Source organism: Wohlfahrtiimonas populi (assembly GCF_002006795.1).
GTDB classification, from domain to species: Bacteria; Pseudomonadota; Gammaproteobacteria; order Cardiobacteriales; family Wohlfahrtiimonadaceae; genus Wohlfahrtiimonas; species Wohlfahrtiimonas populi.
Map to the genome: position 1 here is coordinate 1 of NZ_MVDN01000007.1, position 57,671 is coordinate 57,671.

General features: G+C 36.7%; 51 protein-coding genes, 1 tRNA gene, 1 pseudogene and 1 riboswitch (1 of these 54 running past the window's edge). Of the genes and pseudogenes, 42 read left to right on the forward strand and 11 right to left on the reverse strand.

Going from position 1 to position 57,671, the window contains the following annotated elements; translation table 11 throughout:
* Nucleotides 1-24 precede the first annotated feature (24 nt).
* Nucleotides 25-570 (forward strand): annotated as a pseudogene (locus tag BZK16_RS08745) (CbrC family protein).
* 2 nt (nt 571-572) lie between these two features.
* On the opposite strand, the gene BZK16_RS08750 reads toward BZK16_RS08745, so the two are convergent.
* Genes BZK16_RS08750 through BZK16_RS08760 form a run of 3 tightly spaced genes read right to left on the reverse strand, consistent with a single transcriptional unit; the run spans nt 573 to nt 3,842 of the window.
* On the reverse strand, nt 573-2,042 hold the full coding sequence (locus BZK16_RS08750) for a Ppx/GppA phosphatase family protein (protein ID WP_077928517.1): 1,470 nt from the start codon (nt 2,040-2,042) through the stop codon (nt 573-575).
* A gap of 13 nt (nt 2,043-2,055) precedes the next feature.
* Nucleotides 2,056-2,859 carry a 16S rRNA (adenine(1518)-N(6)/adenine(1519)-N(6))-dimethyltransferase RsmA gene (gene rsmA / locus BZK16_RS08755; protein ID WP_198932448.1) on the reverse strand — a complete coding sequence of 268 codons (804 nt, stop codon included), beginning with the start codon at nt 2,857-2,859 and terminating at the stop codon, nt 2,056-2,058.
* Nucleotides 2,860-2,867: 8 nt separating this feature from the next.
* Nucleotides 2,868-3,842: a peptidylprolyl isomerase gene (locus BZK16_RS08760; RefSeq protein ID WP_077928519.1), complete on the reverse strand. Its 975-nt coding sequence runs from the start codon at nt 3,840-3,842 to the stop codon at nt 2,868-2,870.
* A gap of 170 nt (nt 3,843-4,012) precedes the next feature.
* On the opposite strand from BZK16_RS08760, the gene BZK16_RS08765 reads away from it, so the two are divergent.
* From BZK16_RS08765 to BZK16_RS08785, 5 genes are all read left to right on the forward strand, one after another.
* Nucleotides 4,013-4,672 (forward strand): ProQ/FinO family protein, encoded by a 660-nt coding sequence (locus BZK16_RS08765; protein ID WP_077928520.1) that lies wholly within the window; start codon nt 4,013-4,015, stop codon nt 4,670-4,672.
* A 13-nt stretch (nt 4,673-4,685) separates the two neighbouring features.
* Entirely contained in the window at nt 4,686-6,392 is a 1,707-nt protein-coding gene (argS, locus tag BZK16_RS08770; RefSeq protein ID WP_077928521.1) for an arginine--tRNA ligase, read from the forward strand.
* Nucleotides 6,393-6,404: 12 nt separating this feature from the next.
* Nucleotides 6,405-7,145 carry an SPOR domain-containing protein gene (locus BZK16_RS08775; protein ID WP_077928522.1) on the forward strand — a complete coding sequence of 247 codons (741 nt, stop codon included), beginning with the start codon at nt 6,405-6,407 and terminating at the stop codon, nt 7,143-7,145.
* A gap of 67 nt (nt 7,146-7,212) precedes the next feature.
* A complete protein-coding gene (gene ssb / locus BZK16_RS08780; protein WP_077928523.1) occupies nt 7,213-7,758 on the forward strand; it encodes a single-stranded DNA-binding protein in 546 nt (181 codons plus the stop codon).
* Between the two features lie 237 nt (nt 7,759-7,995).
* Nucleotides 7,996-9,129: a sodium-potassium/proton antiporter ChaA gene (locus tag BZK16_RS08785; RefSeq protein ID WP_077928524.1), complete on the forward strand. Its 1,134-nt coding sequence runs from the start codon at nt 7,996-7,998 to the stop codon at nt 9,127-9,129.
* Nucleotides 9,130-9,253: 124 nt separating this feature from the next.
* On the opposite strand, the gene typA is transcribed toward BZK16_RS08785, so the two are convergent.
* Together typA and rpsU are read right to left on the reverse strand one after the other, a co-directional pair.
* A complete protein-coding gene (gene typA, locus BZK16_RS08790) occupies nt 9,254-11,077 on the reverse strand; it encodes a translational GTPase TypA (RefSeq protein ID WP_077928525.1) in 1,824 nt (607 codons plus the stop codon).
* A gap of 327 nt (nt 11,078-11,404) precedes the next feature.
* Nucleotides 11,405-11,620 carry a 30S ribosomal protein S21 gene (gene rpsU, locus BZK16_RS08795; protein ID WP_077928526.1) on the reverse strand — a complete coding sequence of 72 codons (216 nt, stop codon included), beginning with the start codon at nt 11,618-11,620 and terminating at the stop codon, nt 11,405-11,407.
* 256 nt (nt 11,621-11,876) lie between these two features.
* Between rpsU and BZK16_RS08800 the strand changes: the two genes are divergently transcribed.
* From BZK16_RS08800 to BZK16_RS08880, 17 genes are all read left to right on the forward strand, one after another.
* Nucleotides 11,877-13,265, forward strand: a complete 1,389-nt coding sequence (locus tag BZK16_RS08800; protein WP_077928527.1) for a DegQ family serine endoprotease — start codon at nt 11,877-11,879, stop codon at nt 13,263-13,265.
* A 34-nt stretch (nt 13,266-13,299) separates the two neighbouring features.
* Nucleotides 13,300-13,851, forward strand: a complete 552-nt coding sequence (ybaK, locus tag BZK16_RS08805) for a Cys-tRNA(Pro) deacylase (protein WP_332881393.1) — start codon at nt 13,300-13,302, stop codon at nt 13,849-13,851.
* A gap of 46 nt (nt 13,852-13,897) precedes the next feature.
* Entirely contained in the window at nt 13,898-15,235 is a 1,338-nt protein-coding gene (gene rlmD, locus BZK16_RS08810; protein WP_077928529.1) for a 23S rRNA (uracil(1939)-C(5))-methyltransferase RlmD, read from the forward strand.
* 36 nt (nt 15,236-15,271) lie between these two features.
* Nucleotides 15,272-15,943, forward strand: a complete 672-nt coding sequence (locus BZK16_RS08815) for a phosphoglycolate phosphatase (protein WP_077928530.1) — start codon at nt 15,272-15,274, stop codon at nt 15,941-15,943.
* 1 nt (nt 15,944) lies between these two features.
* Entirely contained in the window at nt 15,945-16,829 is an 885-nt protein-coding gene (locus BZK16_RS08820; protein WP_077928531.1) for a recombination-associated protein RdgC, read from the forward strand.
* Nucleotides 16,830-16,850: 21 nt separating this feature from the next.
* On the forward strand, nt 16,851-18,749 hold the full coding sequence (gene parE, locus BZK16_RS08825) for a DNA topoisomerase IV subunit B (RefSeq protein ID WP_077928532.1): 1,899 nt from the start codon (nt 16,851-16,853) through the stop codon (nt 18,747-18,749).
* 79 nt (nt 18,750-18,828) lie between these two features.
* Nucleotides 18,829-19,866: a type IV pilus assembly protein PilM gene (pilM, locus tag BZK16_RS08830; RefSeq protein ID WP_077928533.1), complete on the forward strand. Its 1,038-nt coding sequence runs from the start codon at nt 18,829-18,831 to the stop codon at nt 19,864-19,866.
* The gene (locus BZK16_RS08835) at nt 19,866-20,420 is read left to right on the forward strand and encodes a PilN domain-containing protein (protein ID WP_077928534.1); all 555 of its coding nucleotides are present in this window, start codon (nt 19,866-19,868) and stop codon (nt 20,418-20,420) included. Before pilM ends, BZK16_RS08835 begins: the two co-directional genes overlap by 1 nt.
* Nucleotides 20,417-21,082 (forward strand): type IV pilus inner membrane component PilO, encoded by a 666-nt coding sequence (locus BZK16_RS08840; protein WP_077928535.1) that lies wholly within the window; start codon nt 20,417-20,419, stop codon nt 21,080-21,082. The genes BZK16_RS08835 and BZK16_RS08840 overlap by 4 nt, the downstream gene beginning before the upstream one ends.
* Before the next feature lie 11 nt (nt 21,083-21,093).
* Nucleotides 21,094-21,690, forward strand: coding sequence for a pilus assembly protein PilP (locus BZK16_RS08845; RefSeq protein ID WP_077928536.1), 597 nt, complete (start codon nt 21,094-21,096; stop codon nt 21,688-21,690).
* 13 nt (nt 21,691-21,703) lie between these two features.
* The gene (gene pilQ, locus BZK16_RS08850) at nt 21,704-23,767 is read left to right on the forward strand and encodes a type IV pilus secretin PilQ (RefSeq protein WP_077928537.1); all 2,064 of its coding nucleotides are present in this window, start codon (nt 21,704-21,706) and stop codon (nt 23,765-23,767) included.
* A gap of 45 nt (nt 23,768-23,812) precedes the next feature.
* Nucleotides 23,813-24,364, forward strand: a complete 552-nt coding sequence (locus BZK16_RS08855; RefSeq protein ID WP_233145251.1) for a shikimate kinase — start codon at nt 23,813-23,815, stop codon at nt 24,362-24,364.
* Between the two features lie 3 nt (nt 24,365-24,367).
* Complete coding sequence (gene aroB / locus BZK16_RS08860) at nt 24,368-25,582, forward strand: 3-dehydroquinate synthase (RefSeq protein ID WP_158076837.1); 1,215 nt, start codon at nt 24,368-24,370, stop codon at nt 25,580-25,582.
* A gap of 5 nt (nt 25,583-25,587) precedes the next feature.
* Nucleotides 25,588-26,880, forward strand: coding sequence for an ATP-binding protein (locus BZK16_RS08865; protein ID WP_077928539.1), 1,293 nt, complete (start codon nt 25,588-25,590; stop codon nt 26,878-26,880).
* Nucleotide 26,881: 1 nt separating this feature from the next.
* Complete coding sequence (locus BZK16_RS08870; protein WP_077928540.1) at nt 26,882-27,499, forward strand: TetR/AcrR family transcriptional regulator; 618 nt, start codon at nt 26,882-26,884, stop codon at nt 27,497-27,499.
* A gap of 2 nt (nt 27,500-27,501) precedes the next feature.
* Complete coding sequence (locus tag BZK16_RS08875) at nt 27,502-29,427, forward strand: ATP-binding cassette domain-containing protein (RefSeq protein ID WP_077928541.1); 1,926 nt, start codon at nt 27,502-27,504, stop codon at nt 29,425-29,427.
* Between the two features lie 84 nt (nt 29,428-29,511).
* Nucleotides 29,512-31,044 (forward strand): succinate CoA transferase, encoded by a 1,533-nt coding sequence (locus BZK16_RS08880; protein WP_077928542.1) that lies wholly within the window; start codon nt 29,512-29,514, stop codon nt 31,042-31,044.
* Nucleotides 31,045-31,121: 77 nt separating this feature from the next.
* Here the strand turns inward: BZK16_RS08880 and BZK16_RS08885 are convergent, their stop codons facing one another.
* A complete protein-coding gene (locus BZK16_RS08885) occupies nt 31,122-31,568 on the reverse strand; it encodes a PAS domain-containing protein (protein ID WP_077928543.1) in 447 nt (148 codons plus the stop codon).
* Between the two features lie 170 nt (nt 31,569-31,738).
* On the opposite strand from BZK16_RS08885, the gene BZK16_RS08890 reads away from it, so the two are divergent.
* The gene (locus BZK16_RS08890; RefSeq protein WP_077928544.1) at nt 31,739-32,710 is read left to right on the forward strand and encodes a KpsF/GutQ family sugar-phosphate isomerase; all 972 of its coding nucleotides are present in this window, start codon (nt 31,739-31,741) and stop codon (nt 32,708-32,710) included.
* 2 nt (nt 32,711-32,712) lie between these two features.
* Nucleotides 32,713-34,683, forward strand: coding sequence for a UvrD-helicase domain-containing protein (locus BZK16_RS08895; RefSeq protein ID WP_077928545.1), 1,971 nt, complete (start codon nt 32,713-32,715; stop codon nt 34,681-34,683).
* Between the two features lie 50 nt (nt 34,684-34,733).
* Here BZK16_RS08895 and BZK16_RS08900 read toward each other — a convergent pair whose 3' ends face one another.
* The 4 genes from BZK16_RS08900 to BZK16_RS08915 form a co-directional block, all read right to left on the reverse strand.
* On the reverse strand, nt 34,734-34,904 hold the full coding sequence (locus tag BZK16_RS08900; protein WP_143691162.1) for a helix-turn-helix domain-containing protein: 171 nt from the start codon (nt 34,902-34,904) through the stop codon (nt 34,734-34,736).
* 79 nt (nt 34,905-34,983) lie between these two features.
* Nucleotides 34,984-36,348, reverse strand: a complete 1,365-nt coding sequence (gene dnaA, locus BZK16_RS08905) for a chromosomal replication initiator protein DnaA (RefSeq protein ID WP_077928547.1) — start codon at nt 36,346-36,348, stop codon at nt 34,984-34,986.
* 87 nt (nt 36,349-36,435) lie between these two features.
* Entirely contained in the window at nt 36,436-36,855 is a 420-nt protein-coding gene (locus BZK16_RS08910) for a type IV pilin protein (protein WP_269845025.1), read from the reverse strand.
* Nucleotides 36,856-36,890: 35 nt separating this feature from the next.
* Nucleotides 36,891-37,667, reverse strand: a complete 777-nt coding sequence (locus tag BZK16_RS08915) for an ABC transporter ATP-binding protein (protein WP_077928548.1) — start codon at nt 37,665-37,667, stop codon at nt 36,891-36,893.
* Nucleotides 37,668-37,770: 103 nt separating this feature from the next.
* Here BZK16_RS08915 and BZK16_RS08920 point away from each other — a divergent pair, with 103 nt between their 5' ends.
* The 8 genes from BZK16_RS08920 to metF all read left to right on the forward strand — a co-directional run bounded on the left by BZK16_RS08920 (nt 37,771) and on the right by metF (nt 45,956).
* Nucleotides 37,771-39,513 (forward strand): autotransporter assembly complex protein TamA, encoded by a 1,743-nt coding sequence (locus BZK16_RS08920; protein ID WP_077928549.1) that lies wholly within the window; start codon nt 37,771-37,773, stop codon nt 39,511-39,513.
* The gene (tilS, locus tag BZK16_RS08925) at nt 39,510-40,808 is read left to right on the forward strand and encodes a tRNA lysidine(34) synthetase TilS (protein WP_077928550.1); all 1,299 of its coding nucleotides are present in this window, start codon (nt 39,510-39,512) and stop codon (nt 40,806-40,808) included. The genes BZK16_RS08920 and tilS overlap by 4 nt, the downstream gene beginning before the upstream one ends.
* A 12-nt stretch (nt 40,809-40,820) precedes the next feature.
* Nucleotides 40,821-41,402, forward strand: a complete 582-nt coding sequence (locus BZK16_RS08930) for a hypothetical protein (protein WP_077928551.1) — start codon at nt 40,821-40,823, stop codon at nt 41,400-41,402.
* 46 nt (nt 41,403-41,448) lie between these two features.
* Nucleotides 41,449-42,336, forward strand: a complete 888-nt coding sequence (gene rapZ / locus BZK16_RS08935; RefSeq protein WP_077928552.1) for an RNase adapter RapZ — start codon at nt 41,449-41,451, stop codon at nt 42,334-42,336.
* Nucleotides 42,333-43,211, forward strand: a complete 879-nt coding sequence (gene folD / locus BZK16_RS08940) for a bifunctional methylenetetrahydrofolate dehydrogenase/methenyltetrahydrofolate cyclohydrolase FolD (RefSeq protein ID WP_077928553.1) — start codon at nt 42,333-42,335, stop codon at nt 43,209-43,211. Before rapZ ends, folD begins: the two co-directional genes overlap by 4 nt.
* 69 nt (nt 43,212-43,280) lie before the next feature.
* Nucleotides 43,281-43,363, forward strand: a tRNA-Leu gene (locus BZK16_RS08945).
* 66 nt (nt 43,364-43,429) lie between these two features.
* Nucleotides 43,430-44,731: a trigger factor gene (gene tig / locus BZK16_RS08950; RefSeq protein WP_077928554.1), complete on the forward strand. Its 1,302-nt coding sequence runs from the start codon at nt 43,430-43,432 to the stop codon at nt 44,729-44,731.
* 182 nt (nt 44,732-44,913) lie between these two features.
* Nucleotides 44,914-45,009: riboswitch (SAM riboswitch) on the forward strand.
* Between the two features lie 59 nt (nt 45,010-45,068).
* A complete protein-coding gene (gene metF / locus BZK16_RS08955) occupies nt 45,069-45,956 on the forward strand; it encodes a methylenetetrahydrofolate reductase (RefSeq protein WP_077928555.1) in 888 nt (295 codons plus the stop codon).
* A gap of 53 nt (nt 45,957-46,009) precedes the next feature.
* On the opposite strand, the gene allD is transcribed toward metF, so the two are convergent.
* Complete coding sequence (gene allD, locus BZK16_RS08960; protein WP_077928556.1) at nt 46,010-47,083, reverse strand: ureidoglycolate dehydrogenase; 1,074 nt, start codon at nt 47,081-47,083, stop codon at nt 46,010-46,012.
* Nucleotides 47,084-47,577: 494 nt separating this feature from the next.
* Between allD and leuA the strand changes: the two genes are divergently transcribed.
* The 9 genes from leuA to BZK16_RS09005 form a co-directional block, all read left to right on the forward strand.
* Nucleotides 47,578-49,260 (forward strand): 2-isopropylmalate synthase, encoded by a 1,683-nt coding sequence (leuA, locus tag BZK16_RS08965; protein WP_077928557.1) that lies wholly within the window; start codon nt 47,578-47,580, stop codon nt 49,258-49,260.
* A gap of 173 nt (nt 49,261-49,433) precedes the next feature.
* The gene (metK, locus tag BZK16_RS08970; RefSeq protein WP_332881394.1) at nt 49,434-50,636 is read left to right on the forward strand and encodes a methionine adenosyltransferase; all 1,203 of its coding nucleotides are present in this window, start codon (nt 49,434-49,436) and stop codon (nt 50,634-50,636) included.
* 72 nt (nt 50,637-50,708) lie between these two features.
* A complete protein-coding gene (gene rpmH, locus BZK16_RS08975) occupies nt 50,709-50,843 on the forward strand; it encodes a 50S ribosomal protein L34 (RefSeq protein ID WP_077928559.1) in 135 nt (44 codons plus the stop codon).
* A 66-nt stretch (nt 50,844-50,909) separates the two neighbouring features.
* Nucleotides 50,910-51,257 carry a ribonuclease P protein component gene (rnpA, locus tag BZK16_RS08980; protein ID WP_077928560.1) on the forward strand — a complete coding sequence of 116 codons (348 nt, stop codon included), beginning with the start codon at nt 50,910-50,912 and terminating at the stop codon, nt 51,255-51,257.
* Nucleotides 51,254-51,463, forward strand: coding sequence for a membrane protein insertion efficiency factor YidD (gene yidD, locus BZK16_RS08985; RefSeq protein ID WP_077925032.1), 210 nt, complete (start codon nt 51,254-51,256; stop codon nt 51,461-51,463). The genes rnpA and yidD overlap by 4 nt, the downstream gene beginning before the upstream one ends.
* Before the next feature lie 38 nt (nt 51,464-51,501).
* Entirely contained in the window at nt 51,502-53,199 is a 1,698-nt protein-coding gene (yidC, locus tag BZK16_RS08990) for a membrane protein insertase YidC (protein WP_077928561.1), read from the forward strand.
* Between the two features lie 135 nt (nt 53,200-53,334).
* Complete coding sequence (mnmE, locus tag BZK16_RS08995) at nt 53,335-54,660, forward strand: tRNA uridine-5-carboxymethylaminomethyl(34) synthesis GTPase MnmE (RefSeq protein ID WP_077928562.1); 1,326 nt, start codon at nt 53,335-53,337, stop codon at nt 54,658-54,660.
* A 125-nt stretch (nt 54,661-54,785) separates the two neighbouring features.
* Nucleotides 54,786-56,186, forward strand: coding sequence for an FAD-dependent oxidoreductase (locus tag BZK16_RS09000; RefSeq protein WP_077928563.1), 1,401 nt, complete (start codon nt 54,786-54,788; stop codon nt 56,184-56,186).
* 255 nt (nt 56,187-56,441) lie between these two features.
* Nucleotides 56,442-57,671 carry the start of a pilus assembly protein gene (locus BZK16_RS09005; RefSeq protein ID WP_077928564.1) on the forward strand. Its footprint extends 2,319 nt past the window's final position, so only the first 1,230 of its 3,549 coding nucleotides appear in the window; it begins with the start codon at nt 56,442-56,444; its stop codon lies off the right edge, out of view.

The following is a 57,671-nucleotide window of genomic DNA, read 5'->3' on the forward strand; positions in this document are numbered from 1 at the left end:
TATAAAATAATCTCAGAGAAATCTATGAAATTACCTCATTTTAAATATCATCCAAACGTATATGAATTAGATTTATTCGAAGAATAGCAGGGTGAATGCTCTATCTGCCTACAGGAAAGAAGTTTAAGATATGAAGGACCTTTTTATAGTATAGAAGATCCTGAATATATTTGCCCTTGGTGCATTGCTGATGGTTCAGCCGCTGAGAAATATAATGGTGAATTTAATGATTATTGTGGTATTGAAGGTGTCTCTCCAAATCCTGATGATCCAGAGCCAACTATTCAATCTGAATTATTAGATGAGATATGTTTAAAAATGTCTGGATATCATAGTTGGCAGCAAGGTGAATGGCTGTCTCATTGTAACGAACCTTGTGTTTTTTTAGGATATGCGGATATAAATTTAATCCAGCCTTTTTATAATGAAATTAAAGAAGAGCTCATTGAATCAGGGCAAAGTTATTCCTTAGAAATGTTGAATAATATTTCTAAGGATGCTCATGTTGTTGGTTATTTATTTCAATGTGCACAATGTGGTAAACACAAATTACATATAGATTGTGACTAATATTATTGCCAGTTGATATTGAGTTTAAACTCTTCTAGCCACTCACGTTCTAATTCTAAATCTTGTTGAATGAGTGGATGCTCTTCAATCCAGCCTTTTGGAAAAGTTAGTGTGATTTCTTTTTTCTCGTAAGTAAAATCAAACTCAGGCATTGGTTGTGGCTCTCTACTACGATGTAATAATACGGATAATCGTAAAATTAACGTTAAAGGTACAACAAAGTCTGGTAAATATTCAAAATCATCTAAATTGAAACGTCGTTTATGATTATATAAAATCGCAGCAATGATCTTTTGATCTGTTCTACTGAAGCCATCTAAATCAGCATGTTCAATTAAGTATGCACTGTGTTTATAATGACGATGATAAGAAATGGCTAAGCCAATTTCATGTAGTAATGAAGCCCAACTTAAATAACGCTTAGGATCCGTCAGTAATTCTGTATTTAAATTGATTTTCTCAGCCATATAGAGAGAGGTAACTTCTACTCGTTTGGCTTGTTCAATATTGGCACCAAAGCGATGCACTAAGCTTTCAATGGTCAAGTCACGCATATCTTCTTTGTGAATGCGACCAAGTAGATCTAAAATTATACCTTCACGCAGTGCAGTATCTACCGCTTGAATATCATTGATGTGGAATTTTTCCATCACAGCTTTGAGAATCAATAGACCGCCACAAATTACACGAGCTCTTTCTGTTGTTAAGTCAAAACGTCTTTCGACAGCTCGAACTGTACCTAAAGAGAGTAAAATTTTGAGGAGTTTTTTCAGAGCATCTAGTGTGATGTTATCTTCACCAAAATTCTCTTGTAAGATCATTTCACGCAAAGTTTTAATCGTGCCTGATGCACCAAAATATTGGCAAGGTTCCGTGGTTAAATTGCTATTGAAAGGTAATAGTTCATTTTCTAGATAAAGGGATGCACTATGAACTTGTTTTTTTGAGATTTTATCATCATGAAAAAACTGTTTAGATAAGCGCACACAGCCAATTTCCAGGCTGCTTGCTCGGAGAATTTTATCTTTATCACCGAGTACTAATTCTGTACTACCGCCGCCAATATCAATGACTAATGCTAATTGATCATGGAGATCAACATATTGGATCACACCTAAATAAATTAAACGTGCTTCTTCACGACCAGAAATGATCTCGATCGGTACACCCAAAGCTTTCTCAGCTTCACGAATGAAGGATTTATCTTTTAATTGTCTTAACGTATTTGTACCCACAACGCGAACGTTATGGCGATCAATTTCTGCTAAGCGCTCGCCAAATTGTGCTAGGCAATTCAGTGCTTTTTCTCGTGCTTCAGGTAGCAGTTGCTTATCTTCTGTTAAGCCATAAGCAAGCTGCACCATACTTTTCATGCGGTCGATCACAACTAATCGACCATTATCTTCTTGAACGATGGCTAAATGAAAACTATTAGAGCCTAAATCAACAACACCTAATATTTTTTCATCCATACAGTTTCATCCTCTATGATTGTCGTTTTGCGAATAGCTGATTGGCTAAAGCTGTAAACTCTGCAATTGATAATTTTTCTGCACGTAAAGAAGAATCTATACCACAAGATTCAATTTCTTCTTGGGTGAATAACGGCTTCAATGTATTACGTAACGTCTTACGCTTCATTGAGAAAGCACATTTAACCACTTCAAAGAATGTTTCATCTGATTCAATGCCATAAGGATCTGTTTCGTAAGGTACTAAACGAACAAACTGGCTTGTGACTTTTGGCGCAGGGTTGAAAGCTGTTGGCGGAATAGTCAATAAAGGAATGACTTGGCAATAGCGCTGAACCATTACTGATAATCTACCATATTCACTATCATCTGGCGTCGCTGCCATACGATCAATCACTTCTTTTTGTAGCATAAAATGCATATCTTTGATGATATCAGCAACAGCTAGTAAATGAAAAATAATTGGCGTAGAGATGTTATAAGGCAAGTTTCCTACGATTCTTAACTTACGATCATCAATTTTTAATGAATGAAAATCCACTGTTAAAACATCTTGGTGAACAATGGTTAAATTTTCTAAAGATGACAAAATTGGAATTAAATCACGATCCAATTCGATCACTGTTAATTCCTTAATATTGGCTAAAATAGGGCGAGTTAATGCACCTAAACCTGGGCCAATTTCGATCATACGATCATTAGGCTGAGCATGAATGCTCTGGAATAATTTGATAATTAAAGGATAGTCAATTAAGAAGTTTTGACCAAAACGTTTGCGCGCCTGGTGTTGGCGCACGAGTTGTAAATATTCATTCATCACTATTATTAGCGTCTCTCAATGTATACGTCTGCTAGCATTTTATCTTGCCAAATGCTGTACTGCTGGCTTGCTTTCTTACGGTAGTAATAATCGCGAGCAATGTTTTTGATTTGCGATTCATCAGGCAAACCTAATTTTTTATCTTCAACACGAATGATGTGATAACCAAAAGGTGTGCGAACAGGTTTACTTGTTTCACCAACTTTTAAGTTTAACATCACTTTTTCAAATTCTGGTACTAATTGACCTGGTGCAACCCAACCAATTTCGCCACCATTTGCTGCTGAGACTGGATCTTGTGATTGCGCTTTCGCAATATCATCAAAGCCTTCGCCAATTGCTAAACGTTCATGTAAACGATCAATTCGTAATTTTGCTTCTTTTTCAGTTACGTCATTATCCACACGAATCAAAATATGGCGAACTTTTACGTTAGGTGTTTTGCTTTGAGCTAATTCTTTTTTGAGTTTTTGGAACTCATCAGAGCGCATATAAATATCCACTTCATCATTTGTCACGCGAACTGTACGCATTAATTGATTGCGTAATTCAGCAGACATCATTTGCTTGCGGATATTTTCTTTAAACTGGCTAAATGGAATACCTTGATACTGTAAATACTCTCTTAAGTCAGCAACTGTTGCGCGGTTTCTAGAAGCGATATCACGAATAGCTTCATCAACTGCTGAATCTGGAATATTAATGCCCATATTTTGCGCAAAGTTTTCCATGATTTTGCTGATAGCTAACATTTTAACTGTTTCATCTTGAATTGCTTGATCGCTTAAGCCAGAACCACGAAATTCTGCACGTGCTTGCGCCAATGCTGAATTGAATTCTTGACGAGTGATCGCATGTGAATCAACAACTAAAGCAACTTGATCTGTGTAACGAGCAGTTTGTGCATTTCCGATCATTGCAAAGGAAGAGAAGCATAGTAATGATAGAGGCAATAAGACCGAAAGCTTTTTACGTGCCATACAAAATCCTTCTTTTATAAGAATATTAATGAAATAAATGGTGCTAATTATACTAGGAATTAAGGAATAGTAATGCAATTATTTTTTATATGCTATAAAATGACTACCTTTAGGCGTGACGACGCCTTTTTTAATCTATTTTTTATTATATTTTACAATTGCTTAATGTCATGACAGAAGAAAAACAGAACTTATTGGATACAACTGAAACAATCGAGCCAACTACTGAAACGGTTGATAATCAAGCTCAATCTAAACGTGAGAAGATGAAACAGAAGCAGCAAGCTGCTAATGAATTGTTGGCACGTTTGTCAGTTGAGTATCCCAATGTATTTCCTAAAGCAGGTCAAGGCCGTGCTGTGCCTTTAGCGATTGGTATGCATAAAGTATTGCAACCAATTGTGGCTGAATGGGGATTCAACTCGATGACATTGCGTGCGGCAATGTTTAACTATACTCGTCAATTGCGCTATCAAAATGCATTATTATATGCAACGCATCGTTTGAACTTGGATGGTTCTCAAGCAGAAGAGATTCCACAAGAGCAAAAAGATGCAGCAAAAGAAGAAGTTGCGAAAATTGAAGCGTGGTTGGCAAAAAATAAACCTGAAAAAGCTCAGCGTTTATCTGAAAAGAAAGCTCAGTTTGCTGAGAAAAAACAGCAAGCAAGAACTGCTAAGCCAAAACAAAGAAAGCCACAAGGTGATAAACCTTTTGTGAAGAAGGAAGCGAAAGCGCCTCAAGTTCGCCAAGAAACTAAAACAGAATCTACTCCAAAGAATTTGGATGAGAAAATGCAAGGTCTTTTGTCTAAGTTCAATCAGTATTAAGTTTTAAAAATCAATGAAAAATATCATAGAATCAGCTTTAAATGGTGCTGTTCAAACTTTGAACAGCAATGAAAATTTAAATATCCCAACCGATAAAATTACATCAAGCATCGAGCGTACACGTGATGTAGCGCACGGTGACTTTGCAAGCAACTTAGCGATGATGTTGGCACGTGAATTGAAAAGTTCACCACGACAAATTGCAGAGAAATTAATTGCGGCATTGCCAAACAATCCGTTGATTGAAAAAGTTGAAATCGCAGGTGCTGGTTTTATGAACTTCACATTGAGTAAGGACGCTTACTACAATGAACTGAATGATGTGATGCTTCAACAAGATAAATATGGTCACAATGATTCAGCTAATGGCATGAAAGTACAGGTTGAGTTTGTTTCGGCAAACCCAACTGGGCCTTTGCATGTTGGTCATGGTCGTGGTGCTGCGGTGGGTGATTCTTTAGCGAGAATCATGGCTGCGAATGGCTATGATGTAACAAAAGAATTTTATTACAATGATGCTGGTGCGCAGATCGACAATTTAACATTGTCTGTGAAATCTCGTATTGATGGCGTAGCGCCTGATGATGCTTCATGGCCAGCAGATGGTTATCGTGGTGATTACATTATTGAGATTGCTAATGATTTCTTAGCAAAGAAAACTGTGATTGCAGATGATCGTAGTATTGTGGCTTCAGGTGATGCAAATGATCTAGAGAATATTCGTGAGTTTGCTGTTGCATATTTGCGTCATGAGCAAGATTTAGATCTTCAAGCATTTGATGTTAAATTTGATAACTTCTTCTTAGAATCTTCTGTGTATAAAGATGGTTCTGTAGATAATGTTGTGGAAACTTTAACTAAAAATGGCTTCACTTATGAAGAGGAAGGCGCTCTTTGGTTAAGAACTACTGATTTTGGTGATGATAAAGATCGCGTGATGCGCAAAAAAGAAGGTGGTTATACTTACTTTGTACCTGATCTAGCATATCACCGTAATAAGTGGGAGCGTGGTTTTAAGCGTGTTGTGAATGAGCAAGGTGCTGATCACCATGGCACAATTGCGCGTGTAAGAGCAGGGCTTCAGGCATTAAATGCAGGTATTCCAAAAGGCTGGCCTGATTATGTATTGCACCAAATGGTTTTGGTTATGCGTGATGGTCAAGAAGTTAAAATCTCTAAGCGTGCAGGTAGTTATGTAACTTTGCATGATTTGATTGATGAAGTGGGTAAAGATGCAACACGTTATTTCTTGGTTGCACGTAAACCAGATTCACAATTACAATTCGATATTGATTTAGCGCGTAGCCAATCATCAGAAAATCCTGTGTATTACATTCAATATGCGCATGCACGTATCTGTTCTTTATTGGATGAGCGTAGTAAAACAGCAGAATTTAATGTAGAAGCAGCAAAAGCAAATGTTGCGCGTTTAGATAGTCATTTGGATTATGATGTCATGCGTGTGATTTCTCGTTTCCCTGAAATGGTAATCTCTGCAAATAACAATAATGCACCACATTTAATCGCAGCATATTTACAAGAATTGGCAGGATCAGTACATAGTTACTATAATGCTAAAGATGAAGATGGTAAGGCAATTCGTATTTTAACGGGCGATGCAACATTGCAAGATGCGAAGTTATATTTATTGGCTTCAGCGAAGCAAGTCATCGCAAATGGTTTAGCTTTATTAGGATTATCTGCGCCTAATAAAATGTAATTTATAGGCTTTATGGCAAAGAAATATTTCCAAGCAAAAAAACAAAATAACCCTTTTGCAAAGAAACATCCTAACTCAAAGAAAAATAGAATCACGACAATTGCTGTTGTGATTTTGTTTTTAGGGCTGGGTGTTTCTGGTGTTATCTCTTATTTTAGTAATAAAGGGAAGGATGAGCCTGTTAAAAAGGTTGATAAACCTGTTGTTAATGCTAAAGATACACATCCTAAAAGAGTTGTGAAGCCTTTATCTGATGAAGATTTTAAAGGTGCTAAAGAATATAATTTTTATACTCAGTTAGAAGAACGTTCTCTAATTTTAGGTGAAGAAGAGCGTTTTGGTGGTATTCCTTTGGATAATATTCATGAGCCACCAAAAATCAGCTTGGAAAGTATGTCTCAGTCAGTTGCACTAACTAAACAAGCTCAACATAATGATTTTGCTATTGCACCTTTGGTTTTGGAAAGTAGCCATCAACGACCATCTGAGCCAGCTAAACCTGTTGTTAAGCCAGAAGTAAAAACTACTGGTAATATCAGTTTGCAAGTAGGCAGTTTTACTGCACGAAAAGATGCAGAAAAACATCAGGCTTTTTTAGCTAAATATGGTTTTACTGCAAAAATATTACAAGGTAAAAAGCAGTCGCAACAAGATATTTATCGTGTACGTATTGGTGGTTTTACTCAGCAAGAAGTAGAAGCGGTGAAAAAAAGATTAGGTGCATTGGGTGTTGGTTATTTTGAAGTAAAATAAACCGCTATGATGAGATTTTTGTGGAAATCTAGTATAGTGACTATCAGTTTTTAAGTAAGGAATAATTATGGCACGCGGAATTAATAAGGTTATTTTATTAGGTCATTTAGGTAGAGATCCTGAAGTAAAGTATATGCCTAACGGAAATGCTGTTGCGAATATTACAATTGCAACATCAGAAAGTTGGAAAGATAAAAATACAGGACAACAACAAGATAGAACTGAATGGCATCGTGTTGTAATTTTCGGAAAATTGGCTGAAATCGCTGGTCAATATTTGAAGAAAGGTTCTTTGGTTTATATTGAAGGACAATTGCAGACACGTAAATGGGCTGACCAATCTGGTCAAGATCGTTATACAACTGAAATCGTTGTGAATATGCAAGGTACAATGCAAATGTTGGACCGTAAAGGTGGCAATGATAACAGTGGTGATTTTGGTGGTTCGCAAGATTATGGTTATCAAGGCCAGCAGCAACAGGCGCAGCAATCATATGGTAATCAAGGTGGTTCAAATCAGAATTATCAACAACCAAGAAATAATACTCAGCAGCAGCCTGCTCAACAAGCTGCGCCAACGTTTGATGATTTTGATGATGATATCCCATTTTAGGATTTACCTAAGACTGATTTGTAATGAATTATCTATCAATCCCCTGTTAATACAGGGGATTTTTATTGAATTAGGGAAATTTGCCAACTTGCTAAATGGCGGTTTCTCGCAAAAAAAATAATAATTTTTTAAAATTTATAAGATAAAAAACAAAAAAAACTCAATCTTTGAAATTAGCTATTTATAGATTAAAAGCGCTGTTATATAATTGCGCACTGATAAAATAGGAGAAAGCGCATGATTAAAAAAGAAGAAGCGATTGTTGAACAGCACCATGGCACTCGCCATAAAGAGTATGCAGTTATTTTAGCTGTTGTTGTTATTGTATTTGATTTGATTTTTCGACAGACAACATCGACGCCATTCTTAGTTTTAATCAATCTAATTTCATTGGGTGCAATTTTATATAGTGCATTCAGTGTTGTGCGTCATGCGGACGTTTTTGCCCATAGATTGGGCGAACCTTATGGTTCTTTGATTCTCAGTTTGTCTGTTGTGATTTTAGAAGTGAGTTTGATTACTGCAGTGATGACATCGGGTATTTCTGCTGAAGAAAATGGCGGTGTTAGTCCTTATGCAACATTGATGCGCGATACTTTATATTCATTGATCATGTTAGTGACAAGTGGTTTTGTGGGTGTTTCATTGCTTTTGGGTGGTCGTAAGTTCAGAACTCAGCATGTCAACTTGGCTGGTGTTACTCAGTACTTAACAGCAATCATTCCTTTAGTTTTTATCGTTTTGATTTTGCCAAGCGTTTTGCCATCAGGTACTTATTCAACAGGGCAGTTATTCGTTGTTGCATTTTTATCAGCAGCTTTGTATGCGGTATTTTTGATTATCCAAACGAAAACGCACCAAAACTTGTTTATCTATGAGCATGAAGATCAGGATGAGGATCATGAGGGTGTGCCTTCGCCAAGATCTAATTTATGGCATGGTGTTTGGTTGATCGTTCATTTAATCTCAGTGGTTGCGATCACTAAAGTGGATTCAATGCCATTAGAGACATTGTTAGGTAACTTAAATGCACCACAAGCGTTAACAGGTTTAATCGTTGCGATTTTAATCTTTGCGCCAGAAGGATTGGGGGCAATTCGTGCGGTATTGGCAAATGATCTACAGCGTGCGATTAATATGTACTTTGGATCGGTATTGGCGACTATCTCTTTAACAGTGCCAGCGGTTGTGATCATTTCTGTGTTGACCAATAACACGATTGTATTGGGCTTAGAAATGGTTGATATGATGCTCTTGGTAGGTATCTTTATGTTATGCCAAGCAACGTTTGCAAGTGGTCGTACCAATCAGGTGGATGGTGTTGCGCATTTAGTGATTTTTGGTGCATATCTTATGATGGTGATGAGCTGATTCAATGTACATTGCTCTTATGGAGCGATATTAGAGTTAGTGATTCTGCTGTAATCATTTGGATAATAAAAAAGCGATCTATTTAGATCGCTTTTTTGTATTCAATAACTTTAAAAGCTACGAATTATGCATCTTTAGCTGTACGAGAGAAGCGCTTACGATCATTTTCCGTTAAGTGTTTTTTACGTAAACGGATTGATTTTGGCGTTACTTCTACTAATTCATCGTCATCGATAAATTCGATCGCTTGTTCCAATGTCATACGAATTGGTGGTGTTAATGTTAATGCTTCATCTGTACCAGATGCACGCATGTTTGTTAACTGCTTAGCTTTTAATGGGTTAACAGTTAAGTCATTATCACGTGAGTGAATGCCAATCAATTGGCCTTCATATACTTCTTCAGCATGACCAATGAATAAACGACCACGATCTTGCAAGTTGAATAATGAGTAAGCAGATGCTTTACCAGTACCAATTGAGATCAATACACCATTCAAACGTTGACCAACTTCACCTTTCTTAAAAGGACCGTAATGATCAAAGTTATGGAACATTAAACCAGTACCGCTTGTTAATGTCATGAACTCAGTTTGGAAACCGATTAAACCACGTGATGGAATGATGTATTCGATGCGAATACGGCCTTTACCATCTGGAACCATGTTGGTTAATTCACCGAAGCGAATACCCATTTGTTCCATGATTTTACCTTGGTGATCTTCTTCGATATCGAATGTCAAAGTTTCATAAGGTTCAAGTTTAACGCCATTTTCTTCTCTGAAGATTACTTCAGGACGACCAACAGCTACTTCAAAGCCTTCACGGCGCATTGTTTCGATTAAGATAGATAGATGAAGTTCACCACGGCCAGAAATCTTGAATCGATCTGGATCTTCCGTATCTTCAACACGCAATGCTACGTTGTGCAATAATTCTTTTTCTAAACGCTCTTTGATTTGGCGAGAAGTAACGAATTTACCTTCTTTACCAGCAAATGGAGAGGTATTTACTTGCACTGACATAGAAACTGTTGGTTCATCAACTGTCAATGGTGGCAATGCTTCTGGAGTCGCTGGATCACATAATGTATCTGAGATAAATAATGGATCAATACCTGTGAAGCAGATAATGTCGCCAGCTTGTGCTGATTCAAATTCAATACGATCTAAGCCGTGGAAGCCTAAGATTTTTTGAATTTTACCGTTACGCTTTTTGCCTTCACGGTCAACGATTGTTACTTGTGAGTTAGTTTTGATTTGACCACGTTGAATACGACCAACACCAATCAAGCCAACATAAGAGTTGTAGTCTAATGAAGAAACTTGTAATTGGAATGGTGCATCTACTTCAACTTTTGGTGGTGCAACGTGTTTAACTACAGCTTCGAATAGAGCTGTCATATCGCCATCGCGAACATCAGGTGTATTGCCAGCAAAGCCGCTTAAGCCTGAAGCATAGATTACAGGGAAGTCTAATTGCTCTTCAGTTGCACCTAATTTGTCAAACAAATCGAAAGTTTGGTCTAGAACCCAATCAGGACGAGCACCAGGACGGTCGATTTTGTTGATCACAACGATTGGTTTAAAGCCCATCGCAAATGCTTTTTGCGTTACGAAACGAGTTTGAGGCATTGGGCCTTCAACTGCATCTACCAATAATAGTACTGAGTCAACCATTGATAATACACGTTCAACTTCGCCACCAAAGTCAGCATGTCCAGGAGTATCAACGATGTTGATGCGGTAATCGTTCCAGTTAATAGCAGTATTTTTTGCTAGGATTGTAATACCGCGTTCTTTTTCGATTGCGCCAGAATCCATAACGCGATCAGCAACTTGTGCTCTAGGATCAAACGTTCCAGATTGTTTAAGAAGTTGGTTTACGAGTGTAGTTTTGCCATGGTCAACATGGGCAATAATCGCAATATTGCGTAATTTTTCGATCACTTGAGTAAGTCCTTATTCAGTGAATAGTTATGAAAAAATTGAGACCGCACATTTTAGCATATTTTCTGATCAATCTGTCAATTTTTCAACGATATGTAAAGAAAAATAAATCTCTGTGTGCTTGGTGCAAAATGCTGCTAAAGCGGAGTATAATTAGCAGTAATAAAAGTGTTAGTCAGTTGTAGAGAAGTTGATCTCAACAAAGGAGCCAATCATGGATGAAGAGTAGAATAGCTGATATGTCAAATAATCTGAATTAAAAAAGCCTCATAAATAATTATGAGGCTTTTTTAGAAACGTTGCTAATTATTTATCAATAAATAATTATTAGTACATGCGTTTACGATGAATTGAATCACGCATGATACGCTTGTAATGGCGTTTCTGAGCAGCGGCAGCCTTGCGCTTACGCTCTGCGGTTGGTTTTTCAAAGAATTCACGTGCACGTACGTCTGCAATTACGCCAGCTTTTTCACAAGCACGCTTAAAACGACGCAGAGCAACGTCAAAAGGTTCATTATCACGAATCTTGACGGAAGGCATTAAACATCACCCCAATTTAATTAAAGTAAAATATAAAACGTTTTTTGCAATTAATTTACAAAAAACACCAAGTCAAAAATTATACACTAATTTCAGATAAAGTAAAAAGGTTGATTCAATTAGTTATTTAGTCATTAAAAATAATGACATCTATTTACGCAACATTTACGATTTTCTGAAGTCTTTTGCATTGAAAAACCTACAATAATCGCAATTATTATTATGTGATTTTAAAATTATTAGGGAGCAAAATAAGATGAAAACAACTTGGGTGAAAAGCGTGCAATCCGGTGTGATTGCTTCTTTAATGTTAGTGAATATTGTATCTGCGCAAACATTGCCAGATTGGAGTGATTTATTTGAAAAAAATAAATCCTCTGTTGTGAGTATTACGGTGAAAGGCAAAGAAGAAGTGCAGAGTATGCAAGGTTTTCCATTCTTTGATGATAATGATCCATTTCAATTTTTCTTTGGTGAGCCTCGTCAAAGGCAACATCAATCTCAACCTCGTGAAAGGGTGATTCAAGGTGGAGGATCAGGCTTTATTGTGGATAAAGATGGGATTATTGTGACAAATGCTCATGTCGTTGGTAAGGCAGATGAGATTTTAGTTCAGTTGTCTGATCGCCGTGAATTACCTGCAAAGTTAATCGGTAAGGATGATCGCTCAGATGTTGCTGTGTTGCAGATTGATGCTAAAAGTTTACCTGCTGTAAAAGTTGCAGATGTGAATGATTTAAAAGTTGGTCAATGGGTAATGGCTGTAGGTTCACCATTTGGATTAGATTACACCGCAACACAAGGTATCATCAGCTCATTGGGGCGTAATTTGCCAAGCGATAATTATACGCCATTCATTCAAACTGATGCCGCTGTGAATCCTGGTAACTCAGGTGGTCCATTGTTTAATACAAAAGGTGAAGTGATTGGGATTAATTCACAAATTTATACAAGTACAGGTAGTTATGCTGGCGTGAGTTTTGCAATTCCGATTGATTTAGCAATGGATGTTGTGGATCAAATTAAAGCGAATGGCAAAGTCGTGCGTGGTTGGTTGGGTGTTCAGATTCAAGATGTGAGTGCTGATTTAGCAAAAACCTTTAAGTTGGATAAACCACAAGGTGCATTGATTTCAGGCATTATGCCGAAAGGACCTGCTGCTCAATCTGATTTAAAAGTGGGTGATTTGATCTTGTCATTCAACGGTAAAGCGATTGAGAAATCTAGTGAATTACCAGTATTGGTTAGCAGGGCTAAAGTGAATGAAAAAGCTGAATTAGAAATTTTACGCAATGGCAAAAAACAAACGATTAAAGTTGAAATTAAAGCAATGGATGGCGAACAGTTAGCTAATCAATCACAAGATGCAACAAATAACTTATTGGGTTTGGTTGTAGATGCAATGCCACAAGATAGTATTCGTAAAGGCGTTGTGGTGAGTTTGGTTTCTGAAGGTCCTTCAGCGGATGTTGGAATTATGCGTGGCGATGTGATTTCTCAGATTAATGGTCAAGATATTCATTCAGTCGACGACTTTAATCAGGCAATTACACAGTTGAAATCTGGTGAAGTTGTGCGCTTATTGATACAGCGTGGTCAAAATTCATATTTCGTGGCTGTACCATTGAAAGAGATAAAAAAATAAAATTTAGATAGAAAATGCCCCGCAAGGGGCTTTTTTGTTGGCTATAATAAATGGTTTAATTCACTTGAATGGTATCGTTATGGCTAAAGATAAAGTTGATAAAACCAATGCAATGCGCGCATTGGATCAGTTGAAATTAGAATATGAAGCTTTAAGTTATCCTTGTGCTGGTGATGAAGTTCTAGGTGGCGTTGAAGTGGCAGGGTTGATCGGTGAATCAGCATCAGTTGTATTTAAAACTTTAGTTACTCATAGTGATAATAAAGATTTTGTGGTCGCAGTGATTCCGAGTGATGAATATTTATCATTAAAGAAACTTGCAAAAATCAGTGGGCATAAAAAAATAGAGATGATTCCTGTCGCAAAAATTGAATCATTAACAGGCTATATTCGTGGTGGTTGCTCTCCCATTAAAATGAAAAAAACATTCCCAACTTTTATCTCAGATAAAGCAAAAGATTTGCCATACATCATTATTTCAGCAGGTAAACGCGGTGCACAAATCAAGATAGCACCTGAAAACTTGCAGAAAGCTATTCGTTATCAGTTTGCAGATATCTCAGATGTAGAAGAAGTAGAAAGCTGATTTGTGGTATGATCGCTTCTTTTAATTTTAGGATTTTGGGCAGCATATGGGAAAGCGTAAACAAAAATTTTCACAAGAACCATTTGAGGTAGCAATTACCGATATCACACATGATGGCCGTGGTGTTGCTCATGTGGATGGGAAAGTTGTGTTTGTGCATGGTGCTTTACCTGATGAAGTTGTCATGGCTCAATATGTCAAAACACGCAAAGACTACGATGAAGCAAAAACTGTGGATGTGGTGAAAGCTTCTAATGATCGTGTGGAACCAATTTGTGAATCGTTTGGTACTTGCGGTGGCTGCTCATTACAGCATTTAGATCCTGAAAAGCAGATTTATTTCAAAGCTAAACAATTGGCTTCGAATTTAAGAAAACAAGCAAAATTAAATTTTGATGTGGATGATCAAATCCCAGCGTTACGTTCACCGAGTGAAGGTTATCGTTTCAAAGGGCGATTAGGCGTTAAGTATGTAGCGAAGAAAGAGAAAGTGTTAGTTGGCTTTCGTGAGAAATTTGCGCCATTCATTGTAGATATGGATCGTTGCCCAGTTTTGGAAGCTCGCGTAGGTAATTTATTACCACAATTATCTGAGTTGATTGGCAACTTAACTTTATTGGATAAAATTCCACAAATTGAGTTGGCGATTGGTTCTGACAAAGTCGCATTGAGCTTCCGTGTGTTAGAAGAACCAACAGAAGATGATTTAGCAAAATTGAAAGCGTTTGGTGTTGAACATAATATTTTGATTTATCTTCAACCTAAAAATGAAGCATCTACATTTTTGTTAAGTGAAGTGGAAGATACTGAAGACCTATTAAATTATCGTTTGATGGATCGTTTAACAATGGCATTTAAGCCATATCATTTCACACAAGTGAACCCTGTGATCAATGAGCAGATGATTGCGCAAGCTTTGAAATTGTTGAATATTCAAAAAGATGAAAAAGTTTTAGATCTATTCTGTGGTTTAGGGAACTTCACTTTGCCATTAGCATTGGAAGCGGGTTCTGTAATCGGCGTTGAAGGTGATAAGAGCTTGACAGAATGGGCTGCTAAAAATGCAGCACGTAATGGTTTAGATAATGTTGAGTTTTATTGTACAGATTTAACGCAAAATCAAGATAATGCTGATTGGATGCAATTAAAATACGACGCAATTTTAGTAGATCCACCGAGATCTGGTGCATTAGAAATGATGGCTTATTTAGGTAAATTGGCACCGAAACGTATTTTGTATGTTTCATGTCATCCTGCAACTTTAGCGCGTGATTTAGCAGAGTTGGTTCAATATGGTTATGAAGTCACAGATGCTGGTGTGATGGATATGTTCCCGCATACAGCACATGTTGAATCTATGGCTTTATTGGTGAAGAAAGATTAAGCATATTCATTAATTTTAATCATTTAGGATAATATAATGGCAATAAGAGTTGTTGGTTTTGATTTAGATGGCACGTTGGTGGATAGCGCATTAGGATTGGCAAATACTGTTGATAATATGTGTGAACGTTTAGGATTGCCAAAGCCAGGAAAAGCATTAGTCACGACTTGGATTGGTAATGGCATTGAAGTTTTGTTGGATCGTGCCTTATTGTGGGCAAATGCGCCAAAAGATGCTGAATATCGTCAAAATGCAATGGTTATATTGTCCGAATGTTATCAAGATGAATTATTATCAGGTAGTCCCTTATTTCCTGATGTGAAAGAAACATTAGAACAATTATATTCAGAAGGGCATCAATTGGTATTGATTACCAATAAACCTTCGAAGTTTGTCCCTGATTTAATGGATTATTTGGGAATTAGTCATTTATTTGCGATGATGTTGGGTGCTAATGATTCTATAAAAATAAAGCCACATCCGACACCAATCTTTAAAGTTTTAGGTGAATTGGGTGTAATGCAATCTGAATTTGTTTTTGTGGGCGATTCTCGAAACGATATTTTAGCTGCAAAAAATGCAGGTGTTACATCGATTGCATTAACATACGGTTATAACTATGGTGAGCCGATTGTAAATGAATCACCAGATTATATTATTCATAATTTTGCAGAGTTATTGCCATTAATTCATCAATTAAAGGATTAATATGAGTTTTAAAAATTTATTGGTTTATCGTTTTGAAGAGCCAATCAAAGATACTTTGGAAACGGTTGAAGAAAAATTATCAGAAAAACCGCTCACAGCATGTTTAACACAAGAGATGGAAAGCATTGGTTGGTTACCTGTTTTTAAAGAAGGTAAGCAATATGTTGAAAAGATCAATAATGCATTATTTTTCCGTTTAGGAATTGAGCAAAAAATATTGCCAAATTCTGCAGTTAAAACCGCTGTGGATAAAAAAATTGAAGAGAAAGATTTAAAGCATGTGAGCCGTTCAGAAATGAAAGAGCTACATGAATTGGTTACGAATGAATTGCTACCAAATGCTTTGGTGAATCGTCATTCAATTTTGGCTTATATTGATTTAGAGAAAAACTGGTTAGTTGTGGATGCAAGTTCTACTAAGAAAGCATCATTGGTGACAAGTCATTTGCGTAAAACATTGGGTAGCTTACCAATTGTACCATTAACACCAGAAAATTCTGTGAATGCAGCTTTAACTCATTGGGCATTGCATGGCATTCAATCTGATGTTTTATCCATGTTGGATGAAATTGAGTTGAAAGAGCTCAAAGATGAAGGTGGTAATGCTAAATTCAAAGGTGTTGCATTGGATTCCAAAGAAGTTCAAGATCCATTGAAAGAAGGCTGGCAAGTGACAAAAGTGATGTTGGAATATGATGAGCAAATGTCATTCTCAATGTCAGGCGATTTTATCTTTAAACGCTTAAAGTTTTTGGAGCGCTTTGAAGAAAATTTGGAATCAGAAGATGATCCATTGTTACAAATACAAGCAGAATTATATTTAGCCATTGATCTATATCGTCGTGTTGTGCAAAACGTTTATGATCTGACTAATAATGCAAAATAATATTTAATTAATAGGTTTACGATGTCTGAGAAAAAATATACCGCGAGTTCCATTGAAGTTTTAACGGGCTTAGATCCTGTTAAAAAACGACCAGGCATGTATACAGATACGACAAGGCCGAATCACTTATTGCAAGAAGTGATTGATAACTCTGTGGATGAAGCACTAGCAGGCTTTGCTGATCATATTGTCATCACTTTATATAAAGATGGCTCTTATGGTGTTCGAGATAATGGCCGCGGTATGCCAGTGGATATTCATCCTGAACATGGTGTGAGTGGCGTTGAACTAATTTTAACCAAGCTACATGCCGGTGGTAAATTTAACCAAGATGTTTATCATTATTCTGGTGGCTTGCATGGTGTTGGTGTGTCAGTTGTGAATGCTTTGTCTGAGCGTTTAGAAGTGACTGTGATTCAACAAGGTTTTCAATATAAGATTGCTTTTGCTAACGGCGATTGTGTGGAAACTCTTTCTAAAGAGTCGCATAGTAATAAAAAAGATCAGGGCACAGAAGTTAGATTCTGGGCAAATAGCTCTTATTTTGATCATGATAAAGTTGCAAAAAGCCGATTAATCCCACTGTTAAAAGCTAAGGCATTATTGGCAGCGGGCTTGAAAATTACTTTAATTGATGAAAATGCACCAGAAGGTTCTGAAGATGCTCACTTAGAATGGTATTTCCAGGGTGGTATTACAGAATATGTGGAAGATCAATTAAGTGGTGAAGAAATTTTACCAGTTGCGCCAATCATTGGTGAATTTACGGGAGAAACAGAGGAGTTCACTTGGGGGGTGGCTTGGAATAAAGAAGGTTCGCCATCCATGATGGAAAGCTATGCGAACTTAATCCCTACAACTCAAGGCGGAACACATGTTAATGGTTTGAAAAATGGTTTAACTGAATCCATTCGTGAATTTTGTGATCAACGCAGTTTATTGCCAAGAAATTTAAAGATTACACCAGAAGATGTGATGCAGAATTTAAATTTTTTATTGTCACTCAAAATGGTTGAACCACAGTTTGCGAGCCAAACAAAAGAGCGTTTAAGTTCTCGTCATATCGCAAATATTGTCGCAACAGCAGTCAAAGATTTCTTCACTTTGTGGTTGAATAAACATGTGGAAGAAGGTTTAGAAATTATCACATTGATCATTGAAAATGCTAATGCTCGTGTGAAATCATCTAAAGCTGTTGTGCGTAAAAAGATTTCACAAGGACCAAAGTTACCGGGTAAATTGGCAGATTGCATCAGCAATGATGTGAATTTAACAGAACTGTTCCTGGTGGAAGGGGATTCTGCGGGCGGATCAGCCAAGCAAGCACGAGATAAAGAAGTGCAGGCAATTATGGCTTTGCGTGGAAAAATTTTGAATACTTGGGAAGTAGATTCCAATCAAATTTTATCTTCACAAGAAATTAATGATATTTCAATTGCGATCGGTGTTGATCCAGCAAGTGAAAATTTAGATGGGTTGCGCTATGGGAAAGTCTGTATTCTAGCGGATGCTGACTCAGATGGATTACATATTGCAACTCTATTATGTGCTCTATTTTTAAGGCATTTTAGACCATTGGTGGAAGAAGGGCATATTTTTGTTGCTGTACCACCACTTTATCGTATAGATATTGGCAAAGAAATATATTATGCTTTAGACGAGTATGAAAAAAATGAAACAATAAAAAAATATAGTAATAGTAAAAAAACAATTTCGGTGACTCGATTTAAAGGCTTAGGTGAAATGAATCCAATACAATTACGTGAAACTACAATGGCGCAAGATACTAGGCGTTTGGTGCAGTTGACCATAGATGACACTGATATAAATCAAGTGTTTGATCGTTTGTTGAATAAAAAAATGAGCACAAAACGTAAAGAATGGATTGAAATTCAAGAGTTTAACGAGCTTGTTGTGTAAATTTAAAAATTGATTTTATAAATCGCAACTAGTAAACTTGCGTGATTAATTCTATAAAAATTAATTGAGGATAATAATTATGGCTAAAAAGCCCGGCGTATGTATCGGAATAGACATCGGATCTTATTCTATAAAAATAGCTGAAGTACAAAAAAAAGGTAAAGACTATATTCTGACGCGTGGACTGGTTTTTAACTGTGAAGGTAACTGGAAAGATGGTTTACCGATGGAAGTTGATGTTGCGGGTATTAGCTTAAATAAGGCAATTGCTGCTTTTGGTGGTGCAAAAGAAGCAACAATGGCTATCCCTACATCTGCAGCAATGGTTCGTTCTGTTCCTATGGAATCTAAATTAAAAACTGATGAATTATGGAAGACAATTGAGGCAAACGTTTCTCAATATTTTCCATTTTCTGCCGAAGAAGTATTTATAGATTTTATCCCTATTAAACCATCCATTACGATTGAAGATCACACGGATATTTTGATTGTAGCGGCACAAAAAGAATTTGTGAATCAACGCGAAATTTGTGCTGATATTGCAGGCGTAAAAGTGAATGCTGTAGATATTAATATTTATGGATTGTTAGATCTTTTGCATATACAAGATACATTTAGCAATATGTCTGACTATGATGCCATCATGATTTTTGATATTGGATTATTTCAATCGAGTCTAAATGTTGTGACAGGTGATCAATCTGTTTATGTACGTGAAGTGCCAATTGGCGGTGAGCGTTTAACTCAGATTATTTCAGATAAAAAAGGGGTTTCTTTAGCAGATGCTGAAAAATTAAAATTATCACAATCAGGTGATATTGATGAGTGTATTGAACAGTTTGTGTCTGAAATGAATATGCAATTGCAGTCAGCAATTGATGTTTATATTTCCAATAACCCTCAAATTACATCACATGCTATGTATATAGTAGGTGCAACAGCATGCTATCAAGAAATTGAAAATGCATTTAAATCCCAGTTGGGTGGAATTGATGTTATTAGTTTAACACCAGAAGCATTATTTGATATTGATGCAAAAGTGTATTCTAAATTGAATGATGCAAGTATCCATAGCTTAACGACCGCAGCCGGTCTAGCAGTAAGAGGATTGTTATAATGATCGTAAAAATAAACTTATTACCGTGGCGTGAAGAGCTCAAAATTCAAGAAGAGAATAAGGTTAAGCGCTTTCTAGTATTAAGCTGTTTGATTGGTGCCTTATTGTCAGGAGTCTTACTCTTTTTAGTACAAGAAGAACTTAATTCTCGTCAAATTAGGATTGATATTATTAATGCTGAATTTACTCAATTAGGTAATGTTGAGGCTCAAATGAATGAGCGTAAAGAGCAAACGGAACGCTTGAAACAACAATTAGATGTGTTGCAAAAACTATCTGCCCAGCGTTCGGAGGTAGTAAGCTTAATGGAAAAATTCTCTTCAGTGACACCTCAAGATGCTTTTATTATTTCATTAGCATTCACATTAGACAAAATTAGTTTTAATGCATTAGCAAAAGATAGAGACGTTTTAGCAATTCATTTAGATAGTTTAGATAATTATATCGGGCCTGCACCTATTCCCCCTCATCAAGAGGTGATGATGGATGGTAATCGAGTTGTTTCTTACAGTGTTGAAGTAGATACAAATAAGATAAAGGAGCCTAGATCATGAATATAAATATGGATTTCAATGAATTGTTTACAATTGAATACTTAGCAAAACAGCCCGTTTGGCTTAAATCTGTTGTGTTTTTAGTGAGTGCACTAGCGACATTTTTACTTGTATTTTTTGGTGCATTTAAATACTTTGACTTTTCTGCTCAATATCAAGCGCAGAAAGATAGTGAGGATCAAAAATTAAATGAATTGGCTGCTAAATTAGAATTTAAGGCACTTGCAGATCGATATTTGGTGGAAATCGAGCAAGTGAATAAATTATTAGAAGAAGTTAGAAAAAAATTACCAAGAGACTTGAATGCTGCTAATTTTATTGAACAATTGAATATGAATGCTTTGCAAGCAGGTATTGATGTCAAAAAGTCTATGCCATTATCGCCTGTTTCTAAGGGGTTTTATACAGAAATTCCTGTAAGGATTGAAGGATGTGCAACGTATGATCAGATTGGTCAATTTGTGGCTAATTTATCTGAAATTGAACGTATCATCACGTTAGATAATTTTGGTATCAACAGTTATGTGCCGATGGATCAGTTACCTCAAAGCTTAGAATCATTGAAAAGTGTGAATAATGTTACGATTCCAACTTTTGATTGCGGTGCTTCTGGTCGACAGGCGTTCTCTGCAATGATTGCAACATATAGATATAATTCATAGGAAGCATAATAATGAATAAAACGATGATTATAAGTATATTGGTTTCTGTTGCTGTTTTGCAGGGATGTATTGAGCAATTTGAACGTTCTATGCCTGTAGAGGAGCGTGTTATGGAAACAAAACAGTCTGTTGCTCAGCGGGTTAAATCTATTAGAATAGAAAGTGTTGCAAATCAAATTAGTTTGGGTGATACATCATTATTTTACCTTCAACAAGGCCGAGATCCTTTTGTAGCGACAGGTTTTTTTAAAGGCTTGTTTAATTATGGTGATTTCAATATTGTTTCTAATTCCAAAGTTCGTTTAAAAGAAGATCCCTCTCGACCAAAAGGTTATCGCCCAGGGCCATTTGAAAAATATGAAGTTGGTGGTGTATCAATGATTGGCGTAATGTCATTGATGGATGGTGAAACAGCCGCTTTAATTGATGTTGGCCAAAATAAAATTATGATGCTCAAAAAAGGTGATTATATTGGTCGAGACTTTGGTAAGGTGACAGAAATCACGGAGAAATCAGTTCTGATTGAAGAAAAATTTGGCTCTACAAATCGAGAAGACCCTGATGCGTGGATTGTTTTACCGAATAAAATAGATTTAAAAATAAAATAATTGGAGAATGTTTATGAGATCAATACCACACATGAAAGGCTATCAATTAGGGGTAATCTCTTTAGCTTTATCTTGTATCATGTTGACAGCTGCGAATGCACAGCGTTTAACAGCATTAGAATCAGTGACCTTGGCAAATGGTGATGTAGAGTTACGTTATCATTTTGATAAAAATATTGTGGCTCCGAAATCATTTTATTTAAAAGAAAAAGATTTATTGGTTGTAGATTTTCCATCAACAGGTTTTAATCAAGTCCTAAAAAATAGGACTATCAATAATAATATTGTGAAGGATATTAATAACCTTTATGCAAATCAAAAAATACGTTCTACAGTGCAATTGAAATCTAATACTACTTACTCTATTAATAGTAAAGCCAATGAAGTGATTGTGACACTATCATCGGGCAATTCTTATACTACGAATCAAGAGGCTTGGGATAATGCAGTACAATCAAATATTTCAAATGTTGAAGTTCAACAACCTGTAACCAAAGATGTGGGTTTTTACCGTAACTCTCAAGGTGCTGGAGTAGTTGAATTATTCCTACCAAATGACAAAGCGCAAGTACAGTTAGTGGACGAGCAAACCCGAGGTTTAACACTTTCAGTACCTGGTTCGGCTTGGAGTGCAGCACAAGTAAGACGTATCGAAGTGACAGACTTTGCAACTCCTGTCTCTGCATTAGAAGTTGTGAATAATAATGGTACAGCAAGCTTGAAAATTCGCACTCAATCTAATTATGAGTACAGTAGTCAACAAATTGGTTCTAAATATCAATTAGTTGTTAAGCCTAAAAAACAGATGGTAGAAACATCTAAGAGTGCCTTAGGTGATAAAGATCAGTTTACAGGTGATTTAATTAGCATTAACTTCCAAGATATTGATGTTCGAGCAATTTTGCAGATTATTGCAGACTTTACTGGTTTAAATATAGTAGTGAGTGATAGTGTGAATAGCAGAATCACGATCCGCTTACAAAATGTGCCATGGGATCAAGCCTTAGATGTGGTTCTACGTTCTAAAGGTCTAGTTAAGCAACAAAGTGGCAATGTTGTCTATATTATGCCGGCAAGTGAAGCTAGAACTTTAGATCCTGATTTAATCACCGAAATCATTCAAATTAATAATGCTAAAGCACCTGATATTGCTGAAGTTCTTTCTTCTGCAAAAGGTGCTAGTTCAGATGATAATCGCCGTAATCAATCTACAGGTATTTCTCAACATGGTACGTTGACTGTAGATCCTAATCAAAATTTATTGATTGTTCGCGATACACCAGAACAAATGAAAATAGTGCGTGAATTAATTACTCGTTTAGATAAACCTTTACGCCAAGTTGTGATTAAAGCACAAATTGTGATTACAACTGATAATTTCTCCAGAGATTTAGGTGTTAAATGGGGGGTGAATGGTTTCAAAAATGGTATTTCCTCAGGGCAGAATACTTCAAAATATCCAGGTGTAGGTGATGAAAGTGGTAAATATGAACCTGCAGGTTCTCGTATGTGGGGTGGTGGGATTGGTATAGATCCAGCAAATAATTTAGGATCAATTGGGTTAAGTATTTTACGCCGTAGTTTTAATGCTAGCTTGGAGATAAATGCAATGCAAGTCAATGGTAAAGGGGAGATTTTAGCAAGTCCTACTTTGATGACAACAGATCGCCAAGAAGCATATATCAATGAAGGTTCTCAGATTGCATATACAACAACGACAACCGATGGTGGTACTAATACAGAATTTAAAGACGTTTTGATGGAGCTTAGAGTCACACCAAGTATTACTCCTGATGATAATATTATTATGGATATTAATATTAAGAAAGATGACCCAGGTGAAGTTATGAATGATCAGATTTCTACCCAAAAACGCGAAATTAAAACACAGGCTATAGTAAGAGATGGTGAAACTGTGGTTTTAGGTGGAATATATACTGTGAACTCACAAGATGATATTAATAAAGTACCATTTTTTGGTGATTTACCTTTTGTAGGTAATTTGTTTAAGAATAAGGCTGTTAGAAATAGAAAAGCAGAAATGGTTATTTTCCTAACACCAAATATTGTTAAATAACTGTTGATTCTTGTAGTAAAACCATAGAGACTATTGATCATGAATATGATCAATAGTTTTTTTTTAGTAGGGCCAATGGGTGTTGGTAAAACAACGATTGGACGCTTATTGGCTGAGAAATTGCAATGTGCATTTTTAGATAGCGATATTTGGATTGAGCAAAATATGAATCAATCCATTCCATCAATCTTTTCTACACTAGGTGAAGAAATTTTTCGTGATATAGAATCTGAAGCCATTGATGGTTTAACCATACAGCCTAAAATTGTATTGTCCACTGGTGGTGGCGCAATATTGCGTGATGTTAATCGCCAGCGATTAAAAGAGCGTGGTGTCGTGGTGTTTTTAGATTTATCGCCTGAACAAATCTTTCAGAGAATTAAAGGCGATCAAACCCGGCCACTGTTACAAACAGAGAATCCATTGGCGACTATGCAAACTATATATGATATAAGAAAACCATTATATTTAAATTCTGCTCATTATCATTTGTCAGTAGAGAATAGAACACCCGAAGAGATCTCTGATTTACTTGTTAATTTGTATAATGGCACAATGAATATATTCCCCAATTGGTGCAAACCTTTAAAGAAATAGATTATGAAAGTTATAGATATCGAATTAGAAGACCGTTCTTACCCAATTTATATTTCCTCTACAAACCAATTTGTAGATCGCTTGGAGGAAAAAGTACGAGGGGATAATGTATTGATTGTCTCAAATACTACAATTGCACCTTTGTATATGGATTATGTTGCAGGCTTATTACCAAATAAACGCGTGGAAACATTAGTATTGGATGATGGTGAAATTTTTAAAAATAATGATTCACTTCAAAAAATTATTACAAAGCTCTTAACATTAAAATATACACGCTCTGCAACTTTAATTGCATTGGGGGGGGGCGTAATTGGTGACTTAGTTGGATTTGCTGCAAGTATTTATCAGCGCGGTATAGATTTTATTCAGTTTCCAACGAGCTTATTGGCGCAAGTAGATAGTTCAGTTGGTGGAAAAACTGCGATCAATCATCCGTTAGGAAAAAATATGATTGGTACATTCTATCAACCTAAGGCTGTGTTTATTAATGTGGATGTTTTGGATACGTTGCCAAGAAGAGAATTCATCAGTGGTTTAGCTGAAGTGATCAAATATGGTTTGATTCGCGATCAAGCTTTCTTTTATTGGTTGAAAGATCATAAAGATGCCATTTTAATGCGTGATAAAAATGCTATTAAAGAGCTGATTGCTCGTTCTTGCCAAAATAAAAAAGAAATTGTGATGGAAGATGAGTTTGAGCAAGGTAATCGTGCTTTATTGAACTTAGGTCATACTTTTGGTCATGCCATTGAAAAAAATATGGGATACAAAGGTATTCTACATGGTGAAGCTGTTGCTGTGNAAATTGTGATGGAAGATGAGTTTGAGCAAGGTAATCGTGCTTTATTGAACTTAGGTCATACTTTTGGTCATGCCATTGAAAAAAATATGGGATACAAAGGTATTCTACATGGTGAAGCTGTTGCTGTGGGTGTGAGAATGGCAGCAATTGTTTCTACTAAAATGGGTTTGATGACTTTAGAGCAGCAAATTGAAGTTGAAGAGACTTTGAAAGCATTCTTATTGCCAACAACTATGAAGCAACATTTCTCATTTGAAGATATGTGGGAAGCGATGTTGCTTGATAAGAAAAATACATCGACAGATATTCGCTATATCTTATTATCTGACATCGGTCGTGGTATTGTAACGGGTAATGTTCCTAAGGAATATATCGAAGAAGCATTTACTATGACTATGATGAAGGATGAATAATACTTTTGAAATTAGATCGATTACCGTGGATAGATATCTCTCCATATGATCAAGTTTTAACCGATTTAATCAGCTCATGTCAGAAGCGTGATGTGAGCTTGATTTGTGTGCAAGGTCCAAATGGATCTGGCAAAAGTAGAATCCTCACAGAATTATTATCTGCTTTATCTTTTGATGTCACCGCGAGTTTAATTGCACTCAGTGGAAATGATAATGAAGTTTTTTATCATAATGTAGAAGTCTCTTCAGATTTACTGCATTTGAATGATCCCGAATTTCTACATCATTTCACATTGACATTAGAATCTATCTTAAAAGAAAAACAGCACTTTTATATATTGATTGATGATGTTGAGGCTTTGTCGTATGAGTTGATTGCAGGCATCATGAATATATTGAATGAGAATCCTGCATTTAAAGAGCAGGTGACATTGGTTGTTTTTATGGGTGTAATGCCAATTCATTTGGAAATTCGCCGTTTATTTATAAGCGCAGAGATGATTACTTTGAAAGGTATGAATCTCACACAGGCAAAGCAATTCATAGACAAGATTTATCATTATACTCATCAATCTAAACAGCTCACAATGTCTGAAGTGAATCATCTGAATGGCTTATCTTATGGCTATGCTGGGCGCTTGATTAAACTATTAGAGCAATATTTAGATCCTACTAATCAATCTAAATCTTATAAAGCTTGGTGGATTGCTATTGCTGTATTATCTTTGCCGATGATGGGTGTATTTTTATGCTTTCAAGATAATTCGAATAATACAGAAATACATAAAGAAATTGTGTTAGAACCAAGGATTATAGAAGAACCTGAGTTAGATCCTGTGCCCATTAAAAAAGAAGTGATTCCTGTTAAAGTCATTTTACCGATTCACGATGATACTCAAGTGAGTTTATCCATGAATGCAGTTGCAGAGTCTGAGTTGTTTATCGGCCCAACATTATCTGATAATAGCGAGACAGAAGCTTTGAATATAGAGCCTGTGATTCAAACTCCCAAAGTAGAGATTGAGCCTGTTGATCTTGATAATAATATCGATAAAAAAACTGTGTATAATTATGTGATAGAATTAGGACGGCATCAATCAAAAGAGCAGTTGGAGCGAACTTTAAAAGGTCGATCGATTCCAGGTAAAGCTCAATTTACTCAGATTGAAGTGAAGGGTTCTAAAATTTGGATCGCATATATTGGTCCTTATGGCAATGAAGAACAAGCTCAACAAGGAAAGGCTAAGTTGCCTGCAAGTTTGCAGAGCTTACCTTTGAAAGTTAGAAAGGAATTTTAAAATGGGTAGACGTAACGATCATTCACGTGATGAATTGAAAGAAATGGTGATTGTTGCCGCCGAAAAAATTTTGGTTGAAGAAGGCTATGACAAACTTACCACAAGAAGAATAGCAAAAGAGATTGGCTATACAGTTGGTTCTTTGTATATGGTTATCAAAAATGTTGATGATCTAATGCTATTGTTAAATGCTCGCACTTTGCAATTATTATTAGAAAAAATAGAAGTGGATTTGGTAAAGCATAAGGATTCAAAGCCTTATGATGCATTGATGCAAATCGCTGTGAGTTATGTGGATTTTGCTTTTGAACATAAAGAAAAATGGCAAGCAATTTTTATGCATCGTGTGACTGATACAGAATTACTCACAGAAGAATATTTTACAAATATTAGAAATTTATTCAGAGTGATTGGTCATCAGTTGTCTTTGTTAGCACCAAAATTAAATAAAGATGAATTAGAATTATTGACTCGTGGTTTGTGGGGATCTGTACATGGCGTCACAATCTTGAGTTTGGATCAAAAGTTTAGCATCGGCTCACCGATGGAATATGATACAAAACGTGTCGTTGAGGGCGTGGTGAGTAATGCGCTTTATGGAATTCAGAATAGATCATAAGTATGGCAATTTTAACGTTACAAAATATTTCACTCGCATTTGGGGATCGTCCTCTTTTAAAAGATCTTGATTTTACTTTAGATAAAGGTGATCGAGTCGCATTGATTGGTAGAAATGGTGAAGGTAAAAGTTCATTATTGAAAGTGATTTTAGGCGATGTGATTCCTGATGATGGTGAAATTGTCATTGATCGTGGTTATCGCATAGCGTCGTTATCTCAGGACATCCCACGAGATTTAACGCAAACAGTTTACGATGTGGTTGCTGAAGGTATTCCTGAAGTTGGGCAGAAGCTGGTTCAATATCATCAATTGTTATTGCAGCCTGAAGCTGAAATGGATTTGGATAGACTGGGGAAGTTGCAACAAGAAATTGATGCATTAGATGGTTGGTCATTGGATCAAAAAGTGATGACAATCATTACTCAATTAGCGCTACCTAAAGATGAAATCATTGCTAATTTATCAGGTGGTTGGATTCGTCGCGTTTTATTGGGCAAAGCATTGGTTTCAGAGCCTGATTTGTTATTGTTAGATGAACCAACTAACCATTTAGATATTGATGCTATTTTATGGCTAGAAGAGATGCTTTTGAAAAATTATTCAGGTGCGTTGCTATTCATTACCCATGATCGTCAATTCTTAGAGAAAATTGCTAATAAAATTATTGAGCTGGATCGCGGTGTTTTATCTGAATTCCCAGGTGATTATCAAAATTATCAACGCCGTAAAGAAGAAATGGTACATGCTGAATCACAAGAGCGTGCATTATTTGATAAGCGTTTAGCGGAAGAAGAAGTTTGGATTCGCCAAGGCATTAAAGCAAGAAGAACGCGGAATGAAGGGCGAGTGCGTGCTTTGAAGGCAATGCGTGAACAGTATAAAGATCGTATTTCAAAACAGGGTGTTGCTAAGCTAAAATTTGAAGAAGGTCAGGAATCAGGTAAACGGGTGATTAGCGCTGAAAATATCTCTTATAGCATTGGTGACAAAGAGATTATTCAGAATTTCAGTACAACTTTAATTCGCGGTGATCGCATTGGTTTGATTGGTGCGAATGGCGCTGGTAAGTCAACTTTATTGAAATTACTGTTCCAACAGATCAAACCACAATCAGGCAAAGTTGAAGTTGGCACAAAATTAGAAATTGCATATTTTGATCAATTACGTTCAGTTTTAGATTTAGAAAAAAGTGTGATTGATAATGTGGCAGAAGGCAGTGATTTTGTAGAAATCAATGGTAAAAAACAACACATCATTGGTTGGTTGCAAGATTTTATGTTCACACCAGAAAAAGCACGTAGCCCAGTTAAGGCATTATCCGGTGGTGAGCGTAACCGTTTATTGTTAGCTAAGTTATTCGCTAAACCTGCGAATGTTATCGTGCTCGATGAACCGACGAATGACTTAGATATTGAAACTTTGGAAGTGCTAGAAGAATTATTGCTGAGCTTTGAAGGAACTTTGTTAATTGTTTCTCATGATCGTGCTTTCATTGATAAAACGGTTACATCCACTTTAGTATTTGAAGGTAATGGACGAATTAGTCAGTATGTAGGTGGTTATACAGATTGGTTAGAAAGCTCTGAAAGCCAAAAATATTTTGCACATACAGAAGCAGAACAGCAGAAGAATATTGAGAAAAAAGTACTAGTTGTTGAGAAAAAATCTGTAGAGAATGAAACTAAAGTGCAAAAGGTTAAGCTCTCTTATAAAGAAACAAGAGAGTTAGAAACGCTACCAAAATTACTGGAAACGTTGGAACAAGAAATTGATGAATTGTCACAACAAACACAAAGTGGTGATTTTTATCAGAGAAATCATTTAGAGCAATCTAAAGTTTTAGACGAGTTAGCGAAAAAGAATGAAGCATTAGAAGAAGCATTCATGAGATGGGAAGAGTTAGAGCAGAAACGATCACAAATGTAATCGTATTGCTTTTGCGATCATTTGTGTATAGTATCTTGAGCTACAGATAACATACAAAGTTACGAATTGTGACAGGAGGATGAAATGAGCAGTAATTTAAAAGAACAAGCAGTTGGTAAGATTCGTTTCAAAGATTTCCAAGATAAAATTGTATCTGCAGATGAAGCGGCATCTTGGATTGAAAATGATATGACTTTGGGTATGAGTGGTTTTACATTGTTTGGTGAACCAAAAGTATTTCCAAGTGCTTTAGCAAAACACGCTAGCGCAAATAACATCAAAGTGAACGTATATACTGGCGCATCAATGGGCCCAGATGCTGATGGCGTTTTAGCTGAACATAAAGCAATCAATTTGCGTTTGCCATATCAGGGCAATCCTACATTACGTAAAGAAATTAATACTGGTGAAGCTAAGTATATCGATCAACATTTATCTCACACAGCTGAGCAATTGCGCCAAGGTGTTTTGGGCGAAATTGACTATGCAATCATTGAAGCTGCTGCAATTACTGAAGATGGTCAAATCATCCCAACAGGTTCAGTGGGTAACTCACCAATTTTTGTTGAAAAAGCAAAGCATGTAATTATCGAATTAAACGTAAGTACTCCAGCTGCATATGAAGGCATGCATGACGTTTATATTCCGAAAGATCAAGGTGAAAACTTACGTGAAGCGATTCCTGTATTTGATATCAGTAAGCGCATTGGTTCTATAGGTATTAAAGTTGATCCTGCTAAAGTTCGCGGTATTGTTTTATCAGATCGTCCTGATACACCATCACCATTATTTGAGGCAAATGCTGAAACTCAACAAATTGCTGATAACTTGTTAGCATTTCTAGAAAAAGAAGTGGATGAAGGCCGTTTAACTGAATCATTAGCACCATTACAATCAGGCGTTGGTTCTGTTGCGAATGCTGTATTAAGCGGCATGGCAAAATCTAAATTTAAAGATATCACTGTTGCATCAGAAGTATTACAAGATGGTATTTTTGACTTGATCGATGCTGGTGTTGTTAAGTTTGCTGCTGCAACTGCATTCTCGTTGTCTGCAAAACGTGTTGCAACGTTGGCAGAAGACTTAGAACGCTATAAAGGTAAAGTAATTTTCAGACCACAAGAAATTACAAACCATCCAGAAGTGATTCGTCGAGTTGGCGTTATCTCGTTCAATACAGCTTTAGAGGCTGATATCTACGGTAACATTAACTCAACACACGTTAATGGTACGCACATGATGAATGGTATCGGCGGCTCTGGTGACTTTGCACGTAATGCTCGCATTACAATTTTCGTAACAACTTCTACAGCTAAAAATGGTGATATTTCTGCGATCGTTCCATTTGTAACGCACGTTGATCATGCGAATCATGATGTGGATGTGATCATTACAGAGCAAGGTTTTGCTGATCTTCGCGGTAAATCGCCAAGAGAAATTGCTCAAGAAGTGATTAATAACTGTGTGCATCCTAAGTTTAAAGAACAAGCAAGAGATTACGTTAAGCGTGCGAATGAAAAAGGTGGTCAAACACCACATATTCTTGCAGAAGCATTCTCATGGCACGATCATTATGCGAAGCATGGCACAATGTTGTTGAATGAGAAAAAGAAATAATCTAGATTCATTTCTAATAAAAATAAGCCCTGCGATTGCAGGGTTTATTTTTGAATATGATTTTTTAAGAATTTTATTTACAATGTTTTATAAAGTTCTTCAGCTTCTTTAACTTTTTCAGGGCTCGGCATTCTACGGATGGATGTATATGCAATAATCTTGCCATCTTGATCAAAAGATGGGACCACTGTTGCATAAACCCAGTAATAGCTACCATTTTTACAGAGGTTCTTTACATAACCGTACCATGTTTTGCCTGACTGGATGGTATCCCACATACCTTTAAATGCAGCTTTAGGCATATCAGGGTGGCGGAGAATATTTTGTGGTTGGCCAATTAATTCTTCTTTTGTATAACCTGAGATATCAACGAATGCTTGGTTGGCATGTAACAAAATACCAGTTATATCTGTATAAGATACGATTAAGCGGCCAATGGGATATTCTGTTTCTTGATCTGTTACTGTTACAGTGCGCGTTGAACCATCGTATAAATGTAATTCCACTTCGCGAGAACTAGTCATTAGTTGTCTCCTAGTTTTGCAAAAATTTAAAATGTTTATAAGTTTATTAAATATGTTTGATGTACTTACTCAATCATTCTTCCATTATACGATAAAGTGAACAAACATAAACTGAGAATTGTAAATGTTTTAGGTATAATTGATCATTCTGATGATTATGTGGATTGGTTATGGACGTAAAAGAACGTGCAATTGCACAAGCTAAACGAGTATTGGAAATTGAAGCAGAAGCAGTGACTTCATTGAAGAAAATTATTGATGATAATTTTTATGAAATTTGTGAGTTATTGAAAAAATGCACAGGCCGTATCGTAGTGACTGGCATGGGAAAATCTGGTCACATTGGTCATAAGATTGCTGCAACTTTAGCAAGTACAGGCACGCCTGCATTCTTTATGCATCCTGCGGAAGCAAGTCATGGTGATTTGGGTATGATTACTGCAGAAGATGTTGTTCTAGCGTTATCTAACTCTGGTGAAACAGATGAGTTAATTGCAATCATTCCCATTTTAATTCGCCAAGGAACACCTGTTGTTTCTATCACAGGTAATGATCAATCAACTTTAGCAAAAAATTCTAGCCATCATTTATTGGCAAAAGTTAAAGAAGAAGCATGTCCTTTAAATTTAGCACCAACATCTTCAACTACAGCATCTTTGGCATTAGGCGATGCAATTGCTGTAACATTGATGGAAATGCGAGGTTTTACATCAGATGATTTTGCACGTTCACATCCTGGTGGCAAATTAGGTCGTCGTTTATTGTTGCGTGTGCAAGATATTATGGCGCCTTATGAAGAAATTGCAGAAGTATCAGAAGCTGATCATTTAACAGATGCATTATTAGAAATGACAAAGCATCCTTTGGGCATAATCATCGTGACAGATCATCAAACCTTAAAAGGTGTATTCAGCGAAGGGGACTTGCGTCGCACTTTAACTAATCGTACAGATATTCACGCATTAACTATGAAAGAGTGCATGACAGCAACGCCAAAATATATTAACCTAACTGCATTAGCCGTAGATGCTGCAAACTTGATGGAAGAGAAACGCATCAGCGCATTGCCAGTATTGGATGAGCAGAATAAAGTTGTGGGCGTCGTGACAATGCATCACTTATTACAAGCAAGAGTCATGTAATAATGCAGCTCAATCAGCAACAATTAGAGGCTGTCCATTCAATTAGTCAGCCTCTTTTAGTTTTAGCCGGAGCAGGATCTGGTAAGACTCGAGTCATCACTGAGAAAATTCGTTATCTTGTGCGCGAATGCTCGTATCCTTCTAAGAATGTTTATGCTGTAACATTTACCAATAAAGCGGCTAAAGAGATGCAAGAGCGCGTTAAAGGTACTTTGACTCGAGAAGAAACAAATGGTTTAAAGGTTACAACTTTCCATCGTTTAGGTTTGCAGATTCTTAAAAAACATGGTCATTTATGTGGGTTGCGTAAAGGTTTTTCTATTTATGATCAGCGTGATAGCTTATCATTATTGGCAGATTTATTAGGTGATAGCGACGAAGCTAAGTTGATTCAGATGCAAATTTCCAACTGGAAGAATGATCATCAGTCTGTTGAAAATTTGCAAGGTTGCATTGAAGATGAACTGATGCAAAATTCTGTGCAAGCTTATGCTGATTATCGAGAGCAATTGCTCACTTATAATGCGCTAGATTTTGATGACCTAATTTTTATGCCGCTTCAGTTATTGTCAACAAATGGAGAGGTTTTAAAATATTGGCAGCGTGAAATTCGTTATTTACTGGTGGATGAATATCAAGATACGAATTTGTGCCAATATGAGTTAGTGAAATTATTGATGGCTCACAAAAATGGTTTAACGGTTGTGGGTGATGATGATCAATCTATCTATGCTTGGCGAGGCGCACGTCCAGAGAATCTTCATAAATTGCATGAAGATTTCCCAAATTTAAAAATGATTAAGCTAGAGCAAAATTATCGTTCAACAGGGCACATTTTGAACGCGGCTAACCAAGTGATTCGCTTTAATCCGCATTTGTATGAAAAATCTTTATGGTCCAGTTTAGGTATGGGCGATGAAATCACAGTGGATGAGTTCAAAAGTGCACAGGATGAGATTGATTTTGTTGTGTTATCTATTGAGGAAAGTGCTGCTTTAGTTGGCAATGATTACAGTCAGTTTGCGATTTTATATCGTGGTAATCATCAAGCAAAAGTGTATGAAATTGCATTGAATATGCGTAATATTCCTGTACGTGTTGTGGGTGGTACAAGCTTTTTTCAACAGCCAGAAATTAAAGATTTGATTTCATATTTAAAAGTGATTGCCAATTCTGAAGATATCGCTTCATTGCTGCGAATCATCAATGTGCCTAAGCGTGAAATAGGTGTTGCTTCATTGAAGAAGTTGGTTGAGTTTTCTAAAGTAAATCAATTGTCATTGTATGATGCGTTAAAACATGATCAATTGGGTGCTGTTTTAGGGAAATCATTAGGCGCTAAATGTCGGGATTTTTACAGAATATTGTTTCAAACTAAAGCTCAATTGGATTTGGGAGAAACCAGAGAAGCACTTGAGAGCTTGCTAGATAGAATTGGTTATGATGATTATTTGAGAGAGCAATCGATATCGCCAAAATCATTGGAGCGCAAGCAGAAAAATATTGAGTATTTGGTCAACTGGTTGGATCAATATGATATGCCATTTGAGGAAATATTATCCCATTTGACACTCATTTCTATTTTAGAAAATGATAGTGAGCAGAAAGATCATAATGCTGTGACATTGATGACATTACACAGTGCAAAAGGGTTGGAGTTTCCCTATGTATTTTTAGTCAGTATGGAAGAAGATATTTTGCCACATAAAAACAGTATTGATAACGATACTGTGGAAGAAGAACGACGTTTATTTTATGTAGGCATTACGCGAGCAAGGCAAAAATTAGCTTTAACATATTGTCGTCAAAGAAAGCGTTATGGTGAATGGGAATCTTGCACACCAAGTCGGTTCTTAGATGAACTACCAGAAGAGAATATTATTTGGCGAAGACCAGGTGAAACATCATCGAAAGAACTAAAAGAGCAGGTTTCTTCGATGTTTAGTGATTTACAGGCAATGTTAAAAAGCTAATTTAATATCAATAAAAAAACCTCCTTTTAGGAGGTTTTTTTATATAAGGCTTAATGTGTTAATGTTGCCTTGATGGTTTCGTAATCGCGTTGTAAAACGTAATCTGTCTTTAAATCATCTTCAATTTTTCTACAAGCATGCATAACGGTTGAGTGATCTCGTTCAAAAGCACGGCCAATTTCAGGTAAGCTATGTTTTGTTAAAGTACGTGAAATAAACATCGCTAATNCAGGCAATGTTAAAAAGCTAATTTAATATCAATAAAAAAACCTCCTTTTAGGAGGTTTTTTTATATAAGGCTTAATGTGTTAATGTTGCCTTGATGGTTTCGTAATCGCGTTGTAAAACGTAATCTGTCTTTAAATCATCTTCAATTTTTCTACAAGCATGCATAACGGTTGAGTGATCTCGTTCAAAAGCACGGCCAATTTCAGGTAAGCTATGTTTTGTTAAAGTACGTGAAATAAACATCGCTAATTGTCTTGGTTTTGCAATATTCGCTGCACGTGATTTGCCTGTGAGATCATTAGCTTTTAAGCTGTAATAGGTTGTCACAACTTTTTGAATATTTGGTAATGTAATTTGGCGACTTTGAATTTCTACTAAGCTACCCAATGCACTTTGTGCAACAGCAACACTCAAAGGTAAGCCTTTGAAGTTTGCCATAGCATTCACTTGTTTTAATGCACCTTCTAATTCACGGACACTAGCTTTAACAGTTTGTGCGATAAAGAATGCCGTTTCTTGAGGAAGATTTAATCCCCAATTTTCCGCTTTTTGTAGAAGGATTGCCATTCTGTGTTCTAATTCAGGTGGCTCAATATTCACGATTAAGCCAGAAGCAAAACGTGATTTTAAGCGATCTTCCATCATCTCTAATTCTTTAGGATAACGATCACAGGTCAGAATTACTTGATGCCCGCCATCGAGTAATGTATTGAATGTATGGAAGAATACTTCTTGAGTTGTATCTTTACCTGCTAGTAATTGAATGTCATCTATCAATAAGGCATCTAAAGTTTTATAGAAATGACGTAAATCTGAATGTGTATTATTTCTAAAGCTACGCACAATGTCTTCAATGAAGCTATCGCAGTGTTGGTAAATCAAGCGTGCATCAGGGTATTTTTCACGAATAGAATTACCCACAGCATGCATCAAGTGGGTTTTACCTAAGCCAGTATTGCCATAAATAAATAATGGATTATGAGAAGTGCCAGGGTGCTGAGCGACTTGTGCACAGGCTGCTAGTGCAAATTGGTTGGATTTACCTTCAACAAAGTTTGAGAAAGTAAAGTCATGATTCAAGTTGCTGGTTTCAATGGCTGATTCTTTGATGAAGTCTTTAATTATATCGCGAGATTTACCACCACGAGCTGTATTTTTTTTACTTTTCTTTTCTACAGAGATTGGTGCAGAGTATTCATCTTCAGTACCAACACCATATTGAAGTGTAATATCAGAATCGAGCTTATCTGAAAAAGCTTCACGAATGATATCTTCGTAATTCTTTTTCACCCAACGAATGATCATGTCAGATGCAGCTAAAATAATAACTTTATCTTCTTTAATCAAAAATTTTAGTGGGGCAACCCACATAGAAAAGTCATCCTCAGGGATTTGGTTTGCCAAGTCCTCAAGGCATTCATCAATAATTACATCCATTTTAATATTCTAGACCAATGACGGGGCATTATTGTAGCAAAGAAATCCATAATCATAAAATTATGCAGATAGATTCACGGAATTATTTTATGGGCAAACTGCTTTTGTGATATTTCCCATAGAAGTTAGTGTTAATAGACAGCCTTCATCACTTTTATTAATCCAAGAGCCTGTAGCTGTAGCTGTTAATGTGTATTTATTTCCTCGTGTTTTATCCGCTGCTGTGGCTTTAGTGTAATTGATAGTGTAGATATTTTTGTTTGAGTATTTTATAGTGCTGTCAACTTTTGCTAGAGCTAAAGTAATGTCATCATAGGATTTACGTGCGGTTAATCTATATTTTTCAATTTGTGATTGAGCTGCTATCAAGGCTGCTTCGCCTTCTGAGATTTGGGCTTTACGTTGTGAGTTTTGATAACTTGGAATTGCAAACATGGCAATAATACCAATGATTGCAATTACTATCATTAATTCTATAAGGGTAAAACCTTTATTGTGTTTCATCATGATCATTCCTTATAAGTTTTTATGGATCAATATGGTTATTCTATGTGATTAATGAATTGTTTGAAGCGCTCTGATTTTGGATTATTAAACATTTCATCTGGCGCACCACTTTCTTCAATCACACCTTGATGAAAGAATAATATTTTATCAGAAACATTGCGAGCAAAATCCATTTCATGTGTGACTATAATCATAGTCATGCCTTCTTTTGCTAGTTCTTGAATAACTTTTAATACTTCTTGCACTAATTCTGGGTCAAGTGCGGATGTTGGTTCATCAAATAAAATAACATCAGGATTCATTGCTAAAGTTCTTGCAATGGCAACACGTTGTTGTTGCCCGCCTGATAAGCTATTTGGGAACGCATCTTTTTTATTTAATAAGCCAACTTTATCCAATAATTTTTCTGCTGTCGCAATGGCATCTTTCTTAGGAATCCCTAAGACATGAATTGGTGCCTCAATAACATTTTCTAAAACTGTCATGTGTGCCCATAAGTTAAAACTTTGGAATACCATGCCAACTCTGCTGCGATATTTTTGTAATTGTTTTTGATTTTTAGCGATTAAGCCTTTTGGGCTAGCTTTGAGTTCTAATTCTTCATTATTCAAAGTAATGCGACCAGAATCAGGTGTTTCTAAAAGATTCAAGCAGCGCAAGAATGTACTTTTTCCTGAGCCAGATGAACCCAATAAAGAAATAACTTCGCCCTTGTATAGCGACAATGAGATGCCTTTTAGAATTTTCAAATCACCAAATGATTTGTGTAAATCTTGTACATCTAATACAAGTGCATTGTTTGTTTGATTCATGGTACCTAAAATCTTTCAATTAAAAATTAATGCGTGATTATAACAAATAAAATTCATGACTTTGTTATAATTGCATCTCTTTTACTATAAAGATATCGATAGGATGAAACTTTACCTTTCCTGTTTGACATTATTGCTCGCATCTAATCTCGCTTATGCTGATAAACTAACCGTGAAAATTGAAGGGTTAAAAGGGCATAAATCTGCATTGACGAATGTGCAAAATGCATTAAGCATTTATGAATTTCAAAATCGAGAAGCGCCTGCGCCATTACGTATAGAATGGCTCAATGATCAAGCGTTTGAAGAAATTGCAATGGCATTGGAGCCCTATGGCTTTTATCGCCCAAGTATTCAAACTGATCTGAAAAAAGAGGGCGATACTTGGATTGCTACTTATAAAATTAATCCGAATGATCCAATTAAAATTAATGATCTGATTTTTGAGATTGATGGTGAAGGTAATCGAAAAAGAATTTTTAAAACGATTATTCAAGAGAGTGACTTGCGTTTAGAGGCGCCACTGAATCAAGTAAGCTATGAGAAAATGAAAACAACTCTGTATAACAGAGCATTGTCCTTGGGCTACTTTGATGTAACTTTTCCAATGCATGAAATCATTGTGAATCTTGATACTTACAAAAGCTTGGTTCATTTGGCAATGGATACAGGCGATCGTTATAAGTTTGGTGAAGTGACATTCCACAGTGAGTATTTTTCTGAGAAGTTGCTGCGTCGTTATTTGAATATCAATGAAGAAACTGAGTTTTCTGATACTCGAACATTGGAGTTACAAGAAGATTTAGATGCAGCGGATTACTTTGAGGAAGTGATCATTGCACCGACGGTGGATCATCAAACCAAAACTGTACCTTTAGATGTCACAGTAACCCCCAAAAAGAAGCGCATTTTCAGTGCCGGGATTGGTTACAGCACAGATATCGGTATGCGCTTATCAGGTTTAGGCACTTGGCGCTATTTGAATAGAATGGGCCATAAGTTTAATGTGGACTTGTTATTGGCACAGAAGCAACGCCGTGCTGTATTCAATTATCGAATTCCAGGTAAAAGACCTGCCACAAGTTTTTATGATATTTACTTCAAATATAACTATGAAGATACAAAATATCGTGATTATACAGCGTTGATTATTGGCGCATCAAGCACGTATAAAAAGGATGCTTTTAAGCAGATCTATGCTTTGGATTACCGTAATGATAAGTTTAGAACACCAGATGGTGTACGAATGCATACAAAGTTATTGGTGCCATCCTTAACTTTTAAATGGGATAACATTGTGAATCCTGTCTTTGAAGATTGGGTGATTAAAGGTTCTGTAATGGTTCGTGGTGCTGCAAAAAATATTGGGTCAGATATTAATTTTGTTCAGGTTAAAGCAGAAGGTACAGCAGCAATCCCGATAGCACAAAATGATCGCATTATTTTGAAGGGACAAATGGGGCATACATTCATTGCTTCTAAAGATTTGTATCATTTAAGTCCAGCATTATTATTCCAAACAGGTGGTGATAATTCTGTACGTGGTTATCGTTACAATGGTATTGGTGAGCGTGGCTATAAAGATGATGAGATTTATGGTGGTAAAAAACTCATTGTAGGTAGCTTTGAGTGGGAGCATAAATTTACAAAAGAGTGGGCTGGCGTTGCATTTGTGGATGCAGGTGATGCATTCAATGGTAATAAGCCTAATTTGAAATTTGGTGCTGGTATAGGTGTTCGTTGGTTCTCCCAAATTGGTGTTGTTAAATTTGATATTGCCCATGGCTTTGATAAAGATTATGGCGATAACATTCGCTTCCATTTAAATATTGGTAAAGAGATATGATTCCAATTTGGTATCCTGTTATTTTTGATCGTTATCAATTGATATTGAATCAATATGATCATCTATATATAGGATTAAGCGCAGGCATTGATTCTAATATGTTGTTGCATTGGTTGAATGCTTATCGTGATCAATTGCCGCCAATTACGGCGATTCATGTGAATCATCAATGGCATGGCGAAGACTCTGTGATTTGGGCAAACTTTGCCAAAAATAGTGCAAAGCGATATGGTTTTGAATTTATCAATTACGATGTAATTATCGAGATTGATCAAAAAGGTGCAGAAGCTTGTGGCCGAGAGGCGCGTTACATCAAATTTGCTGAAACCATGGTGGAAAATGGCTTGTTAGTCGTTGCTCATCATCGATCTGATCAAGCTGAAACAGTTATGTATCGCTTATTGCGTGGTTCAGGCACATTGGGTTTAGGTGGAATGCGCGATATCACTCAGCTTAAATTTGGTGATCATCAATTATCCGTTTGTCGCCCATTTTTATCCATTTCTAAAACTGAGTTGTATAAAGCAGGGGAAATAATGAATGTGCCTTGGATGGAGGATTATACTAATCATGGTACAGAAGAAGCACGTAACCAAATTCGTAATGCAATTTTTCCTATCGTTGCACAATATTTTCCGCATTATGAACAAACTTTTGCGCGTAGTGCGCAATTGATTCAAGAAAGTGATGAGCTTTTGTTGGAAATTGCTCAAGAAGATTATGCGCAATGTATTCAACAAGATAGTAATATGCGATTCGATTTATCGCAGTTAACCAAATTATCGCCATTGCGCCAAAGAAATGTCTTACGTTATTGGTTAAAAATACATGATATTATTTTAGAAAAGCGTCAGTTCGATGAGTTTCTATCGATGTTCTTAGATAAAAAGCCAACATCACAAAGTTGTTTTTTGCTAGATGATTGGCGAATTAGAGCATTTAAAAACCAGCTGTATTTGATGCCAAGTTCCGATTTTATTGAATCAAAGTATCATTACAATTTAGTTGAAGCAGAAAATTCCCCATCATTAAGCTTTTGGGATAATCTAGAGCTTGAGTTGGTTGGTCGTGAAGATGGATTGTCCTTTCATCCAATGTGGCGTGATAAATCACAAGCCTTGAAAAAATTATTACAAGAAATAGAATTAGAACCATGGTTACGTACCAAAGTGCAAATTTTGCGAGATAAAAAATCCCAGCAAATTATTTGGGTGCAGTATTTGGGATTACATCATACATATAAAGATATATGCCAATCCAAAGGCTATATTCCAGTTATTACTGAAGAAAAATAAGGAGCTCAATCAATGTTTAGCCAGCCTAATTTATCACAATCAAAGCAGCCCGATGCACATTATGATTATGACGGATTATCTGGTGCTTGGTTGTGGTTACCTTGGTGGGTGCACATTATCGTTGCCATATTGGCATGGCCATTGAGCTGGTGGATTTTACCAATCCTGCCATTTCAAAACGCTTCAATCAGTGAGTTTTTATTCAATTATAAAATTCAGATTGCGAGCGCAATTTCTATATTAACTATAATGACGGCTTTTTTGAGTTATCTAAAGGCTTATCGAATCCGTAATAGGAAGAAATCTTTTAAAGTTACTGCAAAGGCCAAGCAAGCAAATAATGAAGCTATGCAGAAAAATATTGAGGTATCGTGTACAAAGCCTAAAGCCAAAAAAGCAGTTAAGTCAGTTAAGAAAACGGAAGAAAAAACTGTATCAGAAGTAAAACCTAAAAAAACAATGAAAAAAGCTTCTGCAAGTACACAAAAAATAACTCAATTGGGTGATGCAAAAGTAGAGAAAAAGCCTGTTGCTAAGAAAAAAAGAACAACAACTAAAAAGAAAAATGATCAGCAATCGCAATTGGATTTTTAAAGGTAATTAATTATATGAATATAATCAACATAGGGAGTAGGGTTATATGCAGATCATATTAATCAGTGGTTTATCGGGCGCAGGAAAATCGATTGCCTTAGAAACATTTGAGGATGAAGGTTTCTTCTGTGTGGATAATCTACCACTGAGTTTTGTTTTATCGTTCATTGAAAAATTTTCAGAAGAGTCATCGCATAAGCATTTGGCAATTGTTGTGGATGCTCGTGGCTTTCCAGATGATCTGAGTGAAGCAAAGCAAGTGTTTGCATCATTAGATGCATTGCCAGAGCACATTGATTTTATATTTCTAGATGCAACCAATGAGGCGATTGTTCAACGTTATCGAGATACGCGCCGTCGTCATCCATTTTATCAAGAGCATTTAACGCTGCTCGATACAATTGAGCATGAACGAGAATTGTTACAACCTTTGAAAAAATATATGGATTTGTACATTGATACGTCTTGTTTGAGTGTGCATGACTTACGAGCTTTTATTAAAAAACAGCTATTGAAAGATCATGAGCAACATACATTATCAATTCAAGTGGAATCTTTTGGTTTCAAGAATGGCACACCCTTAAATGCTGATTTTATCTTTGATGCTCGTTGTTTAACTAACCCTCATTGGGAGCCTTTATTGCGCCCTAAAACAGGGCGAGATGTTGAGGTTATTGAATATTTACAGAATCGGTCAGATGTTCAAGCTTATTTAAAAGATTTAGAAGATTTTTTCTATACATGGTTGCCTAGATTTGAGCAAGGTACACGTGCTTATTTAACGATTGCCATTGGTTGTACAGGTGGGCAGCATCGTTCAGTTTATTTGGCGGAGCAATTGGCAAAAGTGATTGCTAAGCGCTATCCGTTGATTGTGAAACACCGTGAATTACACATCACGCATTCTTTTCAAAAACGTTCGGAGGAACAATGATCATTGATGGTAAGTTATTTGCAGAAGGTTTACGTGCAAAATTAACAGAGCAAATCTCAGTTTTGAAACAAGAAAATGGTATTACACCAGGTTTGACAGTTGTTTTAGTGGGTGAAGATCCTGCGAGCCAAGTTTATGTGCGCAATAAGCAAAAATTTGCAGAAGAGTGTGGCATGAATTCAGTGACGATTAAGAAGGATGTTGAAACGACTCAAGAAGAGTTATTGAAATTAATTCAAGATTTGAATAATGATGCTTCTGTGCATGGTATTTTAGTGCAATTGCCACTGCCAAAGCATATTCATGAGCAAACTGTATTGCAGTCAATTTTGCCAGAAAAAGATGTTGATGGTTTTCATCCAGTGAATGTTGGTCGTTTATCCATTGGTGAGCCATCATTGATTCCATGTACACCATTGGGTTCTTTGTTGTTATTGAAGGATAAATTAGGCTATTTATCAGGCAAGAAGGCAGTGATTGTTGGTCGTTCTAATATTGTGGGTAAACCAATGCTTCAGTTGCTTTTGAAAGAAAACTGTACAGTAACGATTGCTCATTCAAGAACTGAGAATTTACCTGCTGTTTGTCGTGAAGCAGATATTATTGTTGTAGCGGTTGGTCAACCTCGTTTAATCAAAGCTGATTGGATTAAAGAAGGCGCTACAGTGATTGATGTGGGCATTAATCGTATTGAAGAGAATGGTAAAAATCGTTTAGTGGGCGATGTGGATTATGATGCAGTTGCACCAAAAGCGGCATTTATCACGCCTGTTCCTGGCGGTGTTGGACCAATGACGATTGCTTGTTTGCTTAGAAACACTTTAACTGCGACATGCATGCAAAGTGGTATTCAAGATCCTAATCAGTTAAAATGATCAAAATTTAATCACTGTAAAATGTGATATTGACAAGGGATGAGAAGCGCGTATAATTTGCTTCTCATTGCGAGAGTGGCGAAATTGGTAGACGCACTGGATTTAGGTTCCAGCGGGCGACCGTGAGAGTTCGAGTCTCTCCTCTCGCACCAGGTGATAAAGGTGCGTTTTATACGCACCTTTTTTTATTTTTAAAATTAAAATTGGGTGCTCAAATTATGTCAGCAGTTGAAGTATTAGAAGGTTTAAAACGTCGCGTACAAATTGCATTGGACGCAGCTGAAGTTTCATTAGAAAAAGAAAAGCGTTTGAAAGAAGTTTCTAAACGTATTCGTTTGGATGGCTTCCGTCCTGGTAAAGTACCTGTAAAAGTTGTTGAAAAAATGCACGGTACTGAAATCGAAAATGAAATCATCAATGATAAAATCAATGAAGCTTTCAGATTGGCAATCAAAGATACTGATATTAAGCCAGCAGGTTATCCTGTAATCATTCCTTCTGAAACTGCGGGCGATATGCAATTTAATGTTGAGTTTGAAGTAATGCCAGAAGTTAAATTAAATGATTTAACAGCTTTAGCAATCACTAAGAAAACTGCATCTGTAGAATCTGCTGATGTTGATACAATGTTAGATACATTGCGTAAGCAACAAGCAACTTGGGTAAAAGAAGATCGTGCAGCAGAAAACAGCGATAAATTGACTGTTGATTTCGTTGGCCGCGTTGATGGTGAAGAATTCGAAGGTGGCAAAGGTACTGATGTTGCAATCGTTTTAGGTGCTAACACAATGATTCCTGGTTTTGAAGCTGCATTGGTTGGTGCAAAAGCAGGCGAAACTCGCACTATCTCTGTAACTTTCCCTGAAGATTATCATGCAGCAGGTTTGAAAGGTAAGACAGCTGAATTTGATGTAACAGTTCACTCTGTAGAATCTCCAGTTTTACCTGAAATGAACGAAGAGTTTGCGAAAAACTTCGGTATCGAAGATGGTAATGTAGATAAGTTGCGTGAAGAGTTAGAGAAAAACATGGTTCGTGAATTGAAAAATGTTTTAAATAACCAATTGAAAACAAGCGTGATGACTGCATTGTCTGAAGCTAACCCTGTAGAAGTTCCAGAAGCTTTGGTAATGGGCGAAATTCAAGCGATGGCTCAACAATCAAACTTCCCACAGCCAAAAGATCAAGAACAAGCTGAACAGTTCATGAAAATTGCTCAACAAGCATTTGGTGCTGAAGCTGAAAAGCGTGCACGTTTAGGTTTGATTTTGGGTGAATTGGTTAAAGATCAAAAAATTGAATTGGATGAAAAATTCGTTGATGCTCGTTTAGATAACTTGGCTGCAACTTATGAAGATCCAGAAGAGGTTAAAACTCACTTCAAAAATGATGCAAATACAATGCAACAATTGCGCAACTTGGCTTTAGAAGATCAAATCATTGATTTCGTAGTTTCAAAAGCTAAAGTAACTGAAGAAGCTTCTAACTTCCAAGAAATTATGAATCCAAAGCGTGCTTAATTAGCAGTTAGTTGATTCAAAAGCCCGATTAAATCGGGCTTTTTTATTGCCCATTAAAAACTAATTAATATATTGATCAGTTTTCAAGATTCATTGAATATTTGAAAATTTAAAGTTGTTTGGATATATGTTGCAAAGTATTAAATCTCTCGCTATAGTCTACGAACGTGTAACAAAACGTTTACTTATCAAGAGTGGTGGAGGGAATGGCCCTGTGAAACCCAGCAACCTATCAGCTGACAAGGTGCTAACTCCTCCAAATCAATGGGAGATAAGTGTGTGCGCAAGTACTCTATAAGATTAAACGTTAAAATTCTAATGATAAGGAGTTTAGTTTATGAGTTTAAGCGCAGTCTCGCAGGTGGAATTATTGAACCAAAATTTGGCTGATTTGCCGAATGATTTGAATGTATCTTTTGAGTTTTTTCCGCCCAATAGCGACAAAATGTATGAAACTTTATGGTCATCCATTGAGCGCTTAAAAGGTTTGAATCCAAAATTTGTTTCGGTAACTTATGGTGCAAATGCAAGTACGCGCGATCGTACACATAAAGTTATCCAAGAAATCATCCATAAAACATCATTAACGCCAGTACCACATTTAACGTGTGTTGATGTGGAGCGTGCGGAGCTTTTGGATATTGTGAACCAATATTGGGATATGGGTATTCGACATATTTTGGCTTTGCGTGGTGATGTGCCTGAAGGGCAGATTAAGCCTGATATTCATGCTGAGGATTTAGTGGCTTTTTTGCGAGCAGTGCATGATTTTGAAATTACTGTAGCTGCATATCCCGAAGTTCACCCTGAAGCTAAAAGCGCTCAATCAGATTTGGTTGCATTGAGAAGAAAAATTGATGCAGGTGCATCACAAGCAATTACACAATTCTTTTTTGATGTGGATGCTTATTTGCGATTTAGAGATCGCTGTGCAACTGTGGGAATTGAAGCTGAAATTATTCCTGGTATTTTGCCTGTGACAAATTATCAAACGCTTTTAAAATTTGCTGGGCCACAAAATGTAAAAGTACCCCATTGGTTGCATAAGCGCTTTGAGGGGCTGGATAATGATCCCGCAACACGACAATTATTAGGTGCAAGCATTGCAATTGATATGGTTCGCTTGCTTCGTAAAGAAGGTGTGAAAGATTTTCATTTTTATACTTTGAATCGTTCTGAGTTGACTTATGCTTTATGTCATACATTAGGGATAAGAGAAAATTAGGTTTGTAATAAAAAATCCAGCATAATCACTGGATTTTTTATAGTTTGGTAATATTAATCTTTTTTCGCAAATGCATCCATGCCATCGTAACGGTCAAAATGAATATCATCGCTCACTAAGTAATCATAAATTTCTTTTACAATTGGAATACCAGCTGATTGGTATTTCTCAAATGTTGCATCACTTCTCTCACCAGGATATTGAACTTTACTGAAACCTTCTGCTGGTTTCATTCCGTGAATTTCACCCACCATTTTTTCAATCGTGCTGTAGAAAGATTCTAAGCCCGCAAAAAATTCTGGGTTCAATACAATGTGGATTTGACCCAATTCACGGCCAGCAGATAGATCAGCGTACATTGAAGATACTGAGCCACCAGAAGGTTGACCAAGCAATGCGCCACATAAGATATCCACCATCATCATCAAGCCTGAACCTTTCGCGCCTGCGATTGGCACTAAACCTGCAACTGCATTAGGATCTGTTGTTGGATTACCATTAGAATCTACCGCCCAATCCGCAGGAATTGCTTTACCTTTTGCGCGTGAATCTAGGATTTTACCCCAAGCGCCCACGGTAGTTGCCATATCGAAAATGATTGGCGCGCCATCTTTATGCGGTGCACCAAATGCGATTGGATTTGTACCAAAGTAAGGCTCGGCACCGCCATATAGCACAACCATAGGGTCAGATTGGCACATAGAGATCATGATTAGGCCTTGCTCTGTTGCTTGGCGCACAAAGTAAGACAAAGTACCACAATGACCTAAACGCTTCATACCAACAACGCCCACGCCAGTTTCTTTTGCAAGTTCAATGGCTTTTTCTGTGCCTAATTGTGCAATGTAATGACCAACAGCATTATCACCATCTAAAATGCCAATGCTTGCAGATTTTTGATCAAATGTGATGTTTGGGTTAGGGTTGCTACCGCCTTTATTGATGCGCTCTGAGTAATATTCTACGCGCACAGCACCATGAGAATGAACGCCACGAGAATCAGCATAAGCTAAGTGATCCGCAACAGCTGCTGCATGAACTTCAGGCAAGCCAGCTTTCATGAATTTATTTTTCATGAGAGATTTTAATTCTTCAAATGTTACGAGTTTCATTTTTTCTTCAGACATAATTTCTTCCTTTGAAAGATTGCTGTTAAAAATTCAATTCAGTATAACGATAAATCTGGGGATTAGGATAGGTGATTGCGAGCATAGAATCATGTTGCATGAAAAATTGATCAAATATGTGTCTTTTATAAAAGATAATAAATATATTTTTTCTGCTTGACGAATGTTCAAAATCTATTTATGTTAATTGACATGAAAACTAATGTAATGAACAAATCTCTACTACGACTTATTCTGCTGTAATCGCAAAGATTGCAGCCTTCGCTGTGTCTATGGGCATAGCAAATATTTTGAATAAGAAACGAGAAGAGATTTTTTTATGTTGATTGCACGAGAGTATCAAAATTCCACAAATTCTAAGTTAAATCGTGATCATCGACGCTGGTTCGTATGGCGTTATGCTTTGTTGCTGCGATTATCATTGTCTAAATAACTTTACATAAACAAAAATTGAAACATCAAAAATTAATTCAGCAGGAATAGAGGAAAACATCATGATCCAGAACCCACAAACTAAATACCAAGCATTTGCACCATTGAAATTGAAAGATCGCACTTGGCCAGATCAAGTGATTGATAAAGCACCACGTTGGTTGTCATCAGATTTGCGTGATGGCAATCAGGCTTTGATTGAGCCAATGAATATTGAACAAAAATTAAGAATGTTTGATTTGTTGATCGAATGTGGTTTTAAAGAGATCGAAGTGGCTTTTCCATCAGCTTCTGATACTGAATTCACATTCGTGCGCCGTTTGATCGAAGAGAATCGTATTCCTGAAGATGTAACAATCCAAGTATTGACACAATCGCGTGAAGACTTGGTTGTGCGTACATTTGAAGCATTGAAAGGTTGTAAACAAGCAATTGTGCATATTTATAACGCAACATCACCAACATTCCGCCGTGTTGTATTTAATAAAACAAAAGAAGAAGTGAAAGCATTGGCTGTGTTTGGCATGAGCTTGGCTGTTGAAGAAGCGAAGAAATATCCTGAAACAGATTGGACATTTGAATACTCACCAGAAATTTTTACAGATACTGAAATGGAATTTGCCGTGGAAGTCTGTGAAGCCGTCGTCGCTGTCGTCAAGCCAACGCCAGAAAAGCCAGTCATTTTCAACTTGCCTGCAACAGTAGAAGTGGCAACACCAAACGTTTATGCGGATCAAATCGAATATTTCTGCCGTAACATTAGTTGCCGTGATAGTGTGATTGTGAGCTTGCATACGCACAATGACCGTGGTTGTGCTGTAGCTGCAACTGAGTTGGGTTTAATGGCAGGTGGTGATCGTGTAGAAGGCTGTTTGTTTGGTCATGGTGAGCGTACAGGTAATGTGGATTTAATCACAATGGCATTGAATATGTACACACAAGGTTTAGATCCAAAATTGAATTTCTCACAGATCAATAAAGTTGTGCGTGAAGTGGAGTATTGTACAGCGATCAAAGTGCATCCTCGTCATCCTTATGCGGGTGAATTGGTGTTCACAGCATTCTCTGGCTCGCACCAAGATGCGATTCGTAAAGGTTTATCTGATATTAAGAATAATCCTGATCAAATGTGGAAAGTGCCATATTTACCAATCGATCCAATCGATGTCGGTCGTTCATATGAGGCTGTGATTCGCGTGAATAGCCAATCAGGTAAAGGCGGAATTTCCTATTTATTGGAAGAAGATCATGGTATCAATATGCCACGTCGTTTACAAATTGAATTCAGCCGCGTTGTGCAAAATGAAGCGGATGGCAAAGGCATTGAAGTGACATCGCCTATGATCTTTGATTTGTTCAATCGTGAGTTCTTAAATAAAGGATCTGTGTCAATTGAACAGCCAATCAATATTGTGGAAGATGAAAGTGGTCATACAGAAATCACAGTGGCGATTCATACACCAATACAAAAATGTGCAGCAAAAGGGCAAGGTAACGGTCCAATTGCAGCATTAGTGAATGCATTGAACACAACTTTGAATATTAATGTGGATGTTGTGAGTTATCACGAGCATGCAAGAAGCCAAGGTTCTAAAGCTGAAGCGGTCGCATTTGTAGAGATGCAAGTGGAAGCTAAAACATTATTTGGTGTTGCAATTCATGCAAATACAGCAAGAGCATCCATTGATGCAGTGATCTCAGCATTGAACCGTGCAATTGCAAAAGGTTTGGTTGAAGTAAAATAATTCTAGATTCTTATTGTAGAGTTGATAAAATAGTAAAGTCCATTTGTATAGGATGGGCTTTTTGTTAGATGGATTGTGCTCGGTGGCTATCACGTTTCGGGCACAAGGGTACAATATGTATTGTCTTAGGATGAAAAATCCTCGGACTCACCATTTCTTTGAGAGAATTCAATATGAGCTATTTATTTACATCAGAATCTGTGTCAGAAGGACATCCAGATAAAATTGCCGATCAAATTTCGGATGCTGTTTTGGATGCAATAATCCAGAAAGATCGTCATGCACGCGTAGCATGTGAAACATTGGTGAAAACAGGTGCTGCAATCATTGCAGGTGAAATTACAACAAGTGCTTGGGTTGATTTAGAAGACTTAGTACGTAATGTGATCACTGGTATTGGTTATAACTCTTCAGATGTAGGTTTTGATGGTGCAACTTGTGCAATCATCAATATGATTGGTAAACAGAGCGTAGATATTGCTCAAGGTGTTGATCGTTCTAAACCAGAAGATCAAGGTGCAGGTGACCAAGGTTTAATGTTTGGTTATGCATCGAATGAAACTGATGTTTTAATGCCAGCACCGATTACATATGCACACCGTTTGGTTGAGCGTCAATCAGAAGTACGCAAATCAGGTCTATTGCCATGGTTAAGACCAGATGCAAAAAGCCAAATTACATTTGTATACGATAATGATGGCAAAATCCAAGGTATTGATGCAATTGTTCTATCAACTCAACATAATCCTGATGTTTCTCAAAAGGATTTGAAAGAAGCAGTGATGGAATTGATCATCAAGCATGTGATTCCAAAAGAGTGGATTACAGAAAATACTAAATTCCATATCAACCCAACAGGTAACTTCGTGATTGGTGGCCCAGTCGGAGACTGTGGTTTAACTGGTCGTAAAATCATTGTGGATACTTACGGTGGAATGGCTCGTCATGGTGGCGGTGCTTTTTCTGGTAAAGATCCATCCAAAGTTGACCGCTCAGCAGCTTATGCTGGTCGTTATGTTGCAAAGAATATTGTTGCAGCAGGATTGGCGGATAAATGTGAAATTCAAGTGTCTTACGCAATTGGCGTGGCTGAACCAACATCTATCTCCATCACAACTTTTGGCACAAATAAAATTCCAGAAGCAGAAATCGAACGTTTAGTACGTGCGCATTTTGACTTGCGTCCTTATGCAATTACGACTATGTTGGATATGTTGCACCCAATTTATCAGCCAACAGCAGCTTATGGTCACTTTGGTCGTGATCCATACGAAATTACATATCAGAACTCTGATAATGTAGAGACAAAAGCTACTGCATTTAGCTGGGAAAAAACGGATAAAGCTGAGGTTTTACGAAGCGAAGCAAAACTATAACTTGACTTTTTCTTGTAACAAGATAAAATTTTCGTTTATTTTTTGCGTTAAAGAATATATTAAGGATTCATTATGAAACGTACATTTCAACCAAGCGTAATCAAAAGAGCACGTGACCACGGTTTCCGTGCACGTATGGCAACTAAGAATGGCCGTAAAGTATTAAACCGCCGTCGCGCTCGCGGTCGTGCAAAATTGTCTGCATAATCATTGATTATTGCTAAAAAGGCGCTGTTAAGGCGCCTTTTTACATTTTAGAAAGAGATAATCTTGATGTCATACAGTTTTACTAAAGAACAGCGTTTATTAACAGCCAAAGATTTTGGTTATGTTTTTGATCATCCCGCGCGATTATCTGATCGTTTTTTTACTGTTCTAGCCAAAAAACAATTATCCCCAAAGCAAGCAAGACTCGGACTTGCCATCGCTAAGAAGAATTTGAAAAAAGCCCATGACCGTAATTTAGTTAAACGTGTTGTGCGTGAATCTTTCAGATTAAATCAGGAAAAATTGATGGGCTTTGACATAGTAGTGCTTGTCAAAGGCAACGTTTCCTTAGATAATCGTGAGCTGTTACATCAATCATTGAAACAACATTGGGATAAAGTAGGGAAGTTGTGAAAACAATTTTAATTGGTTTAATTAAAATGTATCAACTGTTTTTGAGTCCGTGGGTTGGGCAGCAATGTCGCTTTACTCCATCGTGCTCAAATTATTCTATTGAAGCCATTCGTAAGCATGGCGCGATCAAAGGTTGTTGGCTCACATTCAGGCGTTTAATTCGTTGTCATCCTTTTTGTGATGGCGGTGAAGATCCTGTTCCGTAGAAGCTTTTTTGTTCATTTTTGAGTTTAAAGATATTACTATGCAAAATAATCGATTAATACTCTGGGCGATTTTCGGGTTGCTTGCCTTTATGATTTTTAATAAATGGCAAACAGTAAATTTACCCGTAGCACCCCAGACTGCTGAAACTGCACAAGTTTCGCAATCAATTTCGCCAGCTGCTGATGGCTCCGTTCCTGCTGTGAATGCGCCTAATACTTTGGCAATTCCTAATGTAATGGCGACTCAAGCTAAAACAATTACAGTGGAAACAGATGTGTTATCCATCAATATTACATTGGCGGGTGGTGACATCTCCGATGTTAAATTATTGAAATACTCTGAGAGCTTAGAGAAGAAAGATGTACCATTTGCATTGTTATCTTCTGATCCTGCACGCTTATTTGTGAGCCAAACAGGTTTAATTGGCGCAACAGGCCAAGCTAACTTCTCTCATAATGTGACAACATTCAATGCTGAAAAAGAGCATTACACGTTAGCAGATAGTCAAGATAGCATCATTGTGCCTATGACTTACGTTGATCCTGATACTGGTTCAATTTTAACAAAAATTTATGAATTCAAACGTGGTAGCTATGATATTGGTTTCACGCAAAAATTAACTAACAATGCATCTGCACCTTGGGTTGGTTTGAATTATTTGCAATTGGTTCAGAAAGATCCTAAAGCAAGCGGCCACATGGTGGGAGCATCAAGTTATACTGGCCCTGTATTCTCTATGGGTGAAGAAACTTATAAGAAAATACCTTTTGATAAGTTGATTGAAAATGCACCAGCAATCAAACAAGCAGGGACTTATGGTTGGGCGGCAATGATCCAACAATACTTCACTTCTGCATGGTTGGCGCTAGATGGTTCAGCACATACAGTTGAAGTTGCTAAGTTGCCAGGTGATTTGGCAATGGTTCGTTTGATGGATTCCGCAACAGTTTCTGTTCCAGTAGGCGCAACACACGAATTTAAAAACAGCTTATATACTGGTCCAAAAATTAAGAAAGACTTAGTTGCAGCGGGTGAGTATAAAGCTACTGATGGCAAAGATGGTAATGCAAAATTAGAATTAACTTTGGATTACGGTTGGTTTAGCCCAATTTCAGCATTGATGTTAATCATTCTTGAATTCTTTCACGGTTTTGTTGGTAACTATGGTTGGTCAATTATTCTATTAACTTTCACTGTAAAATTAATCTTATATCCTTTCTCAGAAAAAGGTTACCGCTCAATGGCGAAAATGCGCCATTTAGCACCTGAAATGCAACGCTTAAAAGAGTTGTATGGCAGTGATAAACAAAAGATTGGTCAAGAAACAATTGCGCTTTATCGTAAAGAGAAAGTAAACCCAATGGGTGGTTGTTGGCCAATGTTGATCCAGATTCCAATCTTCATTGCATTGTTCTGGATGTTGCAAGAAAGTGTTCAATTGCGCCAAGCACCATGGATCTTATGGATTCACGATTTAGCGATTATGGATCCTTACTTCATTTTACCAATCATTATGTGTGGCACGATGTTTGTTCAACAAATGTTTAACCCACCACCACCAGATCCAATGCAAGCAAAAATCATGAAGTTCATGCCTTTAGTATTCGGTTTCATGTTCTTGTGGTTTGCTTCAGGTATCGTTTTATACTGGATCGTGAACAACTTGTTAACAATCCTACAACAGTGGTTGATCAATCGCCGTATTGAAGCTGCTGAAAAAAAAGCAAAAGCATAATTATATTTAATCCTTGTTTGTGACACTCCTCGCCTACGGCGAGGAGTGTTGTTTTTAAGGCATAGTTTTTAGTTTATTTGATATGAAATCTCCTATAATGGTGACGTTATAGGAGATTTTTTATATGAGGGAATCATGAAAGAGACAACCATTGCTGCGATTGCATCAGGTATTTCCATCGGCGGTGTTGGGATTATTCGTATCTCAGGTCCACAAAGTTATGCCATTGCATTAGAGATTTGCCAAAAAGAAACTTTGGTGGCTCGTCATGCAACATTTACACAATTATATAATGGTGCAAATGAAGTAATGGATGAGGGCATTGCAATCTACTTTAAAGGACCAAATTCGTTCACTGGTGAAGATTCTGTGGAGTTGCAAGGCCATGGCGGATTGGTTGTCTTAAACCGTGTTCTCAAACGTGTATATGAATTAGGCGCTGAGCCTGCTAAAGCGGGCGAATTTACAGAGCGCGCATTCTTGAATGGTAAGTTAGATCTTGTGCAAGCAGAAGCGATTCACGATCTCATTATGAGCCAAAGTGAAGCACAAGCTAAAGCCGCCATGAATTCTCTATCAGGTCAGTTTTCCACAAAAACTAGTACGATCAGTGAAGCATTGATTCACTTGCGTGTTTATGTGGAAGCATCCATTGATTTTAGTGAAGAAGACATTGATTTTATTTCTGATGGTAATGTGATGGCTCGTTTGAATGCTGTAGAAACGGATATTTTAAATTTATTGCAAAATGCGAATCAAGGCAAATTACTCACTGATGGTTTAACTGTTGTATTGGCAGGTAAACCGAATGCAGGTAAATCTAGTATTTTGAATGCATTATCTGGCGAAGAGAGTGCGATTGTGACGGATATTGCAGGCACAACACGCGATACATTGAAAGAAAGCATCATCATCCATGGTTTGCCACTTCATATCATTGATACAGCAGGTTTACGTGAAACAAGCGATGTGATTGAGCAAGAAGGTATTCGTAGAACGCGTGAAGCGATGAAAAAAGCAGATTTGATCTTATGGATACATGACGATCAAGATCAAAGTGCTGAGAAGGATGCACTACTAGAATCATTAAATGTACCAATACTACATATTCGAAACAAGATCGATTTAACTGGCAATGAAGTTGGCAGAATAGAGGATACAATCATGCTTTCAGCGAAGCGTAATGATGGCATTGAGCTATTAAAAGATGCGATTGTAGAAGCGGTACAATTCCAACCAAGTCAAGGCATGTTCAGTGCAAGAGAGCGCCATTTGGTGGCCTTGAGAGAAAGTTTAGAACATTTAGATATTGCTAAAAAATTATTAAATGAAGGCCATAGTATTGATCTAGTTGCAGAGGAAATTCGTTTAGCACAAGATGATATTGGTCTCATTACAGGCAGATTCACAACAGATGAATTATTGGGTGAAATATTCTCAAGCTTCTGTATCGGAAAATAGTTTGAATAATTGACTACTTATTGACAACTTTTCATTCGTCATGATTATTAAATTTCTTTTGAGAAAAAACGTGGTTCCAGTATTATATGAAAGGTTGTCGAGTCTACTCTGAATGGAATGGGGATATGAAAAAATTTGATGTATTAATCATAGGTGGTGGCGTTTCTGGTACGTCGCTTTTATATCAATTGTCTCGTTTTACAGACCTAAAAACGATAGGTTTGATGGAACAATATGATGCAATTGCTTCAGTTAACTCACAAAGCTTCAATAATAGCCAAACGATACACAAGGGCGATATTGAAACAAACTATACATACGAAAAAGCGAAAGCAACTAAGCGTACAGGTAACATGATTGTTAACTATGTAACGAAGTTAGCAGAAGAAGATCGCAGTGGCATTGTTGCTAAATACCCAAAAATGGTTTTAGGTGTGGGTAAGGAAGAGTGCGACGGTTTAAGAGCGCGCTTTGAAGAATTTAAACCTCTTTTCCCAAATTTAAAAGCATTGGACCGAGAAGGTATTCGTGCAATTGAGCCAAAAATTGTTGAAGGCCGCCCTGAAGATGAAGAAATCTTTGCATTAGGTGCATTAGATGAATATGTTGCGTGTAACTATCGTGCATTGTCAGAGTCTTTTGTGAAAGAAGCAAAGAAAGCTGCGGACAATCGTGAAGCTGATTGTGACATCATGTTATCTACAAAAGTTGTGGATATTAAAAAAGTTGGTGATGTATTCCAAGTTCATACAGCTAACCCTAAATTAGGTGTTGTAGAGGCTAAATACGTCGTTGTATCTGCTTGTGGTCACTCTTTGTTATTTGCTCATAAAATGGGTTATGGTTTAGACTTAGCATGTTTACCAATGGGTGGATCATACTATTTCACACCAGAGGTATTGAACGGTAAAGTTTATACAGTTCAAAACCCTAATTTACCATTTGCTGCTGTTCATGGTGATCCTGACATTGCTGTTCCTGGTAAAACTCGCTTTGGACCGACTGCAATTGCATTGCCTGTATTAGAACGTCGTAACTTGAAAACATTTGCAGATTTCTGGAAAGTATTTAGCTTGGCGCCAAGTACAATGTCTGCATTATGGAAGTTGATGAAAGTTAAAGATATTCGTAACTATACTTTGACAAACTTCTTGTATGAAATTCCATATTTACGTGAACGCTTATTCTTAAAAGAGATGAAAAAAATCATCCCTTCATTGGAAATCAATAATGTGAAATTTGCTAAAGGTTTCGGTGGTATTCGTCCACAAGTGATTGATAAGAATCAGCGTAAATTGATCATGGGTGAAGCAAAAATCAATCCAGGTACAGGTATTGTATTTAATATGACACCATCACCAGGTGGTACATCATGCTTGGGTAATGCTGAAAAAGACATGTACTTAATTGCTAATTTTTTAAAGTGTAACATTGATAAAGTTGCATTTGATGAAGTTTTATTAAGTGGTGAAGTTGATCTTTTAGAAATTGACCGCCCAGATGAAGGTTCTTTGGTAGAAGTGTAAAACAAAGTATTAATTTTAAAAAAAGCCTCACAATTGTGGGGCTTTTTTGATTTAAAGCATATTTTTCGATATTTCACCCTTGGCTTTTTTTAGAGTTTGTATAAGTATTTCTAAGGTGTTTAGTGTAATTTAATATTTCTTTAGATAATTTATATTGCTTACAAAGTAAAAATAATTATTTATTTGTCTGGTAATTTACATAATGGTTACATAGAATGAGTGAATAATAATTTATACTATGGTGAGAGTAATCATATGAACTATCATAAAGCATCGATAAAAATACTACATTTCTTAATACCAGCAATTGGTATGGCAGTGATGGCAGAAGCAAATACATTTGAGCCATCAACATCACCAGTTTTTAGTACTCCTCAAGCAAAACCGAATATTCATATGCTCTTTGATGATTCTGCATCTATGAAAGCAAAGGACACTGTGATGCCAGAACATGCCTATAGCTTTGGCTCTCCTGTGTGTAAAAGGCAAAGTACTGCTTGGCATAACGAACGTAAACGCTTAGGAGAGTATGATCCTTTTAGTAAAGGTAGATATATACCATGGGATGATTCGAGTGCTAAAAATGGGCTCATTGATGGTAAAAAGAAGCCACCAAGAATTATGGAGTGTGCAGATGTTACACGTACAGAAGCTTTAGATTATGCATTTAAATCAGTCATGTATAAATATCGAGATAAAGCTTATTTAGGTGTTTCATTTTTATGGCAGGTTAATGATGATGGGAGTAAAAATAAAGGTAATGGTTTAATTAGGTTACCTATTGATGATTATTCAGGCTTATCTGAGCAAAATTTTAAATCTACAGCCATTGATCCTGTTTCAAAGCTTATTAAAAATTCTCCAGGAAATACACCAATGTATCCTGCGGTTTATGAAGCCATTAAAATGTTTCGTGGGCAGCCTGTTACGGCATTTGGTGTAAATGAACGTTTTACCCAATTTCCTGTGGTTAAAAAAGAATGTAAAGGTTCTTCTTGCTTTTATGCGTATGTTCAGCATCCAACACCATTGCGTTATCGTTGTCAGCAGAATCATTTAATTGTTATGACGGATGGGCAACCCAATGATTATAAAGTTTGGGGAATTGGTAAAAATGATGGCATGAGCACATCGAGTACTTCTGCTAAAGATCTATATGTGAATGATGTTAACCAATCTGTGACAGCAACAACGACTGGCAAGAAAATGGGTGAATTAACATCGAAAGTGGATTTAAGATCAGCACATAAGCCTATTTTGAAAAATGGGCAATGGGTTGAGAAAGATAAGGATGATGCAGGTAAAGCATGGAATGATGCATTGTCGATTCCTATGCCTATTTTTACTCACAGTGTGAGCTTATTTGTTGATCCTAAGTCTTACATTTATACAGATATGACTCAACCAACAAAAGGGATGAATTTAGGGTTTGCTAAAGGTGATGGTAATGCTGAAGATTTGATGTTGGCATTTGACACGATCTTT

Coding starts and splice junctions, on each gene's coding strand:
- BZK16_RS08815 (WP_077928530.1), top strand. CDS start 15,272: ATGGCAATAAGAGTTGTTGGTTTTGATTTAGATGGCACGTTGGTGGAT.
- pilQ (WP_077928537.1), top strand. CDS start 21,704: ATGAGATCAATACCACACATGAAAGGCTATCAATTAGGGGTAATCTCT.
- ssb (WP_077928523.1), top strand. CDS start 7,213: ATGGCACGCGGAATTAATAAGGTTATTTTATTAGGTCATTTAGGTAGA.
- BZK16_RS08910 (WP_269845025.1), bottom strand. CDS start 36,855: ATGATGAAACACAATAAAGGTTTTACCCTTATAGAATTAATGATAGTA.
- BZK16_RS08900 (WP_143691162.1), bottom strand. CDS start 34,904: ATGTTTATTTCACGTACTTTAACAAAACATAGCTTACCTGAAATTGGC.
- BZK16_RS08835 (WP_077928534.1), top strand. CDS start 19,866: ATGATCGTAAAAATAAACTTATTACCGTGGCGTGAAGAGCTCAAAATT.
- dnaA (WP_077928547.1), bottom strand. CDS start 36,348: ATGGATGTAATTATTGATGAATGCCTTGAGGACTTGGCAAACCAAATC.
- BZK16_RS08890 (WP_077928544.1), top strand. CDS start 31,739: ATGGACGTAAAAGAACGTGCAATTGCACAAGCTAAACGAGTATTGGAA.
- BZK16_RS08750 (WP_077928517.1), bottom strand. CDS start 2,042: ATGGATGAAAAAATATTAGGTGTTGTTGATTTAGGCTCTAATAGTTTT.
- metF (WP_077928555.1), top strand. CDS start 45,069: ATGAGTTTAAGCGCAGTCTCGCAGGTGGAATTATTGAACCAAAATTTG.
- BZK16_RS08800 (WP_077928527.1), top strand. CDS start 11,877: ATGAAAACAACTTGGGTGAAAAGCGTGCAATCCGGTGTGATTGCTTCT.
- tig (WP_077928554.1), top strand. CDS start 43,430: ATGTCAGCAGTTGAAGTATTAGAAGGTTTAAAACGTCGCGTACAAATT.
- rpmH (WP_077928559.1), top strand. CDS start 50,709: ATGAAACGTACATTTCAACCAAGCGTAATCAAAAGAGCACGTGACCAC.
- argS (WP_077928521.1), top strand. CDS start 4,686: ATGAAAAATATCATAGAATCAGCTTTAAATGGTGCTGTTCAAACTTTG.
- rapZ (WP_077928552.1), top strand. CDS start 41,449: ATGCAGATCATATTAATCAGTGGTTTATCGGGCGCAGGAAAATCGATT.
- BZK16_RS08930 (WP_077928551.1), top strand. CDS start 40,821: ATGTTTAGCCAGCCTAATTTATCACAATCAAAGCAGCCCGATGCACAT.
- BZK16_RS08760 (WP_077928519.1), bottom strand. CDS start 3,842: ATGGCACGTAAAAAGCTTTCGGTCTTATTGCCTCTATCATTACTATGC.
- parE (WP_077928532.1), top strand. CDS start 16,851: ATGTCTGAGAAAAAATATACCGCGAGTTCCATTGAAGTTTTAACGGGC.
- rlmD (WP_077928529.1), top strand. CDS start 13,898: ATGGGAAAGCGTAAACAAAAATTTTCACAAGAACCATTTGAGGTAGCA.
- metK (WP_332881394.1), top strand. CDS start 49,434: ATGAGCTATTTATTTACATCAGAATCTGTGTCAGAAGGACATCCAGAT.
- rnpA (WP_077928560.1), top strand. CDS start 50,910: ATGTCATACAGTTTTACTAAAGAACAGCGTTTATTAACAGCCAAAGAT.
- leuA (WP_077928557.1), top strand. CDS start 47,578: ATGATCCAGAACCCACAAACTAAATACCAAGCATTTGCACCATTGAAA.
- BZK16_RS08775 (WP_077928522.1), top strand. CDS start 6,405: ATGGCAAAGAAATATTTCCAAGCAAAAAAACAAAATAACCCTTTTGCA.
- BZK16_RS08895 (WP_077928545.1), top strand. CDS start 32,713: ATGCAGCTCAATCAGCAACAATTAGAGGCTGTCCATTCAATTAGTCAG.
- BZK16_RS09000 (WP_077928563.1), top strand. CDS start 54,786: ATGAAAAAATTTGATGTATTAATCATAGGTGGTGGCGTTTCTGGTACG.
- pilM (WP_077928533.1), top strand. CDS start 18,829: ATGGCTAAAAAGCCCGGCGTATGTATCGGAATAGACATCGGATCTTAT.
- BZK16_RS08785 (WP_077928524.1), top strand. CDS start 7,996: ATGATTAAAAAAGAAGAAGCGATTGTTGAACAGCACCATGGCACTCGC.
- allD (WP_077928556.1), bottom strand. CDS start 47,083: ATGTCTGAAGAAAAAATGAAACTCGTAACATTTGAAGAATTAAAATCT.
- BZK16_RS08765 (WP_077928520.1), top strand. CDS start 4,013: ATGACAGAAGAAAAACAGAACTTATTGGATACAACTGAAACAATCGAG.
- BZK16_RS08880 (WP_077928542.1), top strand. CDS start 29,512: ATGAGCAGTAATTTAAAAGAACAAGCAGTTGGTAAGATTCGTTTCAAA.
- rpsU (WP_077928526.1), bottom strand. CDS start 11,620: ATGCCTTCCGTCAAGATTCGTGATAATGAACCTTTTGACGTTGCTCTG.
- BZK16_RS08840 (WP_077928535.1), top strand. CDS start 20,417: ATGAATATAAATATGGATTTCAATGAATTGTTTACAATTGAATACTTA.
- rsmA (WP_198932448.1), bottom strand. CDS start 2,859: ATGAATGAATATTTACAACTCGTGCGCCAACACCAGGCGCGCAAACGT.
- BZK16_RS08875 (WP_077928541.1), top strand. CDS start 27,502: ATGGCAATTTTAACGTTACAAAATATTTCACTCGCATTTGGGGATCGT.
- tilS (WP_077928550.1), top strand. CDS start 39,510: ATGATTCCAATTTGGTATCCTGTTATTTTTGATCGTTATCAATTGATA.
- folD (WP_077928553.1), top strand. CDS start 42,333: ATGATCATTGATGGTAAGTTATTTGCAGAAGGTTTACGTGCAAAATTA.
- mnmE (WP_077928562.1), top strand. CDS start 53,335: ATGAAAGAGACAACCATTGCTGCGATTGCATCAGGTATTTCCATCGGC.
- BZK16_RS08915 (WP_077928548.1), bottom strand. CDS start 37,667: ATGAATCAAACAAACAATGCACTTGTATTAGATGTACAAGATTTACAC.
- BZK16_RS08920 (WP_077928549.1), top strand. CDS start 37,771: ATGAAACTTTACCTTTCCTGTTTGACATTATTGCTCGCATCTAATCTC.
- BZK16_RS08885 (WP_077928543.1), bottom strand. CDS start 31,568: ATGACTAGTTCTCGCGAAGTGGAATTACATTTATACGATGGTTCAACG.
- BZK16_RS08870 (WP_077928540.1), top strand. CDS start 26,882: ATGGGTAGACGTAACGATCATTCACGTGATGAATTGAAAGAAATGGTG.
- BZK16_RS08855 (WP_233145251.1), top strand. CDS start 23,813: ATGATCAATAGTTTTTTTTTAGTAGGGCCAATGGGTGTTGGTAAAACA.
- BZK16_RS08820 (WP_077928531.1), top strand. CDS start 15,945: ATGAGTTTTAAAAATTTATTGGTTTATCGTTTTGAAGAGCCAATCAAA.
- yidC (WP_077928561.1), top strand. CDS start 51,502: ATGCAAAATAATCGATTAATACTCTGGGCGATTTTCGGGTTGCTTGCC.
- BZK16_RS08845 (WP_077928536.1), top strand. CDS start 21,094: ATGAATAAAACGATGATTATAAGTATATTGGTTTCTGTTGCTGTTTTG.